The following is a 57,671-nucleotide window of genomic DNA, read 5'->3' as shown; positions in this document are numbered from 1 at the left end:
CAGCAACCGCGAAGACCTGTCAATTGCGCATTTGCCCGCTGGAACGTACTTCCTGCGCATGCGGCACAAAACCGGTGTTCACACCCAGCAAGTGATCATCACCCGGTAAAACACCGCCCGAATTCCTGTCAATCATGCCGAATCAACTCAGCTACGAAACCAGCCCATACCTGCTCCAACACGCCAACAATCCCGTCGATTGGTACCCATGGGGCGAAGAAGCGCTTAACCGAGCCATCGACGAAGACAAGCCTATTCTGGTCAGTATTGGCTATTCAGCCTGCCACTGGTGCCACGTAATGGAGCGGGAATCGTTCGAAAAGGAGCGTGTGGCGCGGCTGATGAACGAGAATTTTATCTGCATCAAAGTAGACCGCGAGGAACGCCCCGACGTGGATGCAATTTATATGGACTCCGTGCAGGCGATGGGCGTGCAGGGGGGCTGGCCGCTCAACGTCTTTCTGATGCCGGACGCCAAGCCGTTCTACGGCGTTACGTACCTGCCACCGCAGAACTGGATGAACCTGCTCGCCAGCATCCGGTCGGCCTTCGACGAGCACCGGACCGATCTGGCCCAGTCGGCCGACGGATTTGCCCGTGAGCTGAACCTCAGCGACGCCGAGCGCTACGGCCTGACGCAGCAGGACCACTTGGTCGACGCCAATACGCTTGACGCCATGTACCGGAAAATAGCGGTCAAGGCCGACGACGAGAAAGGAGGCATGCGCCGGGCTCCCAAGTTTCCGATGCCCAGCGTCTGGCGGTTTCTGCTCCGGTACTACGACGTAATCCGTCCGTCCGGGGCGACGGAAGAAGCCGAGACGCCCGACCGCATTACGTCAGACCAGGTGTTACATCAGGTAAAACTGACGCTGGACCGGATGGCATTGGGTGGGATTTATGACCAGCTTGGTGGCGGATTTGCGCGCTATTCGACTGATGCTGACTGGCTGGCTCCGCACTTTGAAAAAATGCTGTACGACAATGGGCAGTTGTTGACTCTCTACGCCGAAGCGTATAGCCTGACGAAGAGTCCACTGTATAAGCACGTCGTCTATCAGACCATTCATTTCGCCCAGCGTGAGTTGCTAAGCCCCGAAGGCGGCTTTTATTCGGCGCTCGATGCCGACAGTGAAGGGGTAGAGGGGAAGTTTTATACATTCGAAACGGCAGAGTTGCGGGACATTCTGGGTGACGATTTCGATTGGTTCGCGCAACTGTATTCGATTACCGAAGCTGGAAACTGGGAACACCGAAATATTTTACACCGCACCGAAAGCGACGACGCCTTTGCCGACCGAATGGGGTGGACGCTGGAGGAGTTGAACCTGCGGCTTGACGCTACGCATGCCCGCTTGCTGCGCGTACGGAACGAACGGATCCGACCGGGACTGGATGACAAGATCCTGTGTTCCTGGAACGGGCTGATGTTAAAAGGACTGGCGACGGCCTACCGGGTCTTCAACGAGCCTGAGTTTCTGACGCTGGCGTTACGTCAGGCGTTTTTCCTGCTCAAAAAGATGCGCGATAGTCGTAACGGACGGCTGTGGCATACGTATAAAAATGGTCGAGCCCGGCAGGCGGGGTTTCTTGATGACTATGCCGCTGTAATCGATGGATTGCTGGCGCTGTACCAGGCTACCTTCACCGAGAGCTGGCTGACCGAAGCGGATCAGTTGATGCAGTACGTACTGACCAACTTCAGTGATGAACGGACCGACGGATCGGCCGATGCCCTGTTTTTCTTTACGGATAAAAATGGCGAGGAACTGATTGCCCGGCGGAAGGAACTGTTCGACAATGTCATCCCAGCCTCCAACTCGATGATGGCCGAAAACCTTTACGTCCTGAGCCTGCTACTCGAACGGCCGGACTACGCCGAACGTGCAGACAAGATGCTGGGACAGATGCAGCCGCTGGTGCAACAGAACGCAGACTATCTCACCAACTGGGCCTCACAATACGCGCTACGCGTTCGGCTAACGGTCGAAATCGCCATTGCTGGCCCTGAAGCCGATACGTACCGCGCTCAACTGGACGCTGAGTTTTACCTCAACAAAGTGCTGTGCGGCTCCACCGGGCGCAGCGATCTCCCCCTGTTACAGCAACGCGGCCCCATCAATGGACAGACCGCTATCTATGTCTGCTACAATCGCGCCTGTCAACTCCCGGTAACGAGCGTGGAAGAAGCCTGGAAGGGGATAAGATAAAAGGAGGAAGGGGAAGAGGGGAGGATGGAGGAAAGGAATAAGAAAGCATTCTCAATTTCCTTTGCTCCGTCCTCCCCCTCCTCCCTTTCTTCCTTTTCACTCTCCCCACGCCGTCACCACAATCGTGCGACTGCCGCCGTGGTCGCGGTGTTCGCCCAGGTAGATACCCTGCCAGGTCCCCAGATTCAAATGGCCATCGGTAATGGGAATTGTGACGGAGTGACCGAGCATAGCCGCCTTGAGGTGAGCCGGCATGTCGTCAGGACCTTCGTAGTTGTGCTGGTAATACGGCGCATTTTCGGGGACAGTCTTGTTAAAAAACCGTTCAAAATCGCCCCGAACAGTCGAATCCGCGTTTTCGTTGATCGCCAGGCTGGCTGAAGTATGCTGGATAAACACGTGTAATATTCCCACTTTGATCCGCTGTATTTCGGTAAATTCCCGTTCAACAAGTTTCGTGATCAGATGAAAACCACGCGGGAACGCGGGAAGCTGTAGCATTTGCTGATAAAAAGGCATACGTAAAATAGTAGGGCTTCTGCCGGTTACCAAGCAAAAGCCTCAACGTAATAAGGTTGACAATAACTGACAGGATAACTCATCTGCGTCCCGGAGGGTTGCTAAACGTCCGGCTATAGTGCAGCCTTACGGGCGATTACTACCGATGAAACGCTCATTCAGATTTCGGGGATGTTCTCTCACTCATGCTTAGCCAGCAGCGCTGAAAAAATGAGCGTAACACAACAGGATCAAAAGGGTAACGGGCTAGGGACCAAAAGAAGAAGAAAGTCGTCTGTTAAGGTGGAGGTATCTTGTCGGGAATTAGGTGACAACCAGCTATTCTTTTTAGGCAAAAGTGCGTATTTTTCGAGTTGAAATAAAGCGTTGCTGATTCGGTCCAGTATCGAAGAAGATATCTTGTTGACAGATAAGAAAGTAGCGTTTGCTCATCGTAACTCAATAGTATGTTTGGTAAAAAAACTACGCAGCCTTTTTCTGATCAACCTTCGCGAATACTGCCAGCTCGATGGGCTGATGCCGTATTTACCACTATCTATTTTCGGTTGATCCGCTAGCACCATGAGTAGGGTAATCTGGTTTAATGCGTCGGAGCCGGCTCAGCGTGGTCTAATCAACGGCTATCGTAGTCTGATGGTTGGTCTGTTCGGGCTTTGCTGTTTGCTGAGTCAGGCAGCTGTTCCTCCCATCGTCAAACAATTTGATCGGATCTCGGTACGGGACGGCTTATCCAACAGCTCGGTTAACTGTATCCTGCAGGATCGGGAAGGGTTTATGTGGTTTGGTACGAACGATGGCCTGAATCGGTACGACGGCTATACGTTCACGGTACTCCAGCCCGATCCAACTAATCCGACCCGTAGTTTACTGAATAATCGAATCATTGCCCTGCACGAAGACCGCAAGAACAGGCTCTGGGCTGTAACGCAGGGGGGCGGGTTGCACGAGGTCAATAAGCAGACGGGACAGGTGACGCCCCATCCCATTCCGGCACCGGACGGGCATCGCTGGGATAATCAGGTTGCCATGTACGAAGACCGGGAGGGGTTTCTGTGGGTAAGTACGTACAACGGATTAGCCCGCTATGAGCCTGATCGACACCATTTTGTGTTGTACCCGGTGCCAAGGGTCGATATGCAGGTTAGAATGATCCTCGAAGATCGGCAACATCAGCTCTGGGTGGCTACCTCATACGGTCTGTTTCGCCTGAATCGGCAAACGGGTCAGTACACCCCGGTGCCGTGGGAGGAATCCACCACGCAGCCCTCGCTCAACTCATTTTGCCTGGACAAAAACAACCGGCTCTGGATAGGTTCAATGGGCCAGGGATTGCTGCAATTCGACCTTAATGATCCGACAGCCCAGCCTCGTCGGTTCAACTCTGGAGGAAAAATTGGCCTGAATGTGTTTTTAAACGCCGTTCATTGCGGCAAACAGGGGGACTTGTTGGTTGGTACAACGGAAGGATTACATCAGCTTGACCCCGCCCGCCAGCAGGTCATCACGTACAGGGCTGATTCGGAAGCGGATAACAGGCTAAGCAGTAACAATGCTCAGGCCGTTTATCACGACCGGGCGGGAACGTTATGGGTAGGTACCAGCAATGGTATTAATCGCCAGTCAACCTCAGACAAGCCGTTCGTTACGTATCAGGTGAAACCTAACTCTGGGGAAACGAACCTCCTGGAAAACAGGGTTAATAACCTGTTTATCGACGCAAAAAAGCGGTTGTGGATTAGCAACGTCTACGACATATACCGGAAGGAGGTAACCCAGCCCGTCCAACGCGTAGCGCCGGGTCAGCTACGTTCGAGCGCTGATAATCTCAATTACGTACTGAATTTCCTGCCCAACGGTGAGAACGGAATCTGGCTGGGAAGTACGAAGGGGATTATGCAATTTGATAATACCACTGATCGGTATACCCTCTACCCGTCTGAGATCTGGGCGCAGCTCATGTCACAGCACGGAGCAGGCCCGATCTGGATTGGTGGTGACGGAGGAATTGCCGCCTTTGATCCGGCGACAAAACGATATACGTATTATAAACATAATCCCGCCAATCCGGCGGGCCTGCCTGATCGATTTGTGTACGCGTTACTGGCTAGCCGAACCGGCCATGTCTGGGTAGCCGTCAACGGGAAAGGAATCTGTCGACTTGATCCGAAGGCAGGTCGGTTTACGTATTATCCGGCCAGCACCACCGCTGGACACCTTAACAACTCCGAAGTACTGACGTTCTTCGAGGATCTGCAGGGTATACTCTGGGTTGGAACAAACCAGGGCGGTCTTAACCGATTTGATCCGAAAACGGGCCGGTTTACGTACGTAACAACCCGGGATGGCCTGCCCAGCAATCGAATCGTGAGTATCCAGAGTGATAAAAAAGGTCAACTCTGGCTAGGGACCAACCGGGGTCTCTGTCGCTACGACCCGAATACTGGGAGGGTGCAGAACTACGACATCAGCAATGGGTTGCCCAGTAACGATTTCCTGGAGAATGCTGTCTTCCGGCAACAAAACCGACTTTATTTTGGTACGCAGAATGGGTTGATTCATTTTAATGCGGATAGCATCCGGGCGGATAAACGACCGTTTCCGGTGTACATCACCGGGTTTAAAGTGATGGATAACAGCCGACCCGTGACAGCGGGCGTTACCGAACTGCGTTACAATGAGAATTTCCTGGCCTTTGAGTTCGTGGCGCTAACGTATGTGCTACCCGAACAAAGCCACTATGCGTATCAACTCGTTGGCGTCGATAAGAATTGGGTACAGAGCGGTAACCGCCGATTTGCCAATTATCCAAACCTAAAGCCTGGCACCTATACTTTTCGGGTCAAGGCCACCAACAGTGACGGGGTCTGGTCGCCAAAGTTAGCTGATTTTCAGCTGGTTATTCATCCTCCCTGGTGGCGTACCTGGTGGGCTTACTCGCTCTATGTGGTAGCGGCAATAGTAGTCATCGGGCTGATTCTGCGCGCGCAGACGCGTCGTATCCGGCAGCAGCAGGAGGCAGAACAACTTAAAATTCTGGATGGCATCAAAACCCGGCTGTTTACAAACATCACCCACGAATTTCGAACGCCCCTCTCGCTGATTATCTCGCCGGTTCAGCAGTTGTTGAGCGACAACCAACTGGATGCCGAAGCGAACCGGAAACTCGGATTGATTCAACGAAACGCCCAGCAATTACTCCGGTTGATCAATCAATTACTGGATATCTCGAAGCTGGAATCAAATCTGATGGGCGTATCGCTGATGCAAGGCAACGTACAGGAATACGTTGGGCTGTTGGTCGATACGTTTTCTTCGGCGACTGAGCAGAAAGGGATTCAACTGATCTACACTGCGGAAGAGGAGGAAAGCAAGTGGCTGTTCGACGCCGATAAATGGGAGAAAATCCTGACGAACCTGCTATCCAATGCCCTGAAGTTTACCGAAAGTGGCGGGCAGATTACGGTGACGCTGGTAATAGAAAAGACGGCTGATGCGATTGCGGAAGCCCATATCACCGTTGCGGACACGGGAATTGGCATTTCACCAACGCATTTACCGCACATCTTTGATCGATTCTACCAGGTCGACGATTCCGCGACTCGTCTCTACGAAGGAACCGGAATCGGACTGGCGCTGGTCAAAGAACTAACCCAATTAATAGGAGGTACGATCACGCCTACGAGCGAGCTCGGCGTTGGAACAACGTTTGATGTACGATTGCCCCTGAAAATGGCGATAGGAGCCGAAGAGGTCGTTACAACACCCCGCCTTGTAGAAAAAGAAATACTCCTAAAAACTGCGGAATACCCGTTGCCTGCCAGTGTTAAGACGGGGCCCGTTGTTCTGGTGGTGGAAGATAGTGCCGACCTGCGCAATTTCATCGTGGGTGAATTGAGCGAGCACTACCGGGTAATAAGTGCTGAAAATGGACGCGAAGGCTGGGAGCTGGTCCAGGCAGAACTGCCAGATGTGGTCATTTCGGACGTAATGATGCCACACATGAGCGGTATTGAGCTGACGGAACGGATTAAAACAACCCCTTTGACGGCTCATATTGCTGTGTTGCTGCTGACGGCCCGAACGGCCCATACCAGTGTGATGGATGGTCTGAATAAGGGAGCCGATGAATACATGGCTAAACCCTTCGACCTGGAAGAGCTTGAAGTCCGGCTGCGGAACATGCTGACCCGCCAGCAGTTGCTCCGGGAGAAATTTCGTAATCAGCTAGCACAGCTGGATTCAGCTGACAAATTTCTTGAGCCCGAGGATGAATTTCTGAAACGGCTATACGACATCTTAGAAAAGTCGCTGGATTCATCCGTGAGCGTACCCTGGCTGGCGGACCAACTAGGAACATCCACCAAAACGCTAAATCGAAAGCTGGACAGCCTGGTACAACTCACGACTACGGATCTGATCCGGCAGTATAAACTTCGGCGGGCAGCGGAGTTACTTAAAAAGGGGAATTCGGTAACAGACGTGGCGTATCTGACAGGGTTTAAAAGTCCATCGCATTTCTCAACAACGTTCAAAGCGTTCTATCAGAAAACGCCAAGCCAGTTTCTGGACGACCCGTTAAAAACGGACTGATTTGAGTTCATTCAGTAGGTCTCGATAGGCCAAGTTATTCAAGACCAAGGATAAAGTTAGAGGAGCTAACTACACGTAAACAGCGATAATGTTCCTTTATCTATAGGTACAGATAAATGAAAATTTACTAAGCGGTAGTCGCTCTATTGCCTAAAACGCACCTAAATAGGTCTTTTTTGTAACATTTTATCGATAAATAGTAAACATTTTTGGTAGTAAGGTAGTCTTAAAAGCAATTTAGGATGCTGATTTAATCGCAAAATCCTACATTTCATTTACTTAAACAAGATGGAATTGTACTAAAATAAGGATGATGTTACGACAATAAATGTAGAAACACATTATTTATGTAACGTAGAGTTACATATGAGTTTCTACTCTATCTTTGTGGCAACAAAATGGATACAATCTCCATTCAGTACACTGATGAGAAAGGAAAAGCTGAAACTGGCAGACGAACAGTTGGTTGCCAACTATCAGGAGACGAACGAAGACGAATACTTCGAGATGCTCTACAGCCGTTACGTAGGTAAAGTGTATCAAAAGTGTTTGTCTATGACGAAAGATTCGGAGTCAGCCGAAGACTTTACGCAGGACATTTTCATCAAAGTATTCAGTAAAATGAATACGTTTCAACAGCGCTCGAAATTCTCGACTTGGTTGTATTCCATTTCACACCATTACTGTCTGGATCAACTACGGGTAGGAAAACGACTGAACACCGAATCGATGGACGACAATCTGGCCGATACGATGTCAGAAGCCGACACCGGAGACGACGTAGAAGCAAAACTACGGGACATGAGTCGGTTGATGGAAGGGATTCCTGCGGAAGAGGTGCAACTGCTGCAACTAAAATACGAACAGGGAGTCTCGATAAAAGAGATTGCCCAGCGGTTTCAGCTTACCGAAAGCGCGGTAAAGATGAGGCTGAAGCGAACCCGGGACAAGCTCTACGATCGCTACGCGAACTTCCACCAAGAATAAAAATAAAAAAATATAGCTGGGTGGTGTGACCAAGGTAACAAACCCCTGTCTAAAGGAAAAAGGCGCAGAAACAATGTTGTTTCTGCGCCTTTTCTTTTGTCTAAAAAATGCGGGTATGTCCCAAATGTGCTTAATTGCCAGCTCCATCGGCTCTGCCGCGAGCAATGGCGTATTGTCCGATTTTACGGCCGTGGTCCAGCCCGACTGTGCAATCGAAGCGGTAATGGATCAAACCATAGATTCGGGAAGTTGACGCTTCATCAGCCTGAGCCGCGAATTCCGTTGCCCGGCTTGGAAATAGGTCGCTCAGTACAGCGGCAGCTGCCCCCGAAAACGTCGAATGCCCGGATGTGTACGACGGGAAATTTGGCAAACCGACGGATGTTTTCATACCAAACTGTTGCGGACGAGGATAGTAGTAGTAGTATTTGGTATCCCAGCAGGCAATTCCTGCATCCATGAGGGTTGTACCAACTAGAGCCAGTGTCCGGGCCATGCGTACTTCGCTGAATTGAGCGTCATGACCAGCATTGGCCGCCGTGCGTAGCCAGTGACCAGGGGGGGTATAACTACCGGCACCATCGGACCAGTAGTTGGCGATCCGTGCCTGCTCCCGCGTTTGGCTTTTGTTAATCTGCTTCAACTCGTCGAGGTTTTTGGTAAACTCCGCGCTGTTAAGGGCTGGTGGAGGACCGGGCCGCAGACCGATCATCGTTGCTTTATCGAAGTTCCAGGGCGTAACGTTTACGAAATTGGGCAGCATAGGAGGGCGAAGGGGGGATTCTTGGCTAACCCATACTTCGCTAAGACCACGCTCTTGAGCGCCTTTGATCATGTTAACTGTTACCGTCTGATTGTTCGCTGCACTCATGCCATCCGTTCGGGCGCGACCCATTACTTTAGCCGCTACGCCACTCCCAAGAGCGAGTCCAGCGGTCAGATCACTTTGCACGTTCATCCCGGCCCAGAGTCGGCTGTCGCGGTGTTCGGCCAGTTTACTGTCCAGATAAGCCACTTCGCCGGGAAACATCGCTTTCAGAATAGTCGCTGAAGCAGCCGCTACGACGGCATCCTCCGAGGGGTATGTTGGCAGGCTACTGACCGGCAACAGTGATTTGATGCTGGCGTCAACCTGACTAGGAGCCATCCGGTTATACTGAAATTTGTACTTCCAGGCCGCCACCAGAGCGTCATACTGTGCTACGCCCAGGTAGGCTAGTGCCCGGGATGCGTAAGGCGGATTGGCAAACGGAAACTTAGGATCGGCCAGCGGATTAGCGGCATCAGGAACAGGATATTTCCCGTCTGCGGTCGATGCTGGGGGGATGTTGTAACGAGCGCACAGCTCGCGGGCAATCTCATTCCAGCGGTAGACGGCTCCGGCACCCCAGTAGGCTACGGCGTCTTTCTGCGTACCGGTCGGCGAAGCTGACTGTTGTTTTAAACTAGCTAACTCAGCTTGATACTCAGATGAGTTAGCACCGGCCGGCGCGGCTAGCGTTACTTCCGTTGGAGCCGTTAGTACGTATGTTTTCCAGGTCCCTGCCTGAGCATCCAGACTGGTAGGCTGATAAGCCGAACGTTGCGGCTCATCAAGCATTTTGCTACAGGAGGTTAGTAGCAGTGAAAAAACAAGGAATAAACTGCTGATCGTAGACAGCGAAATATTATGTTTCATGGCGTTTGGGAAGCGGAAAGCTTAGAGACGGAATAGGTAAAGGAGGCCAACGGTATAGCTGGTGCTTTGACCAACATTCTGGCCATCGACGACGTAACCCACGCGGGCATTGACGCCAATGTTGCGAGGCTGAAACTTACCATACCAGCCTACCGACGTAGCCTGCATGTTGTTAGTTGGGAATGGCATGTCGTTCCGGCGGATGTTATCACCTTTCAGGCAGCCCGTTTTTTCTGCCCAGACCTCCGCCTGCCAGGTACGGTGCAGCACGCCGAGCCGCACTCCGGCATCGTACACATTAGGAACCTGCACCTGATTTGTATTATATACCCGGTCGTCGGCCTGATACGCATCGCGGTCAATTTTGATATTGCTACGCCAGCCATAGCTACCGTGGCCGGTTACGTACAGACCCGTTCTGGGCTCTTTGTAGTTGGCCAGCAGACGACCAGTGGCCGTACGACACTGCATGCCAATCGACATTGGCATAAAATCGGGTACGTAGGTGCCCAGCGGAATTGATGCCCCAACGATACCATGCAGCGAAAAACCACCGATTTTAACGGCTTTTACTTTGATCCAGGCCGACAGATCCTGAATCCCCCGCTGCCCCATCAGGTTACCCGCGCTGGCTTCGGTCCAGACGTAAGGAAGGCTTAAAATAATATTGACCCGATTACTGACACCGATGGCTGGCATAACCATGGCGCTTTGCGTCGTAAGCGTGCCAATATTTAAATTCTCGCGTTTAAACGAGTTTTCCCAGTATTTATTCCAGGAGGTATGGCTGTACATACCAGCTACGCAAACGGAGCCCTTGCTCATGTAGATGGCATCGTGTGGCATCTGCGCGGAACCCGCGAGCGGCAGTAGAAAGAACAGGTACTTTAAAAGTGATTTCATCGTAAAATGGGATTGGCGAGGTTTTTATAAACGAAAACTAACGGATAGCACGGCGCTACGTCCGTCGGAAGGCCATACGCCTGGCCCCGGATAGAACGTTGGGCGTTTGGTAAAGTACTGCCGGTTCAGCAGGTTGTTGACACTACCGCGCAGGGTCAGTTGTTTTCCGATGCGCCAGGTGCCGTTCAGATCCAGGAGGCTATAGGCGGGAACTGGTCCCACGGCTCCGTTGGCCGAAGGGGTGGCTGTGTTTAGCGCGTCGGAGAAACTAGCCGCAACATAACTGTACTGGAGTGTCAGGCTGGCGGTACCGTAGCGGGCCGTCAGGCCGTTGCGGCTGGTCCACTGGGGGGTGGACTCAACCCGGTTGCCGTTAATTGACCGGTTGTCGCGACCCGTCGAGACGCGGGCGTTGGTATACCGGGCATCCAGATAGGCGGTTGAGGTAAAGCCGCTGAGTTGAACCCGGCCGAGCTGGGCAATTTGCCCTTCGATCAACGCTTCAACGCCCCGGTTCCGGCTGTCACCGATATTGGTTCGGAAGACGTAGTTACTGCCATCGTCATTGGTTTGCAGCAGCGTACCCAGGCGGTTGCGGTAGAGGAGGTCGAAGAGCGCTACGTTGATGTGCAGGCCCTGCCACTGGCCGCTGATACCTAGTTCGGCATTATAGCCACGAGCATCCTTCAGATTTTTGTCGATCTGTTCGTACACCGATGTAGGGATGATATCCTTGAAGATCACCGGCCGGTAGGCTTGCGACCAGCCCCCGTATACTTTCAGAGCTGATGTAAGCTGATACTGGCCATTGATACCCAGCAGCGCGAAGTGATGGCTGATGTCATTGGGCAGATTTTCGGGCGCGTAATACGCGATGGTTCCCCGCATGCGAGTCAGTCCGTTCTCAATCCGAATACCGGGCGAAAGGGTCAGCTTCGGGGTCAGCTGAAACTGGCTCTCCGCGAAGATCGCGAGGTTGTTGGTCCGGAAATGCAGGTCGCGCCGAAAGGGGTTGACCAGCGTCAGGTCAAAATTGTCGCCCGTTGTTCCCTGTCCTTGCTGTTGCCGGTGCAGATCGGTGCTCATTACTTGAATCCCACCCGCAGCCGTAGCGCTTACGTTACCCAGTTGATAGCGGTGCAGGAGCCGCAGTTCGGAGGTATAACTGTTGAAATGATCGATGTCGACCTGCCGGTTGCGGTACTGGCCCGTTGCTGGATCAACGACATCCCGTACGGTAGCAAACGCGTCGAGTTGCACGCTGTTGCGGGCACCCAGTACGGCTGACGTTGTCCACGAGAGTTGTGTCCGGTCGGATAGCCGCCAGTCGAGTTTCAGCGAGGGGACGTAAATGTCCGGGTTGAAATAATTCCGACTGCGGGTAGACTGACGCGGGTTCTGGTAGAACATCGAATCGGTCAATGGACCTGGAATCTGATACACGTACGTAGATCGTCCCAGTTCGGCCGTAATGCCCAGCCGATTGTTCGCCTGATAATGAATTGAGGCAAACTGTGCCTGCGCGTCGGAGCGGCTGTTCTGACGATACCCATCCGAATGACGCCGGTAATAATAAGCGTAATACGTCCATTTGCCAAGGCGTCCGCCGATGGCGTTGTAGGTACTGCGTAACCCGTACGATCCTACGGAATTGTTTGTCTCAAAGCTAAACCGGCGGGTTGTGTCGGCCCGCTTTGTTACGTAGTTGAGCATCCCGCCAAACTGAGCACCGTACTGGAGTGAGCCCGTTCCCCGCAGCAATTCAATCCGCTCAATGCTTTCCATCGGCGGAGAGTAGTGGCTGGCGGGATAGCCGTACATATCAGAATTTGTGATCACGCCATTCTGGCGAATGTTGTTTTCCCAGGACCGGTGAGCATCTAGCCCCCGCGTGGCAACGTTAATTTGATTGCCTGTGCCGTCCATGTCGTAGACGAAAACGCCAGGTATCCGGGCGAATAACTGCCGGGGTGTTTTCTCGGCTACGGTTGCATCGATATCTGCTATACGGATAGCTTCACTGCGTTTACCGCCCATCAGGAATGTACCGTACACGTTGGGCAAAGCCTCCACAACAGTTGGCTTGGCCCCTTTAACGGTGACCTGACGTAGCGTACGGGCAGTTAAGGAATCGGTATTTTTCCTGTAAACAGGCGTCTGAGCCGTGAGTTCGCCTGTCAAGAGCAGGAAAACGCCAGCCAGCCACGTGTTGGATAAACGTACCATCATTAATAACTTGTAATAAATAGAAGCAGGAAGAATAGACCACCCGATTCTGACAAAAGAGAAAGACTTACGGAGTCGTAAGTAAATACGGGAACATGACCGTGAGTACGGAATCATTGAACCCGGTAGGAGAGGGCTAATCAGTGAGTTGTTTAACCCATACGTAGCAGGACTGATGCTGTATCACCTAGTGCTGAGAGCACTCAGTTGACGCGACAAATACCTGTAGCGGCTATGAAGCTGTCTGGAATTTTGTCCTGAGACCTAGAGCGCACGCTTAAAGCTGGGCGCTGGGTTACCAGCACGGGTTTCTTTTATCAGAAGCGTACCCGTGAGAACAAAAATCTACTTAATCCAAAAGACTCAACAGCTTTCACAGACCATCGCTACGTAAGCCATGGGCGTAAATAAACAGACTGATTCGTGTTAGCACGCTTCTGGTGGGGGAGCATGAACAGGCAGGGCGCGGGTGGCTACGAAGAAGAGTTGTTCGGGAATGCGAACAGCCGACTGCCAGCCCGGCAGGAGAAAGGCGAACGACAGGGGTGGATTGGGAGAGTACTCCTTCAGGAGAAGCTTAAGTAGTTTGTTGGTGTGCTGGTTTGGGTCGTTGGACGTCGCCAGGTGTTTGTTCATGAACGCCAGCAGGTCACTTTGCCAGAACGAGCGGTTCTGCGTTTCCAGGCCCGCGATGTGCAACGTATCACCTTTGAGATCCATGCTCACTACGGTATAATAGTGGCCATGATAACTAAAGCCCTCCGTAGTGGTACTCACCAGATTGGTGGCGTCGGAGGTGCCCGTCAGTGGAATCTGAAACTCGACGATACTATCTACCGACCGAAAGATCAGCAGTCGTTCCGTTAGGTCATGCTCTGCCTGCCACCAGGCGCTCGCGCACACCAGCACATGGGCCAGCGTGTGATAGACCAAGAGGAGGAAAAGACCTATGGAAACCGCTTTCTTCACAGATTGTTTATTATCTATGGTAAAACTACCAAAAAATAGTCAGATGGTGATAAGATAGAGAAAATTTAGTCTTAAAAATAAGGAATTATCCTCAATGTTTTTCCTCTTTGCCAGTAGTTTCCGCAGGAACTGAAGCGGGCAATTCGGTGATCTCGTAGCTAACGGCAGTGGCCGCTGGCTCCGGATCAGGCTGACTACGTCGGGCAAACGTCCGGGTAAAGGATGCCCCGTAATAAAAAATGAGGGACGAATAAAAGACGAATAATAAAAGCAGAATAACTGACCCGGAGGCACCGTACAAGTTTGCCACCTGGCTGTTAATCAAGAGCCGGTTTAAAATCAATTCGCCCAGTTTGAATAGAATACTCGTTACCAACGCGCCTACCCAAACCGCTCGCCAGGGAACCCGGACGTCAGGAAGATACCTGAAGATACTGGCGAACCAGCAGGTGATGACAAGGACTGACAGTAGGTAATTCCCCCCGCTTGACAACCAGTCGCGTAGGGTGGGCGTGCTGGTAAGCATATTTTGCTGGATTAGTACCAGCCGTTGATCAATGGTCAGCGATATGGAAAATAATAATCCTGAAAAGAGAATGATCGTTAGGGCAATTCCCCGGTCCTTCAGACTATGGATAAAACTCAGGCCAGCTTTTGGGCGGACGTTCCAGAGCTGATTGAGCGAGTTCTTCACGACGTTGAATAACGTTGTCGAGGCCAGTAGCAAAAGAAACAAACCAACGAGTGTCATCGGTAATGTGGGAGGCCGGTTCTGGAGGTGCTGCGAAATATCCTGAAGCTGATCGGCGCTCCGGGGACCCAGCAACTTACTTAATTCGGCGAACAGGCGGTAGCTGACCAGTTGATGCCGCTCGTTCAGGACCGGGCTTAGTACGTTGCTAAGCAGGATAACAATGGGCGGCAGCGCAAAAAACGTAAAGAAAGATGTTGCTCCCGCCATCCGGATAGGATCGTTAGCCTTTAGGTTCGTGAAGGCTTCCCGGATCAGGCGAAGAACGGAAACGAATTTTTTTGGCGCTGGAACGACCATACAGAAAAGTAGTTACTCATCTAACGACGGGCAGAAGGATAGGGTTTTAATTGGCCCCGCGGCAAATCAGCTTCCGGACTCTATTTCGCGGACGAACGGTTGCCCAATCGTACTACGCTATTGACTAGCTATGAGCTGGAAGACTAAGGATAAATTCGGTTCCCTGGCCGAGCTGGCTTTCGACGTGTAGTGACCCGCCGTGGCCTTTGGTAACGATATCGTAGCTCAGGGAAAGACCAAGGCCAATACCTTCGCCGGTGGGCTTGGTGGTGAAGAATGGTTGAAAGATTTTAGCTTGTATACTGCTATCCATGCCAATGCCATTATCGGCAACACGAACCTCTACCTGGCTGCCCTTCATGCTGGTGCTGACACTGACCTGAGGCTGGTAAGGCGCAGAAGCGGTCTTACGTTTTTCGTGAACAGCGTAAAAAGCGTTGTTATATAGATTTAGCAGAACGCGGCCAATCTCCTGAGAAACGATCGCTACCGGGACAATGCTGGGATCGAAATGGGTGACCAACTCGCAATTGAACGGTTTGTCCTTGGCCGGATCGCCGGACCGCGGATCGCCAGACCGACGAACGCCATTGTACGCCAGGCGTAAGTACTCATCGCACAAGTCGTTGAGGTTAACGGTTGTGCGTTCACCGCTCCCGGAGTGAGCGTGGTCGAGCATATTCCGGACGATCCGGCTGGCCCGGTGACCATGATGCGTAATTTTTTCCAGATTTACTTTCAGATCGTCCAGTAGCTCTTGTTCCAGCTCCGTATCGCGGTCAGGCTTCTGGCGTTCGTCGACAAGTTCCGTAACGAGTTCGCTGCTGACTTCGGAGAAGTTGTTGACGAAATTCAGCGGGTTCTGGATCTCGTGGGCTATCCCCGCCGTCAATTCGCCCAACGAGGCTAACTTCTCCTTTTGGACTAACTGAGCCTGCGTTGCCTTTAATTCATCCAGTGACGTTAGCAACTGGGCTGTACGTTCTTTTACCTGCTGTTCCAACCGTTCGTTCTGGCTGGCCATCAGTCGATTTCGTTCGATCTCCCGTTCCTTCTCGACCTGTTCTTTTTCGAGGGCCTGCTCCGCCACCCGTTTACGAGCCAGATTATAGCGGTTAATGAGCGCTCCGGAGAAGAAAAGAATTAACCAGCCAAAACAGGCATTTTCAAGGTAGGTGGGTTCAATGTTTATCGGTTCAGGTAGGTCGTATGAGAAGTAAGTCCATAACAAACGCCCGACTAACGTTTTCATCCAGTACAGGAATAATGGGCCTGTAGCCAGCAACACAAACCGCGCGTCGGTGGAGCCTCGCCTGATCATGCGCATGGTCAGAACAACACAAAGCAGAAAGGTTATCCGGATCAGTATTTCAAGGACTATGGCTACCTCCACAAGCGGTAGCGGCAGGAAGCTTGGGGACAGAAACTGAAAGATGTTTACCAGCGCAGTCAGCACTAAGAATAGGCCAGCCGCTTTGTTGAGTCGGGAAAGCTCTGGTACAGGCTGAATGAACTTGCGGATTGCCTGGATGAAAAATACAAAAAACGTAAGGAAAAAGAAGCTGCCAATCAGGGTAAAGAGATAGGGCTGTTGCTCAAAAAAGACCGATCGAATCCGGTATTGGTTTCGATCTAACATAAAGAAGAATAGCGAGATACTGAAGTAAAGGTAGACGCGATCCCGGATCGAAAAAAACACAAATAGATTGTAGCAGACCGCCAGAAACAGCACGCCGATCTTGATGCCATCGAAGAAATATTCCTCTAGGCCCCGCTCGACTCGGACGAAGTTATAGGCGGCTTGAATACGATCTTTTTCGGGTTGAAGTTGGGGGTAGATATACCTCAAAGGAGCTTGCCAGAACGTGTTTTCGGCCCGCTCGTAAAGAACGATTTGCTGGCCAGGTTGAAGGTGGAGAAAGAGCCGACTTCGCTCTTTATTTCCCTTTCTGTCTGGTAGTTCACTATAAGGAACCAGCACCCCTGTCCGGTTGTGACGCCATACCCGACTTGAATCCTGCCAATACAAATCAAGGTAGCTACTGGAAAAATCGCAGAAGTACAGGTCAAGTGGATAGGCGAGGGTATTTTTGACCCGCATCCGAATCCAGCAGACGTGCGCATGCCGTTTGGGATTGTAAAAAGGAGTTGTTTGAAAATCAGCGCTGCGTCGGACCTGATCAAAGGTCATTGTGCCGGTAGCATCGTCCAGAACCTGAAAGTAAGTCGTATCCGGTTTAAGGAGAGCCGTATCGGTTTTTATTTCATAAACAGGGGGCCAGCCTAACTGAGCAAAGCCTTCCGTCAGAATTCCAAAACAAAAAAGAATCAGGCAGAAAAATTTAGTCATACGTTCGCTGCTGCGAAAAGCCAGGACGATTACGTAGCGCCGTTCGAACGGATGACATCTGTTCTGGCAGCGGAGTATCTACACAAAGGTGCAGAAAGCAAACGCCTTGTCCAATGAGTTTGCCCGGAAAGAACGTAATTGATAAGGGAGCGATAATAGGATCGAAGCCGACGGCAACACGGACTAAGTCGTGGATTAACACGACGAATCGTTTGTGGTCCTGGCTTGGTGAGTAACGTAAAAGAGCGCTAAACCCTTTTGAATCAATGTGGTTACTTTTCAAGGGCCGGCCCGGCTGTAACAGGTCGACCTGAATAACTAGTTTATCGAGCAAACTCATGAAAAAGATTCATTGGCCGATTAAGATCGGCAGTCGGAAAATTGGTCAGGCGGCTGCGGGACGGCTGGCTATTGGTGCGCTGGCCGTAGGCGCTGTGGCCATCGGAGCGTTGGCAATCGGGACAATCGCCATTGGGCAACTCGCCATTGGACGGGGGTATATTCGCAAGCTCCGCATTGGTGAGCTGGAAGTGGATCGGCTTATTGTTCACGACACTATCCATACTAACTAAGCGAAATAACGCACAAGGACATACTGCCAGCGACAAGTAATTCCCGGAATACCAGAACTCGCGTTGGCTGTTCGCTAAACCAAACGACGATGAAACCCTTTCCGATCAACATTTCTCAGGAAATACTGGATGACTTACAGGCCCGGCTGGCCAATACCCGCTGGCCCGACGAAATCGTTAACGCTGGCTGGCAGTACGGCACCGATCCTGGCTATTTACGTCAACTCGTGCAGCACTGGCGAACCGGTTTTGACTGGCGGAAACAGGAAGAGTCCTTGAACCGGTTTGCTCACTACCGAACCGAGATCGATGGGTACGGGCTGCACCTGATCCACGAACGCGGCAAAGGGGAGAAGCCTATGCCGCTGCTGTTGAGTCATGGCTGGCCGGATTCATTTTACCGCTTTGCCAAGGTGATTCCTCTCCTGACTGACCCGGCCGCCCACGGTGGCCGGGCCGAAGACGCGTTCGACGTAATCGTGCCGAGCTTACCCGGTTTCGGTTTTTCCGACAAGCCCCAAAAAACGGGAAACTACAACCAATGGACGGCCAATTTGCTGCATAAACTCATGACCGAAACGCTGGGTTACGAGCGGTACGGAGCGCACGGGGGCGATGTGGGAAGCGGGGTTACCGAAGCCCTGGCGATGCTTCACGCTGACGCCCTGACGGGGATTCATCTGATCGATGTGCCTTACTGGCGACTGTTTGCTACGAACCCCGATGCGTTATCCGAGCCGGAAAAACACTATTTGCAGGCCGGTCAGCACTGGCAGATGCAGGAGGGTGCGTATGCCATGATGCAATCGACAAAACCACAAACGCTGGCGTATGGTCTAAGCGATTCCCCCGTGGGGCTGGCGGGCTGGATCATCGAAAAGTTCTACACCTGGAGCGATACAAATGGGCAGCTCGAAAATAGGTACACGAAAGACGAACTGCTGACCAACGTCATGATCTATTGGGTAACCAACACGATCCGCTCTTCCTTTACGCCTTATTGGGATGAAGAACAGCCGAACGACGGGGACGAACAAGAGTCCGAAAGCCAGAGTAACCTGCCCAAAATTGAGGTGCCAACTGGTATCACAATTTTCCCGAAGGACATTGTGCCCGCTCCCCGCGAATTTGCCGAACGATTCTATAATGTTCAGCACTGGGCTGACATGCCGAAGGGAGGGCACTTTGCTGCGCTGGAGGAACCCGAACTACTGGCTGACGAATTACGGACGTTCTTCCGCCCGCTGCGGAATCGATAAAGTCGCTATCTTAGCCAAGAGGAAATCGGGTTGACCTTCCTCTTGGCTAAGATATTACCATGACCACGACATACGTTGAGTCGCCCCTGGGGCTGACAGCTATAAAAGGGGACGAAAAGGGCGTGAGCGTAATATCTTGTCTGGACGGTGGCTGTGGCGGACCAGCCCAGCAAGAGACATTCCTGGACGAGCCGGTAGCCGAAGCCGCCCGGCAACTGACCGAATACTTCGCCGGAATGCGACAAACGTTCGATTTCCTGATTAATCCGGCCGGTACTGCCTTTCAGCAGGCGGTCTGGAAAGTGTTACGTGACGTACCGTTTGGTACCACGCAGTCCTACATGGAACTGACCCGGCATCTTGGAGACGAAAAAGCCATTCGGGCCGTAGCGGCTGCCAATGGCCGTAATCCCCTCTGGATTGTCGTGCCCTGTCACCGGATTATCGGATCCGACGGGTCGCTAACGGGCTACGCGGGTGGACTCTGGCGAAAAGAGTGGTTGTTGAAACATGAAGGAGCCTGGCCGGTTATGGTAAAGGGCAAATCGCCAGTCGTCGCGCCCGGTCAATTATCCCTGTTTTAATTCGCTTCCCTCAACGTCATGACAATCGCTTTTCAATTTGCCGCCTGCCTGGGTTTGCTGGGTGCCGTTCTGAGCTGCGCCCCCCGGTACAAGGGCCCCGTAACGGATCACTTCGACGGCAAGAAATTCTTCAACCCCGGCATGCCGGAGCGAGCATCGGGCGGTCTGCTGAAATGGTTATTCAACCGGGATAAAGGCCCCTGGCCCGATCAGCCCGACGCTTACGTTGGCCCCAGACCCACTACTCGAATAGAGGGGGACAGTATGGTCGTTACGTTCGTCAACCACTCCACGTTTCTACTGCAAACCAACGGGCTCAATATCCTGACTGATCCGGTCTGGTCCAAGCGCGTTGGGCCTACGTCGTGGCTGGGCGTAAAACGGCACCGTCCACCGGGGCTAAAGTTCGAGGAACTACCGCCCATTGACGTCGTCTTGCTGAGCCATAACCACTATGATCACCTGGATTTGCCCACGCTCAAAAAGCTGGTGAAAGCCCACAACCCACTGTTTGTGACGCCCCTGGGCGTATCGTACCTGCCAAAATCAGTTGGTGGTCGTACGGCAAAGGAACTGGACTGGGGCGATACGCTGCGGGTAAACGACAAACTGGCCTTGACCTGCACCCAGGCGCAGCATTTCAGTAACCGGGGACTCGGTGACCGGGAGAGAACGCTGTGGGCAGGCTACATGCTCGACACGTCCTATGGGCTGACGTTTTTCTGCGGTGACAGCGGATACGGTGCCCATTATAAGAAAATTGCCCAGCAAACGAACGGCAAGCCCATTAAGCTGGCACTGCTGCCCATCGGCTCTTACCGCCCGGAGTGGTTCATGGCACCGGTGCACATGTCACCTGCGGGCGCGGTGCAGACGCTGCTGGACCTGAACGCCAAACAGGCCATTGGGATTCACTTTGGTACGTTTCAACAGGGCGACGATGGGCTGTTTGAACCCGCGACTGACCTGAAAAAAGCACTGCAGGCGAAAAAAATCGAGGAACGGCTGTTTATTGTTCCTGCCGAAGGTAAAGCAATGGTCTTTAACTGAAGACACCAAAGTTCTTGTTCCTGTTACGTAGTGCCGGGCGATTCCGTACTTTTGCGCCATGGAACCGTCCGGCATAGAAATCAGGAAAAGCGATCGGCTTGAGCATCTCAAATACGATATTCGGGGGCCGATCTACGAAAAAGCCCTTGAACTGGAGAGTCAGGGCTACAAAATAATCAGTCTGAACATCGGCAACCCCGCCACGTTTGGTTTCGACGCGCCCGACGAAATTGTCCACGACATTATCCTGAACATTCGTAACGCGCAGGGGTATGCTGATTCGCGGGGGCTGTTTGCGGCCCGGAAAGCGGTGATGCACTACACGCAGAATCTTGGTATCCCCGGCATTACGATCAATGATATTTACATCGGCAACGGCGTTAGTGAGCTGATCATGCTGTCGATGCAGGCGCTGCTGAACGAGGGTGACGAGGTGCTGGTTCCTACGCCGGATTATCCGCTCTGGACGGCGTCAGTAGCGTTCTGCGGTGGTAAGCCTGTTCACTACATCTGCGACGAAGCGGCCGACTGGAATCCCGATCTGGCCGATCTGGAAAGTAAAATCACGGCTCGTACACGCGCGATTGTCGTGATCAACCCCAATAACCCAACGGGGGCGGTGTACGACAAATCGGTGCTGGAAGGCATTGCCCGCATCGCCGAGCGGCACAAGCTAATTATTTTCTCCGACGAGATTTACGACCGGATTCTCTACGATGCAGCGGTACATTACCCCATGTCCAAGCTGGTCAACGAAACGCTCTGTATCACGATGGGCGGTTTGTCGAAGAACTACCGGGCGGCCGGTTTTCGGGGCGGTTGGCTTATCATGAGCGGGGCGCGGCAACGGGCTAAGTCATACATCGAAGGATTGACCCTGCTGGCCAGCATGCGCCTATGCGCCAACGTGCCCACGCAGTACGCGATCCAGACCGCACTGGGAGGGTACCAGAGTATCAACGATCTGGTATTACCCACGGGGCGGCTACATCGGCAGATGATGCTGGCTTACGACCGGATGCGGGCCATTCCGGGTATTACGTGCGTCAAACCGAAAGGGGCGTTATACATCTTTCCTAAAATAGATCTGAGTCAGTTTCGACTCGTTGACGACCACGACTTCGTGTATAATCTGCTGGTGGAGCAGAAGGTACTGGTTGTGGCCGGAACGGGATTCAACTATATTCATAATGACCATTTCCGGATCGTTTGCCTGCCAACGGTCGATGAGTTAACCATCGCGCTCGACCGGATCGAAGCGTTTCTGGAAAGTCGCCGGAAGTGATAAGTCCGCAATCGCCAAACCATGCACCCGATTACGTTTTAGTTGACAAGGCTAATTCAGGAGACTGATTCGGTTGACAAGGCAGGAAGCCATTTTGACGTTGTGCCCACATCGACCGAAACGATGTAAGCCTTACCGCCTTCGCGTTCAATGGCTTCCGCGATGGCCTCGGTATGCGTCGGCGCGTAGACAAACATGCAGCCACCCCCGCCCGAACCGTTGATTTTACCACCCAACGCGCCAGCTGCCAGGGCCGCATCAAGCATCCGATCAATTTTGGGCGTTGAAATACGTTGCTTGTCGCGCAGGTTGGTGTGGTGCGCGGTCAGAAGTTGGCCTAAGCGAATGCTGTTCAAGGGTTTGTCGATTGAACCGGCTTCCTGAAAAAGTGTCAGGGCTTCGCGTAAAATATCGCGATTCGCCAGTGTTCCCTCTAGAAGAAGATAGTCATCATTAACCAACCAGCGTCGGTAGGCGAACAGGGTTTCCGGCGAGGTCGTTTGCAACGAGAAGGTGGGGTCCAGTTGACGTAGCTTGTCGGTAATCCGCAGCATGCCGTGTTTCACCCGACCAAGTATACCGACTGTATCCTTTGGCTCCTGAGAGTTGCCCAACACAAAGGTACCGAGCGCGGGCTGATACGTTTCCAGCCGGATAGCGGGTTGTGATTCCAGATAAATGACGCCCCCAACGGCCGTTGAGTAATGGTCCATCATCCCACCGGGTTCGCCAAACTCCAGCACTTCGGCCGCGTACGCTAGTTCGGCCAGTTCGAGCGCGGACAACGTCCGGGGATTGTCAGCCAACTGGGTTAGTACGTTGAGCCAGCCGATCAGGAGAGCCGATGAACTGGATGCCCCTGCGTTAATCGGAATGCTACCCCTTACTTCACCCTGAATCCCCGAGCTAAACTGAAAGCCATTTCTCCGCAGCACGTTAACGGCACTCCGGAAATAATCACGACCGTGCTGGTACGCCAAAGGGGCCTCCGCTAGGCTAAATCGCTCCTGATCGCCAATGTCAGGTAGATGCAGGTGAACAAATGGCTGGTCGGTCGATTCGACGGTTAGCTGAACCCGGCAAGAAATGGCTGCCGCAATGACGGGTAGTCCTAAATAATCCTGATGTTCGCCGAACAGGCAGATACGGCCGGGGGTTGAAACGCGAATGGCTTGGGTCGTCATACTAGGTTTAGGGTAAAGCGGTAATGTCAATGACCGGGGGCTGTTGATGTGCAGGACGTTTGTAATCAGTTTTGAGCGGTGTGTACGTAGCAAAAAAACCGCAGTTGCGCAGGAAAAACTGCTGGCCGCTGAGCCCACCGGCGTAATCCATGCGGTAGGCCTTTCGGGCCGTATTGTCGCCCGTAAACTGAGCCGTTGTAATCTCCCGCCACTGGCCGGTCTTTGTTCGAATCCACTGGTTGCCAAAGGCAGCTTCGCGCTGGATGTTGCCTGTTTCGGGGGAGAAGTTTTCCAGAAACGAATAAAGCGATTTTAGGTAGGTCGTGGTCTGGGGCCGCTTAAAGCTGGCGATCAACTGCCAGTTTGGTTCGTTGGCGGGTTTAAAATAAGCCGTATACTGCGAGTAACCGTCACCAATGGGAACTCCTCGCAACAGAAACTGGTACGTCTGACCAGCCTGCCAGTTGTAACGCAAAAAGCTCTGGCCGCCGGACCCTTCGTTACCAAAATCATTCGTGACGACCGCTGGTCCTTTCCGGTCGAGCCGAATCTTTTGGTTGTCGGGAATCTGGCTGGGATCATCGGTGTGAAATGGGCTCCAGACGGAAAACAGTACCCGCCGTTCGGTGGGGGAGTTGACCTGCATCCCGAAATACCCTTCGCCAAAACCGTTGGCCATATAGTAAGACCCCACTACGTCGTTGCTGGCGGGTACCGTAATTTCGTTGTAAAACCACTCGGGGTCAACGCTTTCCGGAATGGCGTAACGCAAATGTACCGACGGTCCTCGCCGACCCCAGTAGAAAAAATTGTCCTCGTTGTTCCGCACAAAGGCCGTCCGTTCATCAACTGCGTCGCCACTGATACCGAAGTCGGTGACGTCGGCAAAGACAGCTCCCGTTTTGCGTACGCCTTCCAGCGTTATAGGAACATACCCGGCTTTCGGAATTGTCCATTGCCCGCAGGTATAGTCCCTTGATGCGGCTCCCTGTACATCAACGTCCTGCGATTTTCCTAATAACGTAACCCGGATGCGGCTGTTACCCTCGGGCACGTTCAGCCTAACCGACACCGTAAGTTGTCCCGCTTTATCGAAGCGGACATAGGCCGTTACCTTAGTCGCAGTTTCGGTCCAGTTCGTCAACCCGTTGGCTCCGAGCTTTGCGGAACCGCTCGATGACGGGGACAGCCAGCTGTTGCCGCCAACCGGCACCCGTACCACGTTTGGCAAGTGGCTGTCAACGGTGTCAAGGGGAAACACCGTTGAGCAGTAGGTAAGTAAGAGCAGAGCAAGGACGTAAAGCCCAGTCAATCGAATCATATCAGCAACAGATCAGGGTAGTTATAACGGATTCTGCTTCAGGTTTTTGTTTAGCACGATTTCCGACTCCGGAATTAGATTCACTACCTGCTTATCGTCGGGAGGAACCGTCTGCTGGCCGTTGGTCGTGTTATGGAAACCTGGATAGTTGCGGACCAGACTCCGGTTATTGCGGAACAGATCATACGCGCGGTGTCCCTCAAAAGCTAGTTCGAGTCGCCGTTCCTGCAACACGACGTCCAGCGCAGAAGGTAACCCTTTCAGGTCGGTAGCGGTGTAAAGTTCGGTGCCGGTCAGGCCGGCGCGCTGCCGGATCAGGTTTACGTCGGCAATCGCTTTTGCCGGTTCGCCGGTTCGGGCGTACGCTTCGGCCCGGTTCAGGTACATCTCCGACAGCCGCAGCACGATGGGTGAACTCAGTGTGGGTAAGCCGCCCTGATTGGAGAATTTGGTGATGTACACCTTGTCGATACCATTCCGTTTTTCCTGGGCCCCCGCCGACGTCAACTTTTTGACCAGAAATGATCGGCGTTTGTCGGCTGGGTACTTATTCACCAGATCCTGGTATTCCTGCGAAGCGTACACCTCGCCCCAGCCGATGCCGCCCGGCGAAGTGTAATACATCGACCCGATCGAGTTCCAGGTGCGGTCATCTTTCAGGGTGTGTTTGATGGCGTAAATCACTTCCCGGTTCTGTTCATTTTCCTGCGCGTAAAAATCGGGAACCTGCGTCGGCGTGGCCAGGGTGAACCGACCGTCGGCAATTACTAAATCGGCGTATTTGATCGCGTTAGCGTTGTCGTTCATGTACAGGTACACCCGCGACAGTAGTGCGTTGGCCGCGGCCGGGCTGGCGTAGCTGCTGGTCTTGACCGTGGTGATCAGTTTGGCCGCTCGCTGTAAATCACTCAGCACAAAGGCGTACACGTCTTTCACCGTCGCCCGGCTGGCGTTGTCGTCGGCCTTCGTATCGGTCTTGATAATAACGCCCAGGTTTGTTTCGGGGCTTTGGGTATAGGGTCGTCCGAAAAGCCGGACCAGATCAAAATGGACCATTGCCCGCAGAAACAGGTTTTCGCCCAGGAGCTGATCCAGCTCTTTGGAGGTACCCTCCTGAATAGCTTCGATGACCTTGTTGCAACCAATAATCGCCTGATAGCCCTTTCGGTAAATCTGCAGGGCGTTACCCTGGTCGGACGTATGGCGGTACGTATACGTCAAAAACAGGGGATCGGTTGTCGTACCGCTCAGCGTGATGTTATCGCCCGGAAACTCGTTCATGATAAACAGATTCCGGGTGTAGTCAGAGTCTTTGATGAAGGTATAGTTACCGTCGGTTGCCGCCCGCAGCCCCTGCGCGTTTTGCAGGATGGCGCCGTCAGGCAGACCATTGTACGGACTCTTGTCGATGCTACAGGCTGACGTCAGCAGAACCAGCCCCAGTAGGGAGATACGGATAAATGGATTGGTCATGGATGGTGCTGTTTAGAAACTGAGTTGGACGCCTAACACAAACTTTTTGCTGAACGGATACTTCGTGCCGACTTCGCCGGTCTCCGTTACGTCGGGATCGATGCCCGAAAATTTCGTGATGGTGAACAGGTTATCGCCCGAGGCCGTTACCCGGACGCTGCCGAGCTTGGCCCGACTAACCAGCGCTTTAGGGAGGTCGTAGCTCAGCGTAACGTTCCGCAAACGCAGGTAATTGCCGCTTTCGAGGAAGCGTGATGACGGACGCTGGGCGTTTTTGTTACCCCCGATGACGTATTTCGGGTGTGTGGCCTGGTCGCCCGCTTTTTCCCAGCGGTTCCAGCCGGGTTGCAGTGCCAGCAGGTTGTAACGGTCGTAAGCACCATCATTGTCGAACAGGTTCCGGTCGCCGTTGTAGATCGTCAGACCAGCCGCATACGTAAAGAAACCGTTCAGCTCAAACCCTTTCCAGCTCAGCACCTGCCGGATGCCACCAAAGAGTTTCGGATTGGCGTTCGTGCCGATAAATTGCAGGGTGGCTTCGTTGTAATTGTTGGTCGTCGTGGTCGTGCCATCGGTGTTGACACGCTGCCAGAGCGGATCGCCGTTGGCGGGGTCGACACCGGCCCACCGGCGCATGTACCAGCTATTTAGGGGCATATCCAACGCAAACGGCCGCATCCCGTTCGCCACGAACGTACGGTCGCCGTAGAGGGACGTTACCTTGTTGCGGTTCAGCCCGGCATTGAGTTCGGCCCGCCACCGGAACGCAGATTGTTGCAGAATGTCGGCTCCCAGCACGATTTCAAGTCCCTGATTGCGAACCGCCCCGATGTTTTCGGTAATGAACGCGTACCCGCTGGTTCCCTGCAACGGTCGATTGAACAGCAGGTTGTTGGTCAGGCGGTTGTACGCATCGACGGAGATATTCAGGCGATTCCACAGTGTTGCATCCACGCCGATGTTGGCGTTGTTGGAGACTTCCCACGACAGGTTGGGGTTTTCGATGCGAGTCGGATACGCCGAGGGTATGCCGGCGTACTGCCCCGTCAGATTATATAGCCCCTGAGCTGCGTAATCGTTGATGCCGTCGGCGTTGCCGGTGGTGCCGTAGCTAAGCCGGAATTTCAGGTTGTTTAACGTCGCGTTGTTGCTCAGAAAGGCTTCATTCGAGGCAATCCAGGTCAGCCCCACGGCATAAAAATTTCCGTATTTTCGGTCCCGGCCGAATTTGGATGAGCCGTCGCGTCGGAAGGAAGTCGTGACCAGGTACTTCTCTTTATAGCCGTAATTGGCCTGGAACAGAACCGACTGAAACGCGTTGTCGGTTTTGGTGCCCGTGATACTTTCTGGTTGGGATGTCGCATCCAGAATGTTCAGACCGGAGAAAATGCCTTTGCCGGTGGCGCCCAGCGATTCGAAGTAGTACGTCTGGTATTCGTAACCGGCCAGCCCGTCGAGGCTATGGCCGTTGCCGAAGCTGCGCCGGAACTTGAACAGGTTCGACGTCAGCAGGGTGTAGTTCCGGCTGGCGTATTTGTTGAGTCGACCCAGCACGTCGGCCGCGGCATTCCCGCGCGCATCCTGGTTACTTTCGCTGCCGTAGATCGACGTTTGCGCCCGGTTAGTGGTTGAGAAAGAGAGCCAGGGCAGCAGATCGTATTCGGCTTTCAGCAGCACGTCGCCCGCCAGCGTATTTTCGGAAAACGTGTTGAACTGCTGGTTGTAGATAAAATTGGCGTTGTCGCGACCATACCACCGTTTGGCGCCCGTAACCGGGTTGTAGGGAACGCCGTTGTAGTACGGATCGTCGTAAGGGAGATACGTATAGGCTCCGTACAGCGCCCCGTTGCTGTTGTCGTACCCACGGGTGTAGGTACCGGCACTGTTGAGGCTAACCCGAAATTTATCGCTCAGGTTGTGACTGAAATTGAGCCGCAGCCCGAACCGGTTTAAACCCGTTCCTTTTAAAATACCTTCTTCCTGATAGTAGTTGCCGCTTAAATAAAACCGACTCTTGTCGCTGCCGCCGGCGGCACTCAGTTCGGCCAGCGTATTAGTGGCGGGCCGGAATGCCTGATCGAACCAGTTGGTATTGGCGTTTGCTTCGGGCGTTGGCAGGTAATCGTTGAGGATCCCCGTTGGCCGGTCGCGCTGGAACACACCTTTTTGCAGATTGTAAAGTTCCTGACCGTTGAGCAGCCGGAAATTGCCCAGACTCAGGTAGCCCATGCCTTTATTAAATCGGGCTGTTAGCTGCGTTTTGCCCGACGCCCCGCGTTTCGTCGTGACTACGATCACCCCGTTCGAGGCTCGGGCCCCGTACAGGGCGGTGGCGGAAGCATCTTTCAGTACGGTGATCGATTCGATATCGCTGGGGTTGGGAATGCCACCGATCACGCCATCCACGACGTAAAGCGGGTCCGAACTGGCCGTTAGCGTACCGACGCCCCGGATCAGCACTTTGGGCGGAGTACGCGGGTCCCCCGAGCTATTTCCGATAAAGACACCGGCCGCTTTTCCCTGCAACAATTGCCCGACGTTGTTGGCCGTTACGTCCTTGAGTTCTTTGGCGGAGACGGCCTGCGCCGATCCCGTTAGGTTTTTCTGCGTCGTACTGGTGTACCCGAGTACGACCACCTCGTTCAGGCTCTTGCTGTCGTTGGAAAGCTTTACGTCAATGGCTGTTTTGGTCCCGACCGTAAATTCCTGCGTGAGATAACCCACCGAACTGAAGACGAGCACCGCGCTAGCATCAGCCCCAGAAAGCTGGTATCGACCCGCACCATCCGTAGTTGTGCCGCGCGTCTGGCCCTTAACGACGACGTTAACGCCGGGTAATCCCTGCCCGTTCTCCGCATCCGTAACGATACCGCTGATTGTTGCCGATGACTGGGCATGAACGGATAGATGCAGAAAAAGTAGACAGACGCCTATCAGCCAGCCGGGCAACTGGCAGTTCAGGACTTTTACTGGTAGAGGTACGTGCGGCATAGTATTGGTCGGTTAGTAGAGTTTAGGTACGTAGATGTTGTTAGTAATCAAGTATTTGTAGGTTGATGAAGTGTAGTGGTAAGCACCGTACTGGTCAGGTAAAGGGCATAACGATAGCGTTCCTGGTCTGCCAGCTACTAGCAGACCAGGACATTCACTATCGCCATAATCCGGAATTAATAGACTTCATTCAGCCCGAAAATGGGCCGATTTGTCTTCCACTTGCCCCGGGTGAAATCCGGGATATCGATGGCTTTGCTACCCTTGGCGATACTTTCTTCCGAGAGCGGACTAATGGCGCTCCAGGCCGCGGCATCATACACGTCCATGGGGGGAGCAACCTGGTTTTTTATTGACTCGATGAAAGCGCGCAACACGAAAAAGTCGATGCCGCCGTGACCCGCATTTTGAGCCGTCTGCGCGTGTTCCTTCCAGAGCGGGTGATCATACTTGTCCTGATAAGGAGCAAAAGGCTCCCAGGTGTGCGCCTTGGGGCTGAGGGGCTTGCCATTGGCGTCTTCCAGGTAGATCATGTCGTTGTCGTCCATCCAGATGCCCTGCGTGCCCTGTGCCCGGAAGCCCAGCGAGTAGGGGCGGGGCGAGTTCGTGTCGTGGATGATAACGATGTTTTCCCCGTTGGCGCATTCGACCATCGTCGTCACCACATCACCAAGTTTGAAATTGACCTTGGCGTTAGGATGATTGGGGCCACCTTTGTCGACAACGTATTTGTGCAGGCCCCGACTTTTGGTGGCCATGCTCGTCAGCCGCACGAACTGATTGCCCCGATTGATATTGAGCCAGTGGGCTACTGGTCCCAGGCCGTGGGTAGGGTAGAGGTCGCCGTTGCGGTCGACGGAGTGCTGGGTGCGCCAGCTGGCTTCCGAGAAGGCACCTTTACCAAATTCGGCCCCGACGCCGTGGCCTTTGCCGTCGTTGAACTTGACGTTCCGCAGGTCGTGTTCGTAGCCGCAGTGGGCGTAGGTCATCTCGCCGAACATTCCCTGCCGGACCATGTTCAGGATGGCCATCACGTCGCGCCGGTAGCAGACATTCTCCAGGATCATGCAGTGCGATTTGGTCTTCTCGTACGTATCGACTAGGTCCCAGGATTCCTTTAGGGTCACCGTTGCCGATACCTCAATACCGGCATATTTACCCGCTTTCATCGTGGCAACGGCCATGGGTACGTGCCACTCCCAGGGCGTTGCAATCACTACACCGTCGATGTCGTCGCGTTTGAGCATGTCCCGAAAGGCTTCATCCCCCTTGGTATAAGCGGTCGGCGCTTTTCGTCCCGCTTTTTCGATCATGGCGTTTGCCTGCGCGATGGAATCAGGAGAGATGTCGCACAGCGCGGTGACTTCGACATCGTTGCGGTAGAGCGCCTGCCGCAGGTGACTACGACCCCGTAAGCCAACACCAATGAAACCCAGCCGGACTTTGGCCAATGCCGGTGGCCGTAGATTGGCCATCGTCGATGTGGCAAACGAGGGAATAAATGAAGCCGCAGCACCGCCCAGAGCGGCAGTTTTCAAAAAGGAGCGACGCGTGGTCTGATCCATAAGATAAGGATATGAGTTAAGCGTGAAAAGGTTGACTTCGAGTCAGTTCAGCTAAAAAGATGTTACTAAAATTAGACGGAATAGACACGAGAGTAAAGAGCTGTAGGGGAGCTGCCTGGAAGAAAAGGGCGCATTTGTGCTGCGCAATCGTTTGCTCAGCCGTGCGCAATCGTTTGTCTAAAACCAAAAAAAAATCTGTCATTTGGATGCTGCTAGTTATTTTGTAGAAGTGATCGCGTAGTCTGATGAAAGAAGCCATTACCATAAAGGCAATTGCCCGACAATTGAAGGTCTCCCCGTCCACGGTTTCCCGGGCGTTGCAGGACAATCCAAGGATTGGCCAGAAAACGCGCGACGCGGTCCGGGAACTGGCTGAACAACTGCATTACACACCCAGCCAGACGGCGCGAAATCTTCGCAGTGGCAAAACCGGGACCTTTGCGCTGGTACTGCCTGAGATCCGGGAAAACTTTTTTTCGGAAGTGGTAAACGGCGTGGAAGAATTGGCCTTCAGTCACCACCACAGTGTGGCGCTCTATCAATCGCACGATTCCTACGAGCGGGAACGGCAGATTCTGTCCATACTAAGCCGAAATCAGGTCGATGGCGTTATGCTGTCTGTCGCGAAGGAATCGCAGCAATTTGGGCACATTCAGCAGCTGATCGACCGGGGTGTTCCCGTTGTGCTGTTCGACCGGATTCCGCCGAATATCAATACGCATCAGGTGGGGTGCGACATGGAGAAAGGCGCGTATGACGCCACGAAATGGCTGGCCAGTCAGGGATTTCGGCGCATTGCCCTGCTGAACGGCCCTTATCCACTGGTGGCCAGCGAAGACCGGTATCGCGGCTACATCCGGGCGTTGGTAGAAGAAAAGTTGCCCGTCGAGAATGCCCTTATCAAACGGGTAGACCTGACGTCTGATGATACGTTTCGGAAAATGACACAGCTGATCGACTCCGCCCACCGACCCGATGCGGTGCTGGCCTTCAACGATTACGTTGCCCTGGACGCCATGCAGGTTTGCCGCAAAAAAGGACTTCGCATCAACGAGACTATCTCCTTTGTGAGCTTCGCGAACCTGCCGCTGACCGCGTACATGGATCATTCACCGTTGGCGTCCGTAGAGCAACACCCGTATCAGATCGGTTGCAAAGCGGTCGAAATTTTATTGAACCTGGTCGAATCAAAATCGGAACAGCCCGCAACGGATTTTCAGTGCGTGATGCTGGAGCCGGAATTAATCGTTCGTCTGCCGTAATGGCTGACAATTAGCCGTTACGCTGACAGGAGCATCAACCAAAGTTGACGCGTGCGGACGCGTTCGGCCTACTCCGTAACCGTAGCAATCACGCGCTGGTAGCGGGTCAGGGCAGGGGTACCTTTGTCGGTTACGTCCAGGATCAGATGAATGGTGTTGCCCGGCTTCGCGTCGTTGGGCACGACGAACGACGTTTTGGCTGAGTTGGGATTCTTCAGATCTATTTTCCCGTTGTAACTGTCCACTTCTTCGTACTGCCACCAGCGATACGTCAGGGCGTTCCCGTCGGGGTCTTTGCCTGAGCCGCTGAGCGTAACGGTTTGTCCTGGTTTCACGCGTAGGTCAGGGGCGTGGTTTAGCGTCGCGACAGGTGGGTGATTGGCTGCTTTGTAGGGCTTAATGCACCAGTCGGCGCGGGCGGCAAAATCGTTCTGAATAGCCGGAATCCAGCGCACCTGTGGATAAGCCGTTTCTTGCTTCTTCGTATAAGGGTCGTAATCCGTTACGTCCTTGCCGTCTTCCCAGCGGTAAGGATTGGCGGGCGACTGCACCATCCGGCCACCCCAGCCGCCGTAAGACACGTCTTCTTTACTACGCAGTCCGACGTCGATCAGGTAGAAGAACGCCGGGGAATCGCCCTCTGAAATGAAATCGTACTGGCTTCGGTTGTACTTTTTGGCTTCGGCCATGTCGCCGTGTGTGTGTTCGGGATCGCCGGGTAATTGCTTACCATCCCCCCAGAGATAGTACGCATCCAGTAGTGGCCCGTGGTTGCGGATGTTTTCGGCAAACCATTTTCCGTCCAGGTACGTCTGTAACTCGGCGGGAACAACGCGAGGCCAGAGGTAGGCAAAGCTCCAGAACTGATCCGAGTTGTACAGAACTTTGATGCGGGGCCAGTTCGGTGCCACGTATTTCTGGTACGTAGCGTCCTGATCCAGTACGGCGTAGATGATCGCTTTGTCGAATACCCGTTGCTGAATTTTCGACCAGTCCGCCGAATTTTTGTATTGATCTTCGATGGACTTCAGTGCCCGTGCCACGGTGTTGGTGCCGCCCCAGATCTGGAGATAAACGGGACTGGGATCGTTGTCGAGCAGAATCTTCTTGATGAAATCAGATCCTTCCGTGTCTTTGTCCATTGCCCCTTCAAAGTCGATATTACCGACACGTACCAGGCTTTTTAGGTAGTCGGGGGTAGGATAACCTTTAGCGTGTTTGACCAGGTTCGGGTACACCTGGGCATACTTGTCGATATAACTCTCCATCCAGGTCGTTCCCGGCCAGCGTAGTTCTGTCCGTTCCCCATAGCGTTTCGCCGTATTGTCCAGTTCGGATGTAAACCGGGTGCCCTTGCCATCCCCCTTGTAATGCCACTGCGAACTGCTGTACACCAAACCAACCAGATTGAACTCATTGCTGTACAGCAGCAGCCGAACAAACGTATCGACGTCGTCTACCTCGCCGTCGGTGGTGACAATGGTGCGGGGTTTATTGGTAGCAGGCTGAGCAACGAGGGGCTGCGTTAAAATAAAGACCAGTCCAGTTACCAAAAGGGCAGCGCTGATTTTAAGCATGGGAGAAGGTTTAGAAAGCAAAAGCGGTTAAGCGAAGACAAGTAGATGAAAAGCAGGCGAATTTGCAATATCGGTGGATAGGGAATGGCCGCTAAAACAGAAAACGATACCAACTAGCCACGTGAATAAATACGGAGAAACGTTTTTAGTGCTTTATTCGTTATTCTAATCCGCCCCGGAGAAAACTTAGTCTGCATGGCTGACAATATGGTTTTTCTAAGCCGATTGGGCGGATATTTTTCTACCAGATAGTGAGTTCTTTTTTACACCCACTGCCTTTTTTAGTACCCAATGGAAGCATCAAAAGAAAACCTGCAACGCTCTGAAACGCAGAGCACTGAGCGCATTGCTCAGGACCTACCCAAACGAGATGAACTGTTACTAACTCCCGACGAACAACGAATTAAGGAAGCGTTTCAGGATCATAACTGGAATGAAATTAAAACTGCCGATTCGTGGGTCATTTTTAAGGTGATGGCCGAGTTCGTGGAAGGCTTTGATAAACTGGCCAAAATTGGCCCCTGCGTGTCCATCTTTGGATCGGCCCGGACGCAACCCGATAATCCGTATTATAAAATGACGGAAGAAATTGCCGCCAAGCTGGTTCGCCACGGATATGGGGTTATCACGGGTGGTGGCCCTGGTATTATGGAAGCCGGTAACAAAGGGGCTTTCGAACAGGGTGGAAAATCCGTTGGTCTGAACATAAAACTTCCCTTCGAGCAGCATAGCAACATCTACATCGACCCCGACAAGAGCATCAATTTCGATTTCTTCTTCGTGCGCAAAGTAATGTTCGTGAAATACGCGCAGGGCTTTGTGGTCATGCCCGGCGGTATGGGTACGCTCGACGAACTGTTTGAAGCCATCACGCTGATTCAGACGCGTAAGATTGCCCGCTTCCCCATCGTGCTGGTTGGCCGTTCGTACTGGCAGGGGCTGATCGACTGGATAACAACTGTGATGCTGGAACAGGAACACAACATTAACCCGGAGGACATGAAACTGATAAGCGTTGTTGATACGCCAGTCGAAGCGGTACAGGTGATTGATGAGTTCTACAGCAAATACTTGTTGAAGCCAAACTTCTAGAGTACTTGTCCAGGCATCGCTTGTCTGTGTAACTTAGGAGTATATAGTCCCCGGAATCCCCAATGACCCGTTGGCGATTCCGGGGAATCTTCGTCTTAGGGCCTTTTGGACTGATCATGAGGTACCACATGATTACTCCCGATACGTCTAAACGTCCGTGCGCCAGGCATTGCCAATGAACGTAATTCATAATTTCTTAAAATAGCGTGGCCGGGATTATGCGTAGTTTTACCCATGATTCCGAGTGGCCAGCTCGATTCAGGGTAAAATGTAGTTGGCTGCTTCTGACGATAACCGAATGAAAGCAGAGCGCTCTGAAACAGAACTCCTCCAGGCGCTGTCCGTTGGTCAGCTGGATGCATTCGATGCGCTGTACCATCGCTATCGACAGCCCGTTTATGCCAACATCCTGAAACTGATCCGGCAATCCGAAACGGCAGAGGATATTCTTCAGGAAGTATTTGTCGGTTTGTGGGAAAACCGCCAGAAAATTGACAGCAGCAAATCTGTGGGCGGCTGGCTCTTCGTGGTGAGTCACAATAAAGCGCTATCGGTGTTAAAGAAAAAAGTGCGTGAAGCCGCCGTTGTCCAATGGGAGGCTGATCTTCCCGACGCGTCGCCTGTCGAGGACCCCATTGACGAAGAATTGTACGGTCTTCAACTGGCCCTGATCGAAGAGGCTGTTGAACACCTGCCCGCCCGCAAGCGCGACGTATTTCGGCGGTGTCGTTTCGACGGCCAGTCGGCCGAGGAAGTGGCCGCATCGACGGGTATTTCAGTCGCATCGGTCAATGATTACCTTAAGCAGTCGACCCGCTTCATTCGCACCTACATTCGCTCGCGTACCAGCCCGACTCAACTAACCCTCGTTGTCGGGTTGCTGTTCTACCTGGACTAGCGCCGGGAGCTGATTCAGAGCAGAAAAATAAATAACGATGCTGGTGACACGCTGTTGAGTGGGTTATTTGCGTCATTCTTCCTGTTTACACTGGCCATTAGGTCGGAATGATCATGCGCTGTTTGGAGCTCGATCTAAAAACGCTTGTTCCGTATTCATCCAAGTCTTCCAGGAAGTAATCAACTGATGCAGATCATTCATTTGGCGCGTAAGCGTAACATAACCTCATTGATAAACTTCGCCTTACCGATTATCCTGACAGGGGCCTGCTGGTACTGGGGAAACGGCTTATCCGGCGAGTACTGGTATCTGGTCTGGTTGGCACCGATTCCAACACTGGTCAGTTCGTTTTACCACCCGACGCGGCTCAGCTTCCGGCTGGCGTTGGTGGCTTGTCTGCTGGGTAGACTAAGCTGGTTTACTTATTTGTACACGGTCATGCCCCTTTGGCTGGTCGTCTTACTGACGGCCGCACTGGCTTACGCGTATGCTCGTATCGCCGTTTACGCCGGTCGGCAAATGGTTACGCTTCAGGCCGGTTATAGTCTTTTATCTACCCGGTGGTGATGACGGCACTGGAGTTTGTTATACAGCTTAGTTCACCCGACGGAACGGCTTCCAGTCTGGCCTATACCCAAGCTAATGTGTTACCAATTAGTCAGATGGCTTCGGTTACGGGCTCGCTGGGAATTACGTTTCTGGTTAGTTTATTTCCGGCACTTTGTGCATACGGCTGGCTGGTGTATCAGCAGCGAAAAAAATGGCTGACCCAGGCCGTAGGTTTTGCCGGTTTGCTCTATGCATTGGCGGTATTTTACGGGTATCACCGACTGGGTAATCCATTACCAGGAAGCCGTATCAAGGCAGGTCTGGTTGTGCTGGATGAGCCCGTTCATTACGTCACCCAGCAACGTAACGAACAGCAGATTCGCACGGTATTGCGTGAGTATGCGCGGTCTATTAAACAGCTGGCATACGCCGGGGCCGACGTAATATTGCTTCCTGAAACGGCCTTTCGGATTACATCGGAAAACAAGCTGTTGGTCATGACTACCCTGCAGCACATAGCCACGAAGAATGGTATACAACTCATTGCCGGTCTGGCGGATTACAGTCAATCGGCCAAGCGCAACGCAGCTGTTGTAATTGATTCGAACGGAAATACAAGAACCGATTATACCAAACATCACTTGGTTCGTGGCTTCGAGCGCCAGTTTACACCCGGCCATCAGATTGGCTTGTTTCCCTTGGATACGATACCCGCTGGGGTGGCTACCTGTAAAGACCTTGATTTCCCTGAGCATATTCGGGCGTACGGTCTTAAGCGGGCCGCCATTCTATTTGTACCGGCCAATGACTTTGTGATAGACGACTGGCTCCACGCGCGGATGGCCATTTTTCGGGGCGTCGAGAACGGCTGCTCGGTTGTGCGGGCAGCCCGGCAGGGGCGCCTGACCATTAGTGATCCTTTCGGTCGGGTACTGGCCGAATCAAATTCGTCAACCGGCAGGAAAACCGCTTTATTAGGAACCGTGCCAACGTTTTACCAGGCTACGGTATACACCCGGATCGGTAATTCCTTTGGTCTGCTTATGCTGCTGGTAGCCGGCTGTTTCTTCTGGCTGGTTAGGGTTAATCGAACAACGGAGCAGGCTGGCCAAACCCTTTGAACGAATAGAAAAGTCCGTTTATAAAGGCCTATTGCTCCAGCGCTCTCACAGTTAACAATTCTATAATACGAAAAGGCATCCCCTAAACGCAGAGGGTAGAGTATTTAGGGGTGAGTATGGAGCAAACTACCCAACAGCTAATCGATAAATTCTGGAATGGCACCGCCACCGACGCCGAGAAACAGCGGCTGTCCGACGCGCTTGAATCGCCCGAAGCCGATTGGCAGGTGGGCCTGCGTCGAGCGTTCGAGCAGCAAAATCCGGCCAGCGGCCCACTGACGGACGGGCAATCGGCGCGGGTACTGATGCGGATACACCGGCAGATCGTAGGGGAGTCCGAAAGACAACCTCGTTTGGCCATCTGGTGGCAATGGGGGCGGTGGGTGGCTGCAGCCATGTTGCTGTTCGTGACTGGGCTAGCCATATGGATGCACACCCGTTCGGTGGAACACAACCCAACACTGGCGCAACGACAACCGATGGTACGCTGGCAGCTGACGCATCACACCAACCATGCTAAAACTCCTCAACGACTATCGCTGGCAGATGGCTCTACCCTGACTCTGCAACCGGGCAGCCAGGTCAGTTACTACGAACCGTTCGGTAAATCGTCGCGCGACATCAGCATGAGTGGCGATGTATTGTACGCCGTCGCGAAAGATCCCGCACACCCGTTTACCGTGCTGGCCGAAGGTATTACGACAACCGCCCTGGGTACGCAGTTTCGAGTGAACGTAACAAATCAGCATCGCGTGTCCGTACAACTGCTGGAAGGCCGGGTCGTGGTGCGGGCCACGCCAGCGAGTGGATTAACCATGACTGATACGTATCTGCGTCCCGGTCAGGAGTTGAGCGTTGACACGCGGTCGGCCCAACTGTCGGTGACAGCTTTCCAGTCTGTCTCTGCGTCGGCAGCGAAGACTAACCAGCCTATGGTACCACTAGTTCGCTCAACACCGTCGGGACTGGCTTTCGCCAAAGAGCCACTGGAAATCGTACTGAACCGGGTGAGCCAGCGCTACAACGTACCCATTGACTTCAACCCGGCAGACGTGCAGGGACTGTCGTTTTCGGGATCATTTGCCGCGGCTGATTCGCTGCGGGTGGTTCTAAATGCCGTTTGCCTGACCAACAATCTGTCATTTGTCCAGGAAGCGGGTCGGGTCACCATAAGCCGCTTGCCCTAATTCGATCATGTAAAACCAACCTATTTATTTTCCTGATACGTCGCTCCGGCGGCCACCCTGAGCGCCCCAAAACGGGGTGATAGGGACTGCATTTGTCCAACTTCTGTAACTAATAACCAATGAAACAAGAACCTACCGTATTTAATCGACTAGCGGGCTGTCTGCTTTTTCTCCTGCTTGCGGTACAGGCAATGGCCCAACCGACTGCCCAGATGCGTGGCACCGTACTTGACGAGCGCGGTGAACCGCTGGTTGGGGTCACCATTCTCATCGACGAACCTAGTGGGACAACGACCGGTCAGAGCGGCAACCGGGGCACCACCAGCGACGCCAAAGGATTGTTCACGTTCAGTAACCTGAAAGCAGGTACCCGCTACACGGTTACCGCCAGCTACATCGGTTACGAAAAACAAATGACGCCTAATTTCCTGATCAACGCAGGCGACAACAACAGCCTGCTGATCCGGATGAAACCCGAACAGCGTACACTGAATGACGTCGTGGTGATTGGCTACGGAGCGCAGTCAAAAGCGAAAGTAACGGGCGTAATTTCGCAGGTAAAAGGGCAGGAGTTAACCCGCTACAGCGGCAGCAGCTTCGCGCAACAACTGGCCGGCAAAGCCGCTGGCGTGGTGATCAACGACGCGTCGGCGCAGCCCGGCTCCGATCCGCAAATTGTTATCCGGGGTATTGGTACGCTCACCGCTGGGCGTAATCCACTGATTGTGGTGGATGGATTTCCGTTGTCTGAAGGATCGTCGCTGAACTCGATCAATCCGCAGGATATCGAAACCATCGACATTCTGAAAGATCCCTCGTCGGCGGCTATCTACGGCTCGCGGGCGGCCAATGGCGTCGTGTTGATTACGACCAAGAAAGGGAAAGCAGACAAAATGAGTGTAGCAGTTGACGTCTACACGGGTTTTCAGGAACGGGCCGACAACGTAAAATACGTGGATGCGTACCAGGCCGCCCAGTTTTTCACCGAAGCCCGCGACTGGGGGTATATCTCGAAAAACCCAACCGGACGTAGTATCTCCGATGACCGCGCTACCCGCCTGAGTAAGGGGGCCAGTCTGCGCGAACTCCGACTAAACTATCTAGATCCATGGCTCAACAACCAGCCCGGCGTGGTGACGCCCGGCGTGGCGACGCCCGGCCTGGCCAATACCAACTGGCTGGATGAGATTTTTCGTAAAGGGTCCATCAGCAGCTACAACCTGTCTTTTGCGGGAGGATCGGCTAAAACGAATTATTACGTATCGGCCAACTTTTTCAATCAGCAGGGGATCGTGATCAACAACGGGCTGAAACGCTACAGCGGTACCGTGAAGATTGACTCCAGACTGTCGGACAAGGTCAGCATGGGCGTTAGCGTAAATCCGTCGTTCAACACGCAAAATTATTTTACTAACGACGCCAACTGGTCCAATGACCCCGTTGCCAACGGATACATCATGTATCCAATGTTTAGCCCGTATAACAGTGATGGAAGTTACGCCATCAGTACGCAGATTAAGGCCAACACGGCCGAAGACGGAGCATTGGGCGAAAACGCCGTGGCGCTGGCGTACAAGATTAAAAACCAGCGTAATCTCTTCCGCACCTTCGGCAATACATACCTGAGCTACCAACCCATCGACGGACTGACGGTCAAAACGCTGCTGGGTGGGGACGTACGAAGTAACTTCTTCGATTTCTACAATCCGTCTGACGTAGGCGGTTACCGAACGGCGGCTCCCAAGCCAGCAGTTGCCACGGAATCACGGGACTTTATCAGTAACTTCCTGACGGAGAACACGATAACGTATAGCCGACAAATTACGGATCACCAAATTGATCTGCTGGCGGGCTATACCTATCAGCAGGAGAACGGGGCCAGCTCGTCCGTAACGGGCTCCAGTATTGCCGATAATAACATTACGAACATCGCTGGGGCCAGTGCGTTTGTTGCTTCGGCCGACCGGTACACGTGGACCCAGATTTCCTATCTGTCACGGGCGCAGTACGCCTTCAAAAACAAATACCTTTTTTCAGCGACGATCCGGCGTGATGGATCGTCGCGCTTCGGCAACGATCGCAAATGGGGGAATTTTCCGTCGCTGACGGGTGGCTGGATTGTATCGAACGAAGCGTTTTTCCCGAAGAGCCGCCTGATCACCTTCGCCAAACTGCGCGGTAGCTGGGGCCAGTCGGGAAACAACCAGATTGGTTCGTACAGCTCAAAGGCGCTCGTGAACAGCGATAATTACGTATACGGCAATACATTGGCAGCTGGCTTTGCGGCTACGACAACGGCCAACCCAAACCTGTCGTGGGAAACCAAAACCGCCACTAACGTAGGACTGAACCTGGGGCTGGGGAATAAATTCACCCTGTCGGCCGATTACTATTACTCAGTGACGAAAGACCTGCTTCTGAACGTACCCGTGCCGGAACAGTCGGGTTTCAGTTCGTCGATTCAAAACGTGGGTAAAATTCAGAACGGTGGACTTGAACTGGAGCTATCGGGTACTAACATCAACCTTGGTCCCGTGAAGTGGGGCTTCAGCGGGAACATTGCCACGAACCAGAATAAAGTACTGGCACTAGCACCCGGTCAGAGTCAGATCATCGCTGGCTCGGTCAGCCAGTTTTTAACGCGAGTAGGTGGTCCCATTGCCCAGATGTACGGCTACAACATCATCGGCGTCTACAAGACTCAGGAACAGCTCAATAGTACACCGCACCTAACCGGTACACTGCTGGGCGATTACATCGTGGAGGACCTGAACGGCGACGGCGTCATCGACCTGAACGACCGCAAAACCTTCGGTACCTACAATCCAAAACTGACCTACGGTTTCTCGAGCAACGTTGCTTACAAAAACGTCGAGCTAAGCTTCTCGCTGGTCGGCATCCAGGGGCGGAAAATCTTTGATCAGCAGTTATCCTCGCAGGAAGAGTCGGGTGAAGGGTTTGGCGTACCGAATACGTATTATTTTAACAACCGATACCACCCCGTCAACAACCCGGACGGGTTCCTGGCGCAGCCTAACCTCGGCAACTTCTCCAGCGCGCGTCGGCAAATCCGGTCATCCAGTATCTTCTTCAAGAACGCCGATTACCTGCGGCTGCGGACCGTTCAGGTAGCCTATAATCTTCCCCGGACCTGGGCGTCGGTGGTGAAGCTGTCGGGTGCCCGCGTGTACGTATCGGCTAACAACCTGTTTACGCTCACCTCCTTCCTGGGCTATAATCCCGACGCCACCTCGACGGGTAACGTACTAACCAACGGTTTTTCTCAGGCCAATTATCCTGTAGCGCGCTCGTACACGGCGGGTCTGAGCGTCAACTTTTAAGACAAAGCATTCATCTCCATGAAAAAAATACTAGTAATTACCACCCTGCTTGGCGGGGCGCTGCTGACCTCGGCCTGCGAAGACAAACTGTTTCAGGAGCCCCAGACCTCGAAAGTGCTGAACAACTTCCTTCGGAATGAAACCGAAACCGAGGAGTACGTCAACGCTGTGTACGCCAACCTGCAGAACAACGGCTTGTATGGTCTGTATATGACCGCTTTTGGCGAAATTCAGTCCGACAATACGTATGATGAAGTACCGGCTAACGACGACGGTATTTATGGGCAACTGGATCAGTTCGCGACGATTCCATCCAATAGCCTGATCACAACCGTCTGGACGCAGTCGTACCAGGCCATTCAGAAAGCAAACACGGTACTCAATCGGATTGGTGCGATTACGTATACCACCGATGCGACCAAGCAGGCCCGTATCGGCGAGATGAAATTTATTCGGGCGCTGCTGTATTTCAACCTCGTTCGGCTGTACGGTGATGTGCCCATGGTGACGCAGGAAACCAGCGACCCCAACGCGTATTTCGGACAGGGACGTACCTCCTCCGCGCAGGTGTACGACCAGATCAAAAAGGATCTGACTGAAGCGAGCAGCGTGTTGCCAACAACGACGTCGCAACCAGGCCGGGTGGTCAAAACGGCTGCGCAGGCATTGCTGGCCAAAGTACACCTGACGCAGAAAAACTACGCGGACGCGCAGACGCTATTGCAGGCCGTCGTGAGTTCGGGGCAACATACGCTGATGAGCAACCCCGCCGACGTGTTTAGCATCAGCAACGAAACTAATAAGGAGATCATCTTTGCGGTGCAGTTTGCTTCGGGCGTCAACGGGAACACCGAAGGCAGCACCATGTTCCAGCAGTTCAGCCCGTCGGGAACCGTTTCGGGGGCCAAAGGGCATAATCTGCCGACAAAAAGCCTGTATGCCCTGTACAACAGTGCCGATAAACGTAAAGGAACGTACCTGACGGTCACGTCGGCCGATACGCCCTGGAGTAAAAAACTGACCCAGCCAACGACGGTCATTACCGACGGGGGCAGCGATGTCGTCGTGCTACGTTATGCTGATGTGCTGCTGATGCTGGCCGAGATACAGAATGAGTTGGGCAATACCAGCGGAGCCGCTACGAATTTGAATTTGATTCGCACCCGCGCCGGGCTGGCTTCAACGACCGCTACGAGCCAGAGCGATCTTCGGGCTGCCATCGATCTCGAACGACGGTTCGAACTGGTGGGGGAAGGGCACCGTTGGTTCGACCTGATCCGGTCAGGCAATGCGGTGGCGGTGATGAATACCTGGTTTAAGACCAATAATATTCAGGTTTCAATTACCAGTAACAACTTGCTGATGCCGATTCCGCAGGGGCAGATCAATACTGATCCCAGCATGAAGCAGAATCCGGGGTATTGATAAACGCTTGCCCAGTCTTTGTTTTTTCTGTCATCCCGAGAAACGAGGGATCTTCGGCCGTGATTACGTTTTGTCCTTTCGCGAAGATCCCTCGTTCCTCGGAATGACAGAAATACGCTCATAATTATCTGTCAACAAATCATTTACTCGCTCATATGCGTCAGTTTCTCCCCCTAATTGGCATCCTGCTGGCCAGCTCGGCGCTGGCTCAAACGCGTCCCGTCGATCCGATTATCCGCCAACTGCATGACCCCAAGAGCAAGCAGGTACTGGTCGTCGCGCACCGGGGTGACTGGCGTAACAATCCCGAAAACTCACTACGCAGCATTGAGGATGCTATCAGTATGGGCGTCGACGTAGTCGAAATTGATCTTAAGAAAACGAAGGACGGCGTGCTAATTCTGATGCACGACCAGACGATTGATCGGACGACCTCCGGTCATGGTAAACCCGCCGACTACACCTGGGCTGAAATTCAACAGATGACGCTTAAGAACGAGCACGGCGGTCCAACGCGTCAGCGCGTTCCGACGTTTGAAGAATGCATGAACACGGCTAAAGGACGGGTTATGATCAACATCGACAAGGGCTACGACTATTACAAAGAGGCCTACGACGTGCTGGTCAAAACCGGTACCGTCGATCACGCGATCATTAAATCATACAAGACGTATGAAGAAGTAAAAGCGGAGAATGGAGACCTCTTAGGCGGTAAGCTGGCCTACATGCCCATCATTAATATGGCTAAGCCGGAGGCTAAGGAGTCGATCCGGTCGTACGAGGCCAATCTCCGGCCCGTGGCTTATGAACTAAACTTTGCCACCGACAGCGCGCTGGTCAATTCGAATTACCGGACGATTCCACAGACGGGGTCTAAAATCTGGCTCAACAGCCTCTGGGCTAGTCAGGATGCCGGCCACGACGACGAACGGAGCGTGGAAGAAGGCAAACCCAACGACGGCTGGGGCTGGCTGATCGACCATGGCGCGACGATGATCCAAACCGACCGCCCCCGCGAATTGATCGCCTACCTCCGCAAACGGGGGCTGCATCGCTAGTTGACTAGGTTTGCCTTGCTACACGTAAAAAAGCCAGTCTATGTACATAGACTGGCTTTTTTACGTGTAGCAAGGCATCATCAACGTGAACTGACCGCAAAGCCTCCTCTTGTTGCGGCTGTCAGCTGATGCAGGCTGGGCTCGACCAGCAAAAATTCCGGTCCTGCGACCGTATGACCATTGATCGCCAGTTTCCCTACCCGACATTGTTCAATGTTCTTTCCGACGAGCATCATGCTGATCAGTTTTGCCGATTTAGGCATATCCGGAAGGATAATCGAGGCTGAATCGCCGGGCTGCAACCGGAAGTTAGCCAGCTTCAAAAACCGCTTGCGTTTCGTGTGGATATACACCTGTAGATTCAGCGACGATGGCCTGGATGAGCTAGGCGCAAACTGGATATCTGTTAGGTTAACCGCCATCCGGCGCGATGCTGTAACTGAGTCGATCACGGGTTGCGCTACGTTCAGGTAAACAGAAAAAATTGGTTTGCTCGCCAGCGAGTCGAGCAGGACAGCGGGCTCCGACTCGCGAATGAAAATCAACGCATCGAACGCGTCGGCGATGTTGTTGCATAGGGCCACTTGGCCCTTCACCTGATCAGAAGTGCCGAAACTTAGCCGATAATCATTGCGCTGGAACAAACCCAGTGACCGGCACTTGTTCATTGGAAGCAACCCATACTGACTGTCAGTAACTCCACCCAGGATGGTGCCTATCTTTTTTGGGTGCTCCGGTATACGATTAATCTCTTTGCCGAATCCCCGGTTGAAATAACCGCGCTGTACCTCCGTGCCGATAACAAAGTAATCATCGGGGTATACTTCGTGTAGGAAATGACCAAATCGTTTGATGCGTTGATAGACAAAATAATCACGATGATAACAATGGTGTCGCTGGACATGCCCGTTATGGGCGTCGATAATGACTAGTTTGCGATCGGGCAGGTGTTCTCTAAGCCATTTTATATTCTCGAATATGCCTAACTCTCGTTCGGGGTCCCGATGGCGAATAAAAATATCGGAAGCGTACTGGTACTGACTGACTAGCTGACGTTGCCATTGCTGTTCCAATGATTCGGCTTGGTTCGTTCCCGGTTGCAGTAACGAAAGTGCCTGAGCGAAAGTCTGTCTGATGAACTGATCGGGGGCAGGACCAAAATTCAGCGCGGTTAGGTGAGCGGGTGTTCGGGCAATAGTACTCAATTTATCCGTCAACGGAGTGGGCCAGTGAGCGCTCCCTTGCCGAAGCAATACGTCGGCTAGTAAACCGGGCGGAGCAACTTCAGCACCAACGAGCCAAATTCGCCGGTCGAACGGCCGGGCCCTATTTTCGTCATGGACCCATTTGGCCAGCTCGCGGGTCTCCTCAACGACCACACCCTGGTGATCCGCCATGTCTTGCAGTGCTTCGTCCAGCGTACCTTCGTCGAAGAGGACGTAACGATTCAGGGCCAGCGTCGAAGCGGTGTAGGTTTCGCCCAGTACAACGATGCGAAAATCATCATGTCGGCATAAATCCATCGCCACCTTCACCTGGAGTTGATTGACCTGTTTTGTGCCGTGGGTTACTTCGCCGACCGCCACAATCGATTTTCCCCGGACCAACTCACTGACAGGGTCAAATTGGGCTGTGTCCGTAAGTTGTTGGTAATGAAAGGGCGTGAAGGCTTGCTGCCACTTCTGCTGCTCCGACCTGATTGGTTGAGCAATAGCCGGGACGGAAAGGAAAAGGAAGTATAAAGCTGTGAAGAGTACACTGTTCAAAAATCGCATATAGATGAGTAGGTTGGTATGTTCCTTCTCAACGCAACTGTATCAATTCTATATAAGCGCTTTAAGTTTATTTATGAAATAAGTCGGTTGCTGGTAAAAACGAAAGGCCCATCTACCACGTGATAGATGGGCCTTTCTAACGACTAACTGATCGACTAAAAGGAAATAGGAACCTCTACCAGCGTAGTATCCCAGGCAATCATCATGACTGATTCCTTCGCGTTGTCGCCAGCTTTTCTAAACTGGATGGTTAGGTTCTCAATGGGCTCTTCCGTTTTCTTCACCGGAGCAGTTACGCGCAGTACGTCCATGTCCTGCTTATAACTGTAGGCACCCCATTGGTCGAGGTCATTATTTAAAATAACAGTCCACGCTGTTTCCGTTGGAATAGCGTACAGGGCGTAAACGCCTGCTTTGATTGGCTTGCCCTGAATCGTAGCGTCTTTGAGCAGTTTGATTTCTGTAGCCTCGTTGGCTCCAACCCGCCAAACCTTGCCGTAAGGGACCAGCTTGCCGAAAACTTCCCGACTGTTTTTTGCCGGACGACTGTAAATTACCCTGGCATAGCCAGTATCACCAACTTTAGCCGGGGCAAATTTGCGGTCGTGGGCAAAGTCGTCGGGGTAATACGCCATATCCATCGGGCTTTTATCCAGGCCCCGCATTTTTTGGGCTTCAGCCGCGAATGTAACGACAAGAAACAGGCAGACGAGGAAACCTACTGATTTCATGGATGCGAACAAGGGTTGAACGGTAAGGCAAGCTACTGGTATGACTGCTGACGACTACATCAGAGCATATTAACAACGAACAACCGTGGCTTAAAACGGGGTTTCCTGACTCGGATCGGCATTACCGAAGTTCGACAGGTTATTCGCCTTGCTCTTAAAGACACTGCCCGCCGATGGCTGCGGATCGGGTGCGGGACTCCGGTCGAAGCTGCTTAGTCCGTTCACATCAGGACTAAAGCCCTGCGTGGCTACTGGTTCAAAGTATGAATCCAGATCGCAGAACTTGGTGTATTTACCCACGAATCGGAGCTGTACGGTATCCAGCGAACCAGACCGGTTCTTGGCGATGATCACTTCGCCAATCCCTACGGTCGAATTTCCGTTTTCGTCCTGCGTAATGTTGTAGTATTCAGGTCGGTAGAGGAAACAGACCATATCGGCGTCCTGCTCGATGGATCCCGATTCCCGAAGGTCAGACAGTTGCGGCTTTTTGTCGCCACCCCGCGTTTCCACGGCCCGGCTCAGCTGCGAGAGCGCAATAACCGGTACGTTCAACTCTTTCGCCAGGTTTTTCAGCGCCCGTGAAATCGACGCAATCTCCTGTTCGCGGTTACCGCCCCCTTTATTCGAGGAATCACCCGACATCAGTTGGAGATAGTCAATGACGACCATCTGGATGTCGTGCTGGGCTTTCAGACGGCGGCACTTGGCCCGCAGTTCCAGAATGGACAGGGCAGGAGTATCGTCGATGAAAATAGGCGCTTCGGTCAGGCGCTGAATTTTATGGTGCAACTGCGTCCACTCGTGGGGAGCCAGCGTACCTTTCCTGATTTTCTCGGAATCGATCTCCGCTTCGGCCGAAATCAGACGGTTGACCAGCTGCACCGATGACATCTCCAGTGAGAAAATAGCGACGGGTTTGCCGTGGTCCACAGCCGCATTCCGCAGCGCCGACACAACAAACGCCGTTTTTCCCATAGCTGGCCTAGCGGCTAAGATGATTAATTCCGTAGGTTGCCAGCCGGACGTAACGCGGTCGAGGTTTGTGAAACCGGATGGGACGCCGGTGAGACCTTCCTGGTTCTTCTTGGTTTCCAGTTCATTCAGCGCCATCCGGACGATGGTGCTCATGTCGGCGTAGTTCTTCTTGATGTTCGATTCCGAAATCTTGAAGAGCGACTGCTCCGTCCGGTCGAGAAGCTCGAATACGTCGGTGGTATCCTCATAAGCATCCCGCAGGATCGTTGAGGACATCGCAATAAGCGCTCGTTTCAGCGCCTGCTCCGATACGATCCGGGCGTGGTACTCAATGTTAGCCGCCGAGTTAACCCGAAACGTTAATTCCGATACGTAACCACCGCCACCAACGAGTTCAATCTCGCCGGTTTTACGGAGCTGCTGCGTAACGGTCAGCAGATCGATGGGGTCGGAATTACCGAACAGCGTCAGAATAGCGCTGTAAATACGCTGATGCGCTTCTTTGTAGAAGGTCTCCGGTTTTAGAATGTCGACTACCGACGATAGCGCATCCTTCTCAATCATCAGCGCGCCCAGCACCGCTTCTTCGAGGTCCAGTGCCTGAGGTGGCAGTTTACCAAGTCCCGTATCAAGCCAGTGATTACCAGCCTGTTGACGGCCACCGGCGTAAGCCGAAGGTTTGCGAAGGTGTGCGTTGGGGCGTGCGTTGTTCTCCATTTGTCTACTGCAAGTTTACGCAATATTGGCCCCTCAAGGCAAGCTCTTTCAACCGAGAAGAAATGCTAGAGAAGTACGAAACAACGTAACATTCTGGTAATGTAAAGATTACGAAAGGAGCCGAAAGAAAATAGTCGAAATAACTTTTTTTACCCGTTACCAGCACGTATTTTGGGAGTATCCCCTGCAAGGGTGTAGCGCTACTTTGATGAACCATTGGTTTAAAGGCCTTTTGCTTTTCTCCTCACGCATTGCTTCACCCCCTCTGTAAAAGTCAACATCCGGTTTTACTACTTGCTCAAATATACTGCTACTGTTTTAAGTGCAATGGTAGTTTATACGCAGCTCCGCGACGAGAGTCTGAGCGAGGCCCGTTGCTAAATTTTTCAATGCCTTTTCTCGGAGATTAGATACCACCCGGATTAGTGAGTAGTATTACGATCAAGCTATATCGTATACAACGATTAGGCTTTGGAAAGCCGACATAGCAGCGATCGGTTGTTCGATCAAAACACTGTTTTTCAGCGTATAATCGATAGCCTACAGGCCTAATAAACTTTAGTAAGGGTTACGGGTTATACGTCGTAAGGTACCGGGCAGACAGTATGCGGGAAATACGTGAGTATCCTTACTTAATAGCTGTGTCAGAGTAGGTTGCTAGTCAGCAAATAAAAAAAGTTTATGAACCAAAAGCCGAGATTCGATAGTTAACAGGTGGTACACACAGTTGACTACATCTGTTCGTGTATACGACATTCACTGCGTCATGAAAAATAGTTGGTTCGTCGCTATCCTTTGTTTTTTTTTCTTTTCCGTTGCCAGTGCCTTTGCGCAAAGAACATCTGATTCACTAGCCAGGCAAGCCTATTTATCCGATTGTGTCCAGTACGCGCTGGAAAATCAACCGCTGGTCCGTCAATCCCTCATCGATCAGGAGATTGCCGATCGCACGGTTAAGAGTAATCTGGCGGCCTGGTACCCACAGATCGGTGGCGGTTACAATCTGCTTCATTACTTAAAGCTACCCGTAACGCTGATTCCTGACGCCACAACGGGCGAACGTCGACCCGTTGCGCTGGGGGCCAAGAACACATCCACGGTTTCCTTCTCGCTGAACCAGGCAATTTTTAACCGCGACGTGCTGCTGGCGAGCCGTACAGCCGACATTTACCGTACGCAGGCCAGTCAAACCACGGTCAACAACAAAATCGACGTAGTGGTTAATGTCAGTAAGGCATTTTACGATGTCATTCTGACGCAACGCCAGATCCAGATTTTGAGTGAGGATATTGTCCGCCTACAACGCAGCTTGCAGGACGCCACGAATCAATACGAAAGCGGGGTGGTGGACAAAACCGATGCGCAGCGAGCCCGTATTGCGCTCAATAATACCCTGGCCCAGCGAAAGCAATTCTCGGACATCGTGGGGGCTAAATTCCAGACGTTGAAGCAACTCATGGGCTATCCGCCCAACTCAGCGCTCAAGCTGACATACGATACCCTGCAACTGGCCAATGAAATTAATCTGGACACTACGTTGCTGGTTAATCCCAGAGGTCGTATCGAGTTTCAGTTGCTGCAGACGCAGGGCCAGTTACTGGAGGCCAATGTACGGTACAATCGCTGGTCGTATCTACCAACCGTAAGTGCCACGGCTAACTACAACTTTCTTTACCAGAACAACATTTTCCCGCAGCTCTATAACCAGACATTTCCAAACTCGCTGATTGGTCTGACCGTAGCGCTCCCTATTTTTCAGGGAGGACGACGCACGCAACAGACAAAAATTGCCGAGTTGCAGGTGCAGCGGCTGAACTGGGACTTAGCCGCGCTGACCAGCAGTATTGATGCCGAGTACGCAACGGCACTGGCTAATTATAAAGGGAGTCTGGCTACGTACCAGGCCCTAAACGAAAACCTGGTCCTTGCCGAAGACGTATATCGCATTGTTAACCTGCAGTATCGTTCCGGCGTTAAAACTTACCTGGACGTAACGGTCGCTGAAGCCGATCTGCGAACGGCCCGGCTGAACGTGTTCAATGCGCTGTATCAGGTACTGATCAGCAAACTAGACGTCCAGCGGGCGCTGGGAATTATCCAGGTCTAATTAGTTTTTCGGGTTCGACTCAGTCGGCCCACACTCGCATCCATGCAATCCTATCAGTTACTTTCACTCAGCTCCATGAGAAGCGCTTTACCTCCATCGCTGACTGTCTTGGCAATGGTTAGTCTGTTGACGGCCTGCGGTGGCAAAAAAGACGATACGCAGCAAGCTGCGCCACCACCAACACCTGTTTCCGTTGTAAAAGCTGCTAAACAAACAGCGACATACTACGATAATTACCCGGCAACGGTGACGGCCCTGCGCGAGGTAGAAATCCAGCCACAGGTGGCGGGGAACGTTACGGGTATTTTCTTTGACGATGGTCAGCGAGTTCGGCGGGGACAAAAATTGTATACTATCGATGCGCAGCAGTACCGTGCGGCCTATGATCAGGCCGTGGCGAACCTGAACGTGCAGAAGGCCAATCTAGCGAGAGCACAGAAGGATGCCGACCGCTATACGACCTTGGCTAAGCAAGATGCTATTGCCCGGCAGGTCCTCGATAATTCCGTGGCCGAACTGGAAGCCACCAAACGCCAGGTCGATGCTGCGCAGGCGGGAATCCGGCAGGTGGGTACGAACCTGAAATACACGACGATCTACGCACCGATGGATGGAACGATCGGTATTTCACAGGTTCGGCTGGGAGCGGCTGTTGCGCCCGGCGGAGCAATGCCCCTGAACATTGTCTCGCAGGATGATCCGGTGTCGGTCGATATTCAGGCCGACGAATCCGACATCAGCCGTTTTCTCATGCTACAGGGCCAGAAAAACGCTACCCGCGATTCGACCTTTATTTTCGAGCTGCCGGGCGGTGAGCGCTACAAATATCCGGGAAAAATACAGATCGTTGACCGCGCGGTTGACCCGCAGACGGGCACGATCCGGGTGCGGATAGCTTTCCCCAATCCAGAACGGCGTCTGCGGGTAGGGCTGAACGGGAATCTACGTATTCGTAACAGTACCAACCAGCCTCAATTATTGATTCCCTATCAGGCCGTTACCGAACAAATGAGCGAATACTTCGTGTACGTCGTGGGCGACAGCAGCAAGGTAACGCAGAAGAAAGTAACGCTGGGTTCGCGTATCAACGAGAAAGTCATCGTGAAAGATGGGCTGAAAGAGGGCGAAGTTGTTGTTACCGAAGGCACTCAGAAAGTACGCGAAGGCGCGAAGGTAAAAGTTAGTAATCAAGGGAAATAAAGGAGAAGAAGAGAAAGGACTAAGGAAATGTTCCGCTAAAACCTCTCTCCAAGCCTCCTTTTTCCTGCCTCCCTTAAAATTATGTTCGCAGATATTTTTATAAATCGGCCGGTAACGGCCATTGTGTCGTCCATCGTCATTCTGGCGCTGGGTATCCTGGCGCTGCTGACGTTGCCCGTCAGCCAGTATCCGGATATTACGCCCCCGGTGGTGCAGGTGACCGGAACGTACACCGGGGCCGATGCGCAGACGGTGGAGCAGACCGTGGCGACTCCCATCGAAACGCAGGTGAACGGTACGCCCGGCATGAGCTACCTGCAGACCAACGCCACCAACGACGGCCGGATGAGTATGAACGTTACGTTCAACGTGGGGACTGATGTGAACATTGCCGCACTGGACGTACAAAACCGGGTCGGGATTGCGCAGCCGCAGTTGCCCGAAGAGGTAACCCGTCTGGGGCTGGTCGTTCGGAAGCGGAATCCATCGCTGTTCATGCTGGTGGCCATCTACTCGCCAAACGGTACGCACAACGTGTCGTTCATGGACAACTACGCCAACATCTACATCCGGGATGCGCTGCTGCGGGTGCCGGGCGTTGGGGATATTTTCAGCCGGGCCGACGACTTCAGTATGCGGATCTGGCTGAAACCCGATAAACTGGCGCAACTGGGAATGACCGTTGACGAAGTGACAGCGGCTCTCCAGGAGCAGAACCTCCAGGTGGCCGGTGGGTCGATTGGAGCACCACCCCAGCCGAATACCCAGGCGTTTGAATACACTGTCTTCACAAACAGTCGACTCAGCAAAGAAAAAGATTTCGAAAATATCGTCGTGCGGGGTGATCCGGCGCGCGGGTCGCTGGTGTACCTACGGGACGTAGCGCGGGTACAGCTGGGCAAGTTCTCGTACGTTAGTAACTCGTTCGTAGATGGCAAACGGGCCTCGTATCTGCTGGTTTATCAGCTACCGGGTTCCAATGCCCTGGCTACCGCCGAAGGCATCTACGCGGCAATGGACGAGCTGAAAAAGACTTTCCCCAAAGATATTGAGTACGTCGTACCGTTTGAATCGGTGTCGGTTATTCAGGTGTCGATTTCGGAGGTAGTTGAAACGCTGATCGAAGCGCTGGTGCTGGTGATCCTCGTGGTATTCCTGTTCCTGCAAAGCTGGCGGGCTACGCTCATTACATTGCTGGCCATTCCGGTATCGATCATTGGTACGTTTGCCCTGTTCATTCCCCTTGGGTTTACGGTCAACACGCTGACGCTGTTTGCATTCGTCCTGGCCATTGGTATCGTGGTCGATGATGCCATTGTTGTGGTGGAAGCCGTGCAGGTAAACCTCGACAAGGGTATGTCGCCGAAGGAAGCGACCCGCGAAGCCATGCGGGAGATTTCGGCGCCGGTTATTGCCATCGCTCTGATCCTGGCGGCCGTATTCGTGCCGGTTGGTTTCATCCCCGGTATCGTCGGGCGGCTGTATCAGCAGTTTGCGATCACCATCGCCGTATCGGTTCTGATTTCGGCCTTCGTGGCCCTGTCACTGACCCCGGCGCTGTGCGTTTTGCTGCTGCGGCAACACAAAATCGACGAAAATGCTAAAGGGCTGGATAAGTTCTTCTTCAAATTTAACCAGTGGTTTGAGAAGGTAACGAACTCGTACTCCAATGCCGTCCAGCGCCTGATCAAAGCAACACCCCTCGTTATCGTGGGCCTGATTGTGGTCTACATCGGTACTGGCTTGTTGTTCAAGTACAAACCAACGGGCTTCATTCCGACCGAGGATGAGGGACGTTTGATCGTTACGTTCGAGATTCCAGAAGCGTCGTCTACGCAGCGAAGTCTGACGGTTATCAACAAAATGATGGCGATTCTGAAAGAGCAGCCGTACGTAAACCACTTTTCGGCGCTGGGTGGCCTGAACGCGCTGACGTTTGCCTCGAAATCGAACAGTGGTACGGTCTTTATTCAGTTGAAGCCCTGGGAAGAACGCAAAGAGCGGGGCATGCAGGCCGACTCGCTGGTGGGTAAACTCCAGAAAGCATTTGCTGGCCTGAACGATGCGCGAATTCAGGTGGTACAGCCGCCTGCTATTCCAGGGTTGGGACAGTCATCCGGTTTTACGTTTGAAATTCAGCAACGGCAGACCAACGACGATGTAAAGGCCTTCGACAACGTCGTACAGAACTTCCTGGCCGAAGCCAACAAACGGCCCGAAATTGGCCGCGCCTATTCGTACTTCACGGCAAAAACACCGGCCTACCGCGTCGAGGTGGATCGGGAGAAGGCCAAGAAACTGGGCGTGTCGGTCAGCAACGTTTACCGAACGATGCAGACCTACCTGGGGAGTCAGTACGTCAATGACTTCATCATCTACGGGCGTAAATTCAGGGTAGTGGCCCAGGCTGATACATCGTACCGCATGGATATAAAGAACCTGGACAAGTACTACGTGCGCAACGCGGGTGGGCAACTGATACCGATCAGTACGTTGATGAAAACCAGCGTCATTGAAAACGCCCCGCTGATCTCGCACTTCAACTTGTTCCGATCGGTAGAATTGAACGGGTCGGCCAAGGAAGGATTCAGTAGCAGCCAGGCCAACGAAGCGTTACAGGACGTAGCGAACAAAGTACTTCCTCAGGGGTATTCCTACGAATTTGCGGGGCTGAGCCGCGAGGAGATCAACGCCGGTAGTAGTTCGGTGTACATCTTTATGTTGTCGATCGGGTTCGTCTTCCTGTTCCTGGCGGCTCTCTACGAAAGCTGGTCCGTGCCGTTTTCCGTCCTGCTGTCGGTACCGATCGGGGCGTTGGGCGCTATTCTGGCGCTGACCCTGTTCCCGTACCTGACCAACAACGTGTACGCGCAGATCGGTTTGATTACCCTAATTGGTCTGGCGGCCAAAAACGCCATTCTGATTGTGGAATTTGCGAAGGAACGCGTTGATAAGGGAGAAGATTTGCTGGAGTCGACGATTGAAGCGGTTCGGCTGCGTCTCCGGCCGATTCTGATGACCTCGCTGGCGTTTATTCTGGGGGTGTTCCCGCTGGCAATTGCGAGTGGCGCCGGAGCTGTTTCCCGGATCACTATTGGCCGTACGGTACTGGGCGGGATGCTGGCCGCTTCCTCGCTGGCTATCTTCGTCGTGCCCGTGCTGTACGTAGGCATCACGCGACTAGCTTACGGCAAAAAAGGTCTGGAAGCCCTGAAAGTAAAAGCGAAAGAACGGCAGGAGCAGGAAGGCAAAACGCCGGGCGACGTTCAGCCGCAACACAGCTAATAGACCGATACAATTCTATCGAAAAGGCCTGTCTGGATGCATATCTGGACAGGCCTTTTTATTGCTGTAATAGGTCTGTAAATAGATTGTAATCAATTGTAATACAGTGATTTTGCTGAATCGTATGGTTGAACCTTCATCGACGGGCAGGTGTTATGAAAGGACAACCTTAACTACGTAAATGCCTGATTTCAACCCAGCGTACATACTCTACACCGCCGACGCGATGAACGAACGGGGAGAAGCGGTACTAGCCCAGTTTCCGCAGGCGGAAACGATGGCGATCAAACAGCATAACCGCCTACCCGATCTGGGTATGAACCATTTCAAGATTAAGTCTGATGTGCTGGTGCTGGGGACGCTGAAATCACAGACGATTCGGTGGAGTGGGCGAAGTTCAGACTTTATTGCGCCAAGCCTGGCGAATGGCTGTTTTGGCGGCTGTGCCTACTGTTACGTTGATCGGCACAAACAGGTCAACCCCATTACGTTATTTACAAACGTTGATGAAATTCTGGCGACGCTGGATACCCACGTCATGAGCCAGCCGTGGCCCAAAGCTATCAATCAGACTGATTCCCATTTCTATACGTATGACATTGGCTGTAATTCGGACATATCGGTCGATTACGGCATATCGGATGGCATTCAGCAGGTGTTCTCGTTCTTTCGTGATCATCCCCGCGCCAAGGCGACGTTCGCGACGAAATTTGTGAACCGGGATATGCTGGCGTTTGATCCGCAGCGTAAAGTGCGGATTCGGTTCAGTTTGCTGCCGACGTACGTGAGTAAGTTGGTTGACGTGAGAACCGACTCGGTCGAGAAGCGAATTGCCGCGATCAATGACTTTTACGAGGCTGGCTATGAGGTTCACGTCAATTTCTCGCCGGTGATCGTATACAGTGGCCCCGACGGCGACCGTAAACAGTGGCGTAACGACTACCGGGAGTTGTTCCGGCAACTGGATGCCGCCCTACGGCCCGAGGTGAAAGCACAAATGAAATCCGAGGTTATTTTCTTAACGCACAATCAGGGACAGCACCAGGCGAATCTGGCGATTAATCCGAAAGCCGAAGAGTTACTCTGGGTGCCCGAAATTCAGGAAAATAAAGTGAGCCAGTACGGTGGCTGGAATATTCGTTACGATCATCAGCTTAAAGCCAAAATGATTGCGGTGTTCGAGCAGCTGGTGCGGGAGGAGATTCCCTGGTGTTCGATCCGGTATATTTTCTGATGACTTAGAACCGGCGCTTGTCCAGTCGGGCGTCGATACTGTGAGCCCCTGGTCCGAGAATGAGGATGGTGGCGAAGATCAGCATGAATAATCCGTTTTTTTCGCCATCTCCGAAGAGATCACCGCCGTGGGCCAAAAACAAGGCTGTCAGCATGGTGATGATAAGCGGAATGGTGGCCAGCCGGGTGAACAAACCGACTGCTACCAAGAGCGTGCAGCCCAGCTCGGCTGACATAGCCAGCAGCAGCGACAATTTGGGCCCCAACCCCATGAAGCTAACAAACTGGCTTTGCATGGTTTCGAACTTGCTGAGTTTCTGGTAACCATGGGGAAGCATCAGGAGAGCAGCACCAAGGCGCAACAACAACAGCGCGCCGTTGACTGCGCTGGCGGTGTAGCGGGTCGAAACGAACTGACTCATAGGAAGTAAACGAGTTTGAGGCCTGAAATACGCAAACGGCCACTCCGCTGGGAAGTGGCCGTTCGGGCAATACGTTGACTAATTGCTGTGGCCGCCTTTGCTGCCACCGGTTGAGCTACCAGCGCTGCTGGACCCTTTCGAGTGCTTGCTGCTTTTGTGTGAGGTTGCGTTGCGACCGTGTCCGGCACTGCCGTGACCCGTACCGTTGTCACCACCACTACCCGCTTTCTGATCCTTATATTCTTCTTCTACTTTCTCAAGAGTTTTGTCAGCCATGACGTTGAGTGTTTATCGTAATCGATATTGATTAGTCGATAAAATAACTCAATTAGATAGGTTGATGTTTTATACAGGCCGGCAATTTACCCCTAAAACGTTAGTCAGACTTCTTCCAGTGGGCCAATATGAACAGGAGGGAGCTGTTCCATTTCGCCGGGTTCGTACAACCGGGAGCGAATCAAAAATCGGACGCCCAGCGGTATTTCCAGCGAGAAGCTAGCTCCCCGGCCGGGTGTTACGTCGACGGTGAGGTGCGTGTGCTGCCAGTAGCCAAACTGATCGCCCGACATCCAGAAATCGCAGCCGTAAATCTGCCCCAGCAACACATCCGATGAGCCAATGATAAAGTCGCCCACGGCGTAACACATTGGCGACGACCCATCACAGCAGCCACCGCTTTGATGAAACATCAGGGGACCATGTTGTGCCCGGAGCTGGTCAATAACGTCAGCCGCAGCCGGCGTGAGGTCGATACGTGTTTTCAATGGTGAATGAGCGATTGAGTGAATGAGCGAATAAGACTGGTAAATACAGCTAGCGTCAGCCTATTCACTCAATCATTCATTCGCTCATTCACAATTAATTAAAAGAAACCTAATTTGCTTTTACTGTAAGAAATCAGCAGATTTTTGGTCTGCCGATAGTGGTTCAGCATCATGTGGTGATT

General features: G+C 52.9%; 43 protein-coding genes (2 of these 43 running past the window's edge). 22 read left to right on the top strand and 21 right to left on the bottom strand.

Going from position 1 to position 57,671, the window contains the following annotated elements; genetic code table 11:
* Window positions 1-109, top strand: partial view of a T9SS type A sorting domain-containing protein gene (locus tag ACYVAD_RS12310; protein WP_461139795.1) — the 3' portion only. It extends 1,685 nt beyond the left edge of the window; 109 of the gene's 1,794 nt are visible here — the last part of the coding sequence; the start codon falls outside the window, past its left edge; it ends in the stop codon at window positions 107-109.
* Window positions 110-134: 25 nt separating this feature from the next.
* The gene (locus tag ACYVAD_RS12305; RefSeq protein WP_461139794.1) at window positions 135-2,210 is read left to right on the top strand and encodes a thioredoxin domain-containing protein; all 2,076 of its coding nucleotides are present in this window, start codon (window positions 135-137) and stop codon (window positions 2,208-2,210) included.
* A 96-nt stretch (window positions 2,211-2,306) separates the two neighbouring features.
* Here the strand turns inward: ACYVAD_RS12305 and ACYVAD_RS12300 are convergent, their stop codons facing one another.
* The gene (locus ACYVAD_RS12300) at window positions 2,307-2,729 is read right to left on the bottom strand and encodes a secondary thiamine-phosphate synthase enzyme YjbQ (RefSeq protein WP_461139793.1); all 423 of its coding nucleotides are present in this window, start codon (window positions 2,727-2,729) and stop codon (window positions 2,307-2,309) included.
* A gap of 561 nt (window positions 2,730-3,290) precedes the next feature.
* On the opposite strand from ACYVAD_RS12300, the gene ACYVAD_RS12295 reads away from it, so the two are divergent.
* Window positions 3,291-7,319: a hybrid sensor histidine kinase/response regulator transcription factor gene (locus tag ACYVAD_RS12295; RefSeq protein ID WP_461139792.1), complete on the top strand. Its 4,029-nt coding sequence runs from the start codon at window positions 3,291-3,293 to the stop codon at window positions 7,317-7,319.
* Window positions 7,320-7,745: 426 nt separating this feature from the next.
* Complete coding sequence (locus ACYVAD_RS12290; protein WP_461139791.1) at window positions 7,746-8,306, top strand: RNA polymerase sigma factor; 561 nt, start codon at window positions 7,746-7,748, stop codon at window positions 8,304-8,306.
* A gap of 130 nt (window positions 8,307-8,436) precedes the next feature.
* On the opposite strand, the gene ACYVAD_RS12285 is transcribed toward ACYVAD_RS12290, so the two are convergent.
* From ACYVAD_RS12285 to ACYVAD_RS12255, 7 genes are all read right to left on the bottom strand, one after another.
* The gene (locus ACYVAD_RS12285) at window positions 8,437-9,984 is read right to left on the bottom strand and encodes a vanadium-dependent haloperoxidase (RefSeq protein WP_461139790.1); all 1,548 of its coding nucleotides are present in this window, start codon (window positions 9,982-9,984) and stop codon (window positions 8,437-8,439) included.
* 21 nt (window positions 9,985-10,005) lie between these two features.
* Entirely contained in the window at window positions 10,006-10,887 is an 882-nt protein-coding gene (locus ACYVAD_RS12280) for a hypothetical protein (RefSeq protein ID WP_461139789.1), read from the bottom strand.
* A 24-nt stretch (window positions 10,888-10,911) separates the two neighbouring features.
* Window positions 10,912-13,116: a TonB-dependent receptor family protein gene (locus ACYVAD_RS12275; RefSeq protein ID WP_461139788.1), complete on the bottom strand. Its 2,205-nt coding sequence runs from the start codon at window positions 13,114-13,116 to the stop codon at window positions 10,912-10,914.
* A 423-nt stretch (window positions 13,117-13,539) separates the two neighbouring features.
* A complete protein-coding gene (locus tag ACYVAD_RS12270) occupies window positions 13,540-14,082 on the bottom strand; it encodes a hypothetical protein (RefSeq protein ID WP_461139787.1) in 543 nt (180 codons plus the stop codon).
* A gap of 91 nt (window positions 14,083-14,173) precedes the next feature.
* Entirely contained in the window at window positions 14,174-15,133 is a 960-nt protein-coding gene (locus tag ACYVAD_RS12265) for a YihY/virulence factor BrkB family protein (RefSeq protein WP_461139786.1), read from the bottom strand.
* Between the two features lie 124 nt (window positions 15,134-15,257).
* Complete coding sequence (locus ACYVAD_RS12260; RefSeq protein WP_461139785.1) at window positions 15,258-17,483, bottom strand: sensor histidine kinase; 2,226 nt, start codon at window positions 17,481-17,483, stop codon at window positions 15,258-15,260.
* Window positions 17,476-17,823, bottom strand: a complete 348-nt coding sequence (locus ACYVAD_RS12255) for a hypothetical protein (protein ID WP_461139784.1) — start codon at window positions 17,821-17,823, stop codon at window positions 17,476-17,478. The genes ACYVAD_RS12260 and ACYVAD_RS12255 overlap by 8 nt, the downstream gene beginning before the upstream one ends.
* On the opposite strand from ACYVAD_RS12255, the gene ACYVAD_RS12250 reads away from it, so the two are divergent.
* The 5 genes from ACYVAD_RS12250 to ACYVAD_RS12230 all read left to right on the top strand — a co-directional run bounded on the left by ACYVAD_RS12250 (window position 17,822) and on the right by ACYVAD_RS12230 (window position 22,233).
* Complete coding sequence (locus tag ACYVAD_RS12250; protein ID WP_461139783.1) at window positions 17,822-18,055, top strand: hypothetical protein; 234 nt, start codon at window positions 17,822-17,824, stop codon at window positions 18,053-18,055. The genes ACYVAD_RS12255 and ACYVAD_RS12250 overlap by 2 nt on opposite strands.
* Window positions 18,056-18,144: 89 nt before the next feature.
* Window positions 18,145-19,314: an epoxide hydrolase family protein gene (locus ACYVAD_RS12245; RefSeq protein ID WP_461139782.1), complete on the top strand. Its 1,170-nt coding sequence runs from the start codon at window positions 18,145-18,147 to the stop codon at window positions 19,312-19,314.
* Between the two features lie 59 nt (window positions 19,315-19,373).
* Entirely contained in the window at window positions 19,374-19,898 is a 525-nt protein-coding gene (locus ACYVAD_RS12240) for a methylated-DNA--[protein]-cysteine S-methyltransferase (RefSeq protein ID WP_461139781.1), read from the top strand.
* A gap of 18 nt (window positions 19,899-19,916) precedes the next feature.
* Window positions 19,917-20,948 (top strand): MBL fold metallo-hydrolase, encoded by a 1,032-nt coding sequence (locus tag ACYVAD_RS12235; protein WP_461139780.1) that lies wholly within the window; start codon window positions 19,917-19,919, stop codon window positions 20,946-20,948.
* A 58-nt stretch (window positions 20,949-21,006) separates the two neighbouring features.
* Window positions 21,007-22,233: a pyridoxal phosphate-dependent aminotransferase gene (locus ACYVAD_RS12230; RefSeq protein WP_461139779.1), complete on the top strand. Its 1,227-nt coding sequence runs from the start codon at window positions 21,007-21,009 to the stop codon at window positions 22,231-22,233.
* A gap of 56 nt (window positions 22,234-22,289) precedes the next feature.
* Here ACYVAD_RS12230 and ACYVAD_RS12225 read toward each other — a convergent pair whose 3' ends face one another.
* From ACYVAD_RS12225 to ACYVAD_RS12205, 5 genes are all read right to left on the bottom strand, one after another.
* Window positions 22,290-23,417: a mevalonate kinase family protein gene (locus ACYVAD_RS12225; RefSeq protein ID WP_461139778.1), complete on the bottom strand. Its 1,128-nt coding sequence runs from the start codon at window positions 23,415-23,417 to the stop codon at window positions 22,290-22,292.
* Window positions 23,418-23,424: 7 nt separating this feature from the next.
* The gene (locus ACYVAD_RS12220; protein ID WP_461139777.1) at window positions 23,425-24,738 is read right to left on the bottom strand and encodes a DUF3472 domain-containing protein; all 1,314 of its coding nucleotides are present in this window, start codon (window positions 24,736-24,738) and stop codon (window positions 23,425-23,427) included.
* A 21-nt stretch (window positions 24,739-24,759) separates the two neighbouring features.
* Entirely contained in the window at window positions 24,760-26,211 is a 1,452-nt protein-coding gene (locus tag ACYVAD_RS12215) for a RagB/SusD family nutrient uptake outer membrane protein (RefSeq protein ID WP_461139776.1), read from the bottom strand.
* Between the two features lie 12 nt (window positions 26,212-26,223).
* Window positions 26,224-29,202, bottom strand: a complete 2,979-nt coding sequence (locus ACYVAD_RS12210; protein WP_461139775.1) for a SusC/RagA family TonB-linked outer membrane protein — start codon at window positions 29,200-29,202, stop codon at window positions 26,224-26,226.
* A gap of 176 nt (window positions 29,203-29,378) precedes the next feature.
* Window positions 29,379-30,767, bottom strand: a complete 1,389-nt coding sequence (locus ACYVAD_RS12205; protein WP_461139774.1) for a Gfo/Idh/MocA family protein — start codon at window positions 30,765-30,767, stop codon at window positions 29,379-29,381.
* A 245-nt stretch (window positions 30,768-31,012) separates the two neighbouring features.
* Between ACYVAD_RS12205 and ACYVAD_RS12200 the strand changes: the two genes are divergently transcribed.
* The gene (locus tag ACYVAD_RS12200; RefSeq protein ID WP_461139773.1) at window positions 31,013-32,029 is read left to right on the top strand and encodes a LacI family DNA-binding transcriptional regulator; all 1,017 of its coding nucleotides are present in this window, start codon (window positions 31,013-31,015) and stop codon (window positions 32,027-32,029) included.
* Between the two features lie 68 nt (window positions 32,030-32,097).
* On the opposite strand, the gene ACYVAD_RS12195 is transcribed toward ACYVAD_RS12200, so the two are convergent.
* Window positions 32,098-33,606, bottom strand: coding sequence for a DUF1593 domain-containing protein (locus ACYVAD_RS12195; RefSeq protein WP_461139772.1), 1,509 nt, complete (start codon window positions 33,604-33,606; stop codon window positions 32,098-32,100).
* A gap of 291 nt (window positions 33,607-33,897) precedes the next feature.
* Between ACYVAD_RS12195 and ACYVAD_RS12190 the strand changes: the two genes are divergently transcribed.
* The 8 genes from ACYVAD_RS12190 to ACYVAD_RS12155 all read left to right on the top strand — a co-directional run bounded on the left by ACYVAD_RS12190 (window position 33,898) and on the right by ACYVAD_RS12155 (window position 44,277).
* On the top strand, window positions 33,898-34,698 hold the full coding sequence (locus ACYVAD_RS12190) for an LOG family protein (RefSeq protein WP_461139771.1): 801 nt from the start codon (window positions 33,898-33,900) through the stop codon (window positions 34,696-34,698).
* 298 nt (window positions 34,699-34,996) lie between these two features.
* Window positions 34,997-35,596: a sigma-70 family RNA polymerase sigma factor gene (locus ACYVAD_RS12185; RefSeq protein ID WP_461139770.1), complete on the top strand. Its 600-nt coding sequence runs from the start codon at window positions 34,997-34,999 to the stop codon at window positions 35,594-35,596.
* Between the two features lie 186 nt (window positions 35,597-35,782).
* On the top strand, window positions 35,783-36,163 hold the full coding sequence (locus ACYVAD_RS12180) for a hypothetical protein (RefSeq protein WP_461139769.1): 381 nt from the start codon (window positions 35,783-35,785) through the stop codon (window positions 36,161-36,163).
* The gene (locus ACYVAD_RS12175) at window positions 36,163-37,266 is read left to right on the top strand and encodes a nitrilase-related carbon-nitrogen hydrolase (RefSeq protein WP_461139768.1); all 1,104 of its coding nucleotides are present in this window, start codon (window positions 36,163-36,165) and stop codon (window positions 37,264-37,266) included. Before ACYVAD_RS12180 ends, ACYVAD_RS12175 begins: the two co-directional genes overlap by 1 nt.
* 116 nt (window positions 37,267-37,382) lie before the next feature.
* On the top strand, window positions 37,383-38,453 hold the full coding sequence (locus tag ACYVAD_RS12170) for a FecR family protein (RefSeq protein ID WP_461139767.1): 1,071 nt from the start codon (window positions 37,383-37,385) through the stop codon (window positions 38,451-38,453).
* Between the two features lie 119 nt (window positions 38,454-38,572).
* A complete protein-coding gene (locus ACYVAD_RS12165) occupies window positions 38,573-41,794 on the top strand; it encodes a SusC/RagA family TonB-linked outer membrane protein (protein ID WP_461139766.1) in 3,222 nt (1,073 codons plus the stop codon).
* Between the two features lie 18 nt (window positions 41,795-41,812).
* Window positions 41,813-43,219 (top strand): RagB/SusD family nutrient uptake outer membrane protein, encoded by a 1,407-nt coding sequence (locus ACYVAD_RS12160; RefSeq protein WP_461139765.1) that lies wholly within the window; start codon window positions 41,813-41,815, stop codon window positions 43,217-43,219.
* Between the two features lie 155 nt (window positions 43,220-43,374).
* A complete protein-coding gene (locus ACYVAD_RS12155) occupies window positions 43,375-44,277 on the top strand; it encodes a glycerophosphodiester phosphodiesterase family protein (RefSeq protein ID WP_461139764.1) in 903 nt (300 codons plus the stop codon).
* A gap of 80 nt (window positions 44,278-44,357) precedes the next feature.
* Here ACYVAD_RS12155 and ACYVAD_RS12150 read toward each other — a convergent pair whose 3' ends face one another.
* From ACYVAD_RS12150 to dnaB, 3 genes are all read right to left on the bottom strand, one after another.
* Complete coding sequence (locus ACYVAD_RS12150; RefSeq protein WP_461139763.1) at window positions 44,358-46,052, bottom strand: erythromycin esterase family protein; 1,695 nt, start codon at window positions 46,050-46,052, stop codon at window positions 44,358-44,360.
* Window positions 46,053-46,207: 155 nt separating this feature from the next.
* Window positions 46,208-46,783 (bottom strand): DUF2911 domain-containing protein, encoded by a 576-nt coding sequence (locus tag ACYVAD_RS12145; RefSeq protein WP_461139762.1) that lies wholly within the window; start codon window positions 46,781-46,783, stop codon window positions 46,208-46,210.
* Between the two features lie 90 nt (window positions 46,784-46,873).
* Window positions 46,874-48,478 (bottom strand): replicative DNA helicase, encoded by a 1,605-nt coding sequence (dnaB, locus tag ACYVAD_RS12140; RefSeq protein WP_461139761.1) that lies wholly within the window; start codon window positions 48,476-48,478, stop codon window positions 46,874-46,876.
* Window positions 48,479-49,244: 766 nt separating this feature from the next.
* On the opposite strand from dnaB, the gene ACYVAD_RS12135 reads away from it, so the two are divergent.
* The 4 genes from ACYVAD_RS12135 (at window position 49,245) to ACYVAD_RS12120 (ending at window position 56,304) form a co-directional block, all read left to right on the top strand.
* Window positions 49,245-50,585 carry a TolC family protein gene (locus tag ACYVAD_RS12135; RefSeq protein WP_461139760.1) on the top strand — a complete coding sequence of 447 codons (1,341 nt, stop codon included), beginning with the start codon at window positions 49,245-49,247 and terminating at the stop codon, window positions 50,583-50,585.
* 75 nt (window positions 50,586-50,660) lie between these two features.
* The gene (locus ACYVAD_RS12130) at window positions 50,661-51,785 is read left to right on the top strand and encodes an efflux RND transporter periplasmic adaptor subunit (RefSeq protein ID WP_461139759.1); all 1,125 of its coding nucleotides are present in this window, start codon (window positions 50,661-50,663) and stop codon (window positions 51,783-51,785) included.
* Window positions 51,786-51,866: 81 nt separating this feature from the next.
* Window positions 51,867-55,070 carry an efflux RND transporter permease subunit gene (locus ACYVAD_RS12125; RefSeq protein ID WP_461139758.1) on the top strand — a complete coding sequence of 1,068 codons (3,204 nt, stop codon included), beginning with the start codon at window positions 51,867-51,869 and terminating at the stop codon, window positions 55,068-55,070.
* Window positions 55,071-55,251: 181 nt separating this feature from the next.
* Entirely contained in the window at window positions 55,252-56,304 is a 1,053-nt protein-coding gene (locus ACYVAD_RS12120) for a spore photoproduct lyase family protein (RefSeq protein ID WP_461139757.1), read from the top strand.
* A gap of 4 nt (window positions 56,305-56,308) precedes the next feature.
* On the opposite strand, the gene ACYVAD_RS12115 is transcribed toward ACYVAD_RS12120, so the two are convergent.
* The 4 genes from ACYVAD_RS12115 to ACYVAD_RS12100 form a co-directional block, all read right to left on the bottom strand.
* Entirely contained in the window at window positions 56,309-56,725 is a 417-nt protein-coding gene (locus ACYVAD_RS12115; RefSeq protein ID WP_461139756.1) for a DoxX family protein, read from the bottom strand.
* Window positions 56,726-56,803: 78 nt separating this feature from the next.
* Window positions 56,804-57,001 carry a hypothetical protein gene (locus tag ACYVAD_RS12110; protein WP_461139755.1) on the bottom strand — a complete coding sequence of 66 codons (198 nt, stop codon included), beginning with the start codon at window positions 56,999-57,001 and terminating at the stop codon, window positions 56,804-56,806.
* A gap of 104 nt (window positions 57,002-57,105) precedes the next feature.
* Window positions 57,106-57,489 carry a DUF779 domain-containing protein gene (locus ACYVAD_RS12105; protein ID WP_461139754.1) on the bottom strand — a complete coding sequence of 128 codons (384 nt, stop codon included), beginning with the start codon at window positions 57,487-57,489 and terminating at the stop codon, window positions 57,106-57,108.
* A 98-nt stretch (window positions 57,490-57,587) separates the two neighbouring features.
* Window positions 57,588-57,671, bottom strand: partial view of an aldehyde dehydrogenase family protein gene (locus tag ACYVAD_RS12100; protein WP_461139753.1) — the 3' end only. It continues 1,443 nt past the right edge of the window; only the last 84 of its 1,527 coding nucleotides appear in the window; its start codon lies beyond the right edge, outside the window; the stop codon is at window positions 57,588-57,590.

It is taken from the genome of Spirosoma pomorum (assembly GCF_054776615.1).
Note: the sequence above shows the minus strand (reverse complement) of the source record. Positions and strands in the feature narration are given on the sequence as shown.

Excerpts from the sequence above, each read along its gene's own strand:
- ACYVAD_RS12305 (WP_461139794.1), top strand. The coding sequence starts at position 135 with ATGCCGAATCAACTCAGCTACGAAACCAGCCCATACCTGCTCCAACAC.
- ACYVAD_RS12300 (WP_461139793.1), bottom strand. The coding sequence starts at position 2,729 with ATGCCTTTTTATCAGCAAATGCTACAGCTTCCCGCGTTCCCGCGTGGT.
- ACYVAD_RS12295 (WP_461139792.1), top strand. The coding sequence starts at position 3,291 with ATGAGTAGGGTAATCTGGTTTAATGCGTCGGAGCCGGCTCAGCGTGGT.
- ACYVAD_RS12290 (WP_461139791.1), top strand. The coding sequence starts at position 7,746 with ATGAGAAAGGAAAAGCTGAAACTGGCAGACGAACAGTTGGTTGCCAAC.
- ACYVAD_RS12285 (WP_461139790.1), bottom strand. The coding sequence starts at position 9,984 with ATGAAACATAATATTTCGCTGTCTACGATCAGCAGTTTATTCCTTGTT.
- ACYVAD_RS12280 (WP_461139789.1), bottom strand. The coding sequence starts at position 10,887 with ATGAAATCACTTTTAAAGTACCTGTTCTTTCTACTGCCGCTCGCGGGT.
- ACYVAD_RS12275 (WP_461139788.1), bottom strand. The coding sequence starts at position 13,116 with ATGATGGTACGTTTATCCAACACGTGGCTGGCTGGCGTTTTCCTGCTC.
- ACYVAD_RS12265 (WP_461139786.1), bottom strand. The coding sequence starts at position 15,133 with ATGGTCGTTCCAGCGCCAAAAAAATTCGTTTCCGTTCTTCGCCTGATC.
- ACYVAD_RS12260 (WP_461139785.1), bottom strand. The coding sequence starts at position 17,483 with ATGACTAAATTTTTCTGCCTGATTCTTTTTTGTTTTGGAATTCTGACG.
- ACYVAD_RS12250 (WP_461139783.1), top strand. The coding sequence starts at position 17,822 with ATGAAAAAGATTCATTGGCCGATTAAGATCGGCAGTCGGAAAATTGGT.
- ACYVAD_RS12255 (WP_461139784.1), bottom strand. The coding sequence starts at position 17,823 with ATGAGTTTGCTCGATAAACTAGTTATTCAGGTCGACCTGTTACAGCCG.
- ACYVAD_RS12245 (WP_461139782.1), top strand. The coding sequence starts at position 18,145 with ATGAAACCCTTTCCGATCAACATTTCTCAGGAAATACTGGATGACTTA.
- ACYVAD_RS12240 (WP_461139781.1), top strand. The coding sequence starts at position 19,374 with ATGACCACGACATACGTTGAGTCGCCCCTGGGGCTGACAGCTATAAAA.
- ACYVAD_RS12235 (WP_461139780.1), top strand. The coding sequence starts at position 19,917 with ATGACAATCGCTTTTCAATTTGCCGCCTGCCTGGGTTTGCTGGGTGCC.
- ACYVAD_RS12230 (WP_461139779.1), top strand. The coding sequence starts at position 21,007 with ATGGAACCGTCCGGCATAGAAATCAGGAAAAGCGATCGGCTTGAGCAT.
- ACYVAD_RS12225 (WP_461139778.1), bottom strand. The coding sequence starts at position 23,417 with ATGACGACCCAAGCCATTCGCGTTTCAACCCCCGGCCGTATCTGCCTG.
- ACYVAD_RS12220 (WP_461139777.1), bottom strand. The coding sequence starts at position 24,738 with ATGATTCGATTGACTGGGCTTTACGTCCTTGCTCTGCTCTTACTTACC.
- ACYVAD_RS12215 (WP_461139776.1), bottom strand. The coding sequence starts at position 26,211 with ATGACCAATCCATTTATCCGTATCTCCCTACTGGGGCTGGTTCTGCTG.
- ACYVAD_RS12210 (WP_461139775.1), bottom strand. The coding sequence starts at position 29,202 with ATGCCGCACGTACCTCTACCAGTAAAAGTCCTGAACTGCCAGTTGCCC.
- ACYVAD_RS12205 (WP_461139774.1), bottom strand. The coding sequence starts at position 30,767 with ATGGATCAGACCACGCGTCGCTCCTTTTTGAAAACTGCCGCTCTGGGC.
- ACYVAD_RS12200 (WP_461139773.1), top strand. The coding sequence starts at position 31,013 with ATGAAAGAAGCCATTACCATAAAGGCAATTGCCCGACAATTGAAGGTC.
- ACYVAD_RS12195 (WP_461139772.1), bottom strand. The coding sequence starts at position 33,606 with ATGCTTAAAATCAGCGCTGCCCTTTTGGTAACTGGACTGGTCTTTATT.
- ACYVAD_RS12190 (WP_461139771.1), top strand. The coding sequence starts at position 33,898 with ATGGAAGCATCAAAAGAAAACCTGCAACGCTCTGAAACGCAGAGCACT.
- ACYVAD_RS12185 (WP_461139770.1), top strand. The coding sequence starts at position 34,997 with ATGAAAGCAGAGCGCTCTGAAACAGAACTCCTCCAGGCGCTGTCCGTT.
- ACYVAD_RS12180 (WP_461139769.1), top strand. The coding sequence starts at position 35,783 with ATGCAGATCATTCATTTGGCGCGTAAGCGTAACATAACCTCATTGATA.
- ACYVAD_RS12175 (WP_461139768.1), top strand. The coding sequence starts at position 36,163 with ATGACGGCACTGGAGTTTGTTATACAGCTTAGTTCACCCGACGGAACG.
- ACYVAD_RS12170 (WP_461139767.1), top strand. The coding sequence starts at position 37,383 with ATGGAGCAAACTACCCAACAGCTAATCGATAAATTCTGGAATGGCACC.
- ACYVAD_RS12165 (WP_461139766.1), top strand. The coding sequence starts at position 38,573 with ATGAAACAAGAACCTACCGTATTTAATCGACTAGCGGGCTGTCTGCTT.
- ACYVAD_RS12160 (WP_461139765.1), top strand. The coding sequence starts at position 41,813 with ATGAAAAAAATACTAGTAATTACCACCCTGCTTGGCGGGGCGCTGCTG.
- ACYVAD_RS12155 (WP_461139764.1), top strand. The coding sequence starts at position 43,375 with ATGCGTCAGTTTCTCCCCCTAATTGGCATCCTGCTGGCCAGCTCGGCG.
- ACYVAD_RS12150 (WP_461139763.1), bottom strand. The coding sequence starts at position 46,052 with ATGCGATTTTTGAACAGTGTACTCTTCACAGCTTTATACTTCCTTTTC.
- ACYVAD_RS12145 (WP_461139762.1), bottom strand. The coding sequence starts at position 46,783 with ATGAAATCAGTAGGTTTCCTCGTCTGCCTGTTTCTTGTCGTTACATTC.
- dnaB (WP_461139761.1), bottom strand. The coding sequence starts at position 48,478 with ATGGAGAACAACGCACGCCCCAACGCACACCTTCGCAAACCTTCGGCT.
- ACYVAD_RS12135 (WP_461139760.1), top strand. The coding sequence starts at position 49,245 with ATGAAAAATAGTTGGTTCGTCGCTATCCTTTGTTTTTTTTTCTTTTCC.
- ACYVAD_RS12130 (WP_461139759.1), top strand. The coding sequence starts at position 50,661 with ATGAGAAGCGCTTTACCTCCATCGCTGACTGTCTTGGCAATGGTTAGT.
- ACYVAD_RS12125 (WP_461139758.1), top strand. The coding sequence starts at position 51,867 with ATGTTCGCAGATATTTTTATAAATCGGCCGGTAACGGCCATTGTGTCG.
- ACYVAD_RS12120 (WP_461139757.1), top strand. The coding sequence starts at position 55,252 with ATGCCTGATTTCAACCCAGCGTACATACTCTACACCGCCGACGCGATG.
- ACYVAD_RS12115 (WP_461139756.1), bottom strand. The coding sequence starts at position 56,725 with ATGAGTCAGTTCGTTTCGACCCGCTACACCGCCAGCGCAGTCAACGGC.
- ACYVAD_RS12110 (WP_461139755.1), bottom strand. The coding sequence starts at position 57,001 with ATGGCTGACAAAACTCTTGAGAAAGTAGAAGAAGAATATAAGGATCAG.